This window comes from Gluconacetobacter liquefaciens, assembly GCF_003350405.1.
GTDB lineage: Bacteria > Pseudomonadota > Alphaproteobacteria > Acetobacterales > Acetobacteraceae > Gluconacetobacter > Gluconacetobacter liquefaciens.
The window spans coordinates 230,687-274,075 of the sequence record NZ_QQAW01000006.1 but is presented as its reverse complement, the minus strand read 5'-3'; the positions used below and the strand labels follow the sequence as shown (position 1 = coordinate 274,075).

The following is a 43,389-nucleotide window of genomic DNA, read 5'->3' as shown; positions in this document are numbered from 1 at the left end:
ATCAACTTGCGGCCCTCGGCGGCTTCCAGCCGCTCCAGATGCAGGACGATCCGCTCCTTCAGCCCGTCATGGTCGTCGGGGATGTCGTGCGAGCGGATGCGTTCGTCCTCGGCGGCCGCAACGAACATGTGCGCGACGCTGCGTGTAGCCCGGCTCCGTTCTTCCGCGATCTGGAGAGAGGCAGCTTCGGCAAGGCTTCGTGCGTCTCGATCGAGGCGCCGTCTGAGGCGGAAGAACTCCACGGATTTTGCGAGAAAGACCGTCCAGCTCAGCACTGATGCAAAAGCCAGCAGTGACATGACCATACGGACAACCGGGCCGGCGTTGAGAAACATCTCCCAGGGAGAAAAAGACATCGCAGCGGACGGCAGTGGGGACATGTGACGAATACCTTCGACAGGCCAGATCATTGCGCGGTGGCGAAGCGCCACGCGGTCCGACGAAATGTCGTCGGATATATGGCCCGCATGGAGAGAATATGCAACTAAGAATTGATCGCATAAACGCATCAACGGAATGTCGTTCCATGTCAATCGCTGCTCGAAAGATCGATGCTGTTACATGTTCCCAAAGTGCTGACGCCGGATGAACTGGCGCATTGTCACCGGCTGCTGGACCCGACCGCACGGAACGATGCCGTTACCAGCATGGGCTACCACCGCGCATCTTTCTGCCGCTATTTCGACGCGCGTGTGGATGTTGCGATCTATCCCGATCTTGAAATGGGGTTTCGTGTGCGCCCGGGCGTTTGCCCACGTTCCTCCTGACTTGGTCGGAAGCATATGCCGGCGAGGAACTGATGATCCGGGACACATGAGGAACATATGGCGTCAAGCTGCTGGCGGGCGATCTGGTTCTGTATCCCTCGACAAGCCCGCGTCGTATTCGCCGCATGACATAAAACGATTGGGTGGTATTATTCTGCTCGATCCGGTTAATTGTAAAAGATGATGGATACCGCGTCATTCTCTGCGATTTTGACCGCTGTGTCATGGCAGCCATTCTGCCGCTGGCGGATACCAATCCGCCGACTCTCAACCTGCCATTGACCGATCGTAATCTGGTTCGCAGATGGTCGGCGTCGTGATGAATTTGGATGACATCCGATATGTTGGATAGGGCAAATGCCCTCCGAGGCAATATGCCGGATATGGTGGATGTCCAGTTCCTGCTGGAGCAGATTCATCTTTCATGCGCCGGAGATGTTCGTATCTGCTGTCGGGAGTGGCCGGTCACGCGCCGCGAGCATGTTCAGCCGCGCTTATGACGCTGCTTGGGGTATGGCGCGAAATATACCGTGTACACTTGAATATTTCGAATCGGAGGCAGACGAAGCAGGTTGCACCGGATTGCCGATAGCACTTTTTTACAGGAGCAGGCCCCTCCCGTGCCTGCGGTTCAGTGCGCTTGTCTGAGAAACAGCAGCATGTCGCGCAGATGGGTGCCGGTGGAAGACGGTGCGGAGAGTTGCTCCGAGAACTGTCGTAGGGCCGCCTGATAAGTCTGTGCCGTCGGGGCCGATGCACGGTCGGTGCTGCGTTCAAGCCAGCTTGTGCTGGCGATGCCGGCCTGCTGGCGCAGATGAAAGAGGATTTCCGTGCAGATTTTAAGGTTTTCCGAGCGGCGGAGCCCTTCGAGGCTGGTCTGTTGGCAGAGGATCTCGGCCTGGTTGGATGTGGTGCCGGCCTCGCGGCGTGCCTGTTCGGTGTCCTCACGGTTGCCGTCGCCGCTTGTGACGAGCGCGGCATAGCGCAGATTGGCCAGGAAGGCGCGGCTGACCAGAGTGGGAAGGGAGGCGGTGGATTTTTCCGGCCAGAGCAGGAGGCAGGCGGCCATGCCGACAAGGCTGCCGATGATGTTGTTTTCGGCACGGGCAAAGCCTAGCAGCCAGCCGGTGTCGGACCCGAGAAGGTCGGTGACCAGCACGAAAAGTTGGGTCATGAAGGTGACGCACAACGTGTAGTTGACGCTGCGCAGGGCGATGGTGGTGGCCGACAGCGGGAAGATCAGGAGCAGGACCATCCATTTCGGGCACAGCGTCCCTGCGATCGCGGCGAGGATACCGCCTGCGACGCTGCCGGCCACGCGCTCGATGGTACGGGAGAGGGTGGTACTCCTGCCGGGTTGGGTGACGACGACGACGGCCATCATCGCCCAGTAGGCATAGGGCAGGTGAAAAGCGAGCGTAATGCCGAATGCGGCCAGCACCGCGACGGACAGGCGGGCGGCGTGACGCACGAAGATCGGGCTGAGAGGTCGCGATGGCGTCGCCGGTGCGGATGACGGGGCGCCGCGCCGGGCGGGAGTCTTGGCCAGCCATGCCGTTTGCAGGTCGGTCAGGGCAGCGGCGTTCCAGGCGGCGGCGCGGGCTGCCAAGGCATTGGGGTGGGCACCGAGGCGCGTGAAGGCGCGGATATAGAGGCTGAGACTGTCCGGAACGGGGCGACCTTGCGGGATGTCTCGTGCGATGCGGCGAAGGGCGGCGGCTGTGATGCGGACGACGCGGGCGGTCTCGGGTGGCAACGGTGCGGAGAATGCGGCGTGTTCGAACGCGATCAGGGTGACGAAGATGCGGTCGGCGGCCTCGACAGCGGGCAGAAGGGCGGCGCGGGTCGGACTGATCAGCGCGTCGCTGGAGAGCTTTTCGACGGAGGAGCGGATCTGTTCTATGCGTCGCCGGATATCGCGGCGCCAGGTGCTGAGTTCCTTCTGCTGGGTGGGCAGGCTGGCCGTTTGAAGATGCGGCAGGCTGAGCAGGCGGAAAGCCATGCTGGCCTGTTCGCGAAACAGGGCGGCGCAGGCCTGCTTCTGCGGGGTGCTTGGATCGGCGGGCCAGGCCAGCAGGCAGATCAGCATGGCCCACACCACGCCCAGGGAGAACAGGCCGGCAAGGGTCAAGGCACCCATCGGCGTCTGTGGATAGCAGACGGCGACGACGGCGACGATGGCGGCGAGGACGCTGACCTGGGTTGCCGCGGCCCCCCATGCCCGGGCGAGCCCACATAGCAACGCGTAGAGGCCGAGCCCGGCACAGGCGGCGACGGTGCTGTACCCTGCCAGGGCGGATATGGTGCCCGTGATGACCGCACCCGCCAGGCCGAAGGATGTCAGGGCCTTGATTCTGGTGCGGAGAAGGCCGCCAGGGTCTGCAAGGCTGGTCCAGAATGCGGCGAAGGCGGACCATGCCATGAGGGGCATGTTGATATGCCACGCGACGAGCATGACGGTGCTGACCGCAACGCCGGCACGCAACCCCTCGCGGATGGCGATCTGTTCAGGCGCGATGGCGATGGCACGGGCGCCCAGCCAGTGCGTGATGACCGAAGGCATCACGCTGTGGGCCAGCGCCTTCAGAAAGCGTGGCTTGCGGGGGAGCGGGGGAAAGAGATTGTTTTTCATCGGGCCGGCGCAGGGAGTAGACCACGGATGATATAACAAGAATTCACGAAAAGAGGAGGGGCTCGTTTCGCGCCCCTCCATGCCGAAAGATGGGGCCTTGCCAAGCTAGCGGATGTAATCCGGCTGTTCACGATCCAGCTTGCGGCGCAGGGCGCGCCAGACCAGTTGACCCTGATCCGGGTCGCTCTCGAATTGTGCGCGGGTGCGTAGCAACTTGTCTTCAGAAGGCAGGTGCAGTGGAGCACCGGTCGATTGTGTGGAGATCTGGATGCGACAGGCCTGTTCCAGATAGTAGGTGCGGTAGAACGCCTGGGCGACCGAGATACCGACTGTCAGCAGGCCATGATTCTGGAGGATCAGGCCGATATTGTCGCCGAGGTCGCGGACCAGACGCTCGCGTTCGCTCAGATTGTCGTCCGCCGCGATCCCTTCGTAGGGATGAAAGCCGACGCGGCCGTGGAATTCGGCATTGATCTGGTTGAGCGGCAGGATTCCATGCTGCTGGGCGGCGACGGTCATGCCGGCCAGCGTGTGGGTATGCATGACGCAGGCGGCGTCGGGACGGCTGCGATGGACGGCGGAATGGATGACGAAGCCGGCCGGATTCACCGGCCAACTCGTCGGCTGTTTCGGTAGACCGTCGGCATCCACCACGACCAGCGAACTGGCGGTGATTTCTTCGAACAGCAGACCGTACGGATTGACCAGGAATGTATGGCCAGGCCCGGGCAGACGTACCGAGAGGTGGGTGTAGACAAGGTCCGTCATGTCGAACAGAGCCAGTAGCCGGTAGGCGGCGGCCAGATCCTCGCGCAGGGACTGTTCGTCCTGTTCAGCCTGCTGGGGGGGGAAGATTGGTGTGGTCATGCGTACTCAGTCTTCCGTTTTAAATGCCCGAAGGTGCCGAGGCTGCGCGCGCCGGCCGGCAGCAATAGTTCACCCCGTGCCGCCTTTCTGCCTTGCCATTGGGGGCGATTTTGCTTCTCGATGCAAGCCCGTCAGTGGCGGATCATCTGTGCGAGGAAAGTTCGCGCTCTTTCGGTGCGCGGCGCGGTAAAGAATTCTTCGGGGGGCGTGATTTCCAGCACCGCGCCCCGGTCCATGAAGACGATGCGGTCGGCGATATGGCGGGCGAAGCCCATTTCATGGGTTACGCAGACGGTGGTGATTCCCTGCTCGGTCAGATCGCGCATGATGCCGACGATTCCGGAGATGGATTCCGGGTCGAGGGCGGCCGTGGGTTCGTCGAACAGAATGATCTCGGGGTTCATGCACAGGGCGCGGGCGATCGCGACGCGCTGCTGTTGGCCGCCCGAAAGCTGGATCGGGAATTTGTCGGCCTGTTCGGCGATATTGACCTGCGAGAGATAGCGGCGGGCCGTGGCCTCGGCATCGGATGTCCCGACGCCCCGCACCAGCCGGGGCGCCAGCGTGCAATTGTCGAGAACGCTGAGATGAGGAAACAGATTATAGTTCTGGAACACCATGCCGACCGAGCCGCGCAACGCCGTAAGGTCCGTGCGGTCATCGATGACGCGGCCGTCGATCATCAGAACCCCGCTGTCATGTGGCTCGATGCGGTTGAGGCAGCGAATGAAGGTGGATTTTCCCGATCCTGACGGGCCGAGTACCACGATCCTCTCGCCCTTGCGGACATCGAGATCGACCCGATCGAGAGCGAGGTAATCTTTGTAGAACTTGCTCAGTCCACGGATCGAGATCCGCGCGGTCGGGTCGGGGGAGGTGCTAAGCTGCATCGGTGGACGCCTTGTCGCGGTCGGCCCAGACGAAGCGGCGCTCGATCCGCTTTTGCAGGAACAGAAAGAAGAAGACCATCGCCAGATAATAGACCAGGGCGGCGGCATAATATTCGGTAAACTGGAACGTGCGGGCCACCTGGATTTGGGTAACGGCCAGAAGCTCCTGCAACGAGATGACCGAAGCGAGCGAGGTCGTCTTCAGCAGGCTGATGAATTCGTTGATGGTGGGCGGAAGGGCGATGCGTAGCGCCTGCGGGAAGATGACGTGGCGGTATGTCTGCGCCGTCGTCATGCCCAGGGCGTCGGCGGCCAGGACCTGGCCCGGATCGACGGCGCGCAGCGCGGCACGGTTGATTTCAACCTGATAGGCGGATTCATTGATCGACAGGGAGAGCCAGGTTGCCAGAAACGGGGTGAACCAGTGCTCACGGAAGATGGGGAAGAATTGCGGCAGCGCGTTCCAGATGAACAGCAGTTGCAGAAGCGTCGGTGCCCCCCGGAATATGGCGACATAGAGACCGAGCAGCCTTCTGACGATCGAATCCCGGCCGTTCAGCTTCATGGCCATGGGGACCGAGATGATGATGGCCGTCAGGTGCGAAAGGATGGCAATGACCAGCGTCAGTGCTGCGCCCTTGAGGAAGGCTGTCGAGAGCAGGGCGCTGAAGAACGTGGCGAAATCGAAGCGCGATGACGCTTTCCGGTCGGTGAAGACGCTCTGATGGTCGCCCGAGATGCCCCATTTCCTTGCCATGGCGGAGAGTTCGCCCTGTTGGGTCAGGTCGTCGATCGCCTTCTGTAAAAGTTCGGTGTCGTGTGCATCCTTGCGGATATAGACGGCGAACTGATGAAAATCCGGATAGTCCGGCGTCAGGATGATGGTAACTTTTCCGCCCAGTTGCTTCTGTCGGTAGTAGAGTTCGACATCCTGGCTGATGAAAGCATGGACGCGCCCGATCAGGACCTGCTGCACGACCTGATCTTCCGTCGGGTATTGTTGCAGGATGATCGGTAGCCGTCCGGCCGCGCGCAGGCGATCATTCTCCCGTTCGATCTGCGCGGCGTAGCTGGTGCCGGACTGGACGGCGACGGTCTGGCCGGACAGATCGGCCATGGTGCGGATTCTCGGGGTACCGACGCGGGCGACGGCCACCACGCTGGAGTCCAGATAGGCCACCGCATCATAATTCCGCAGTCGGCCTGCCTGCCGCAGGACGCCGCTGATGACCATGCCGCAACGCTGGGCGGAGAGGCTGGGGAACAGCCCTTCGAAATCCATCGTCTGGGGCACGAGCGGGACATGCCAGTAGGCCGCGAGGCGCCGGGCGAGGTCGATATCCATCCCGGCCAGGGCATTGGTGTCGGACCCGTTGACGAACGTCATCGGTGGCAGGGTGGGGTTGGTACAGAGCGTCAATTGTCCGTCATGCACGAAGCTTGGGAGATCGTCGGCATGTGCCCGCGCGGCGGGCAGGATGAAAGCCAGAACGAACAGAGCCGCCAGGCATATGCGGCGCCATGGAGCGGCCCGCCGTGTGATGCGCTGAAGGGCTGGTGTACGCCGGGGTCTGGATAAAGCGAGGGCAGGCGGGCGGGTGCTCGGCAAGCGGGACCATCCTTCGTATAGCGGCATGACGCGGAACGGCTACCGGAATCATAGGCGGAATGTTCCGGCTGGCGCCAGCCGGATAGCGACCCTATATACCATTTCGGTTGGTTTTTGATTTACCAAGACCTGAAGAGAACTCCCCTCGATTTAAATCGTGTATCCTGTATCTCCTGCTTGGAGTGGTGAAGAACAGGATCGGGCTCGCTTTACATTCGAGCGGAAGGAGAATGGGATATGACGTCGAACCGGTGGTTCATCGACAGCGAAACCGGCGAATTGTCGGATGTTCTTTTATGCCCGCCCGACAATTATAACTGGATACCCAGCAACGACATCGCGATCCAGACCATGGCGAAGGGCGTACAGATCGACCGTGGTGCCCTGGCGGCACAGTTCGGCGAACTGGTCTCAGCCCTCGAAGGGGCGGGGGCGGCCTGCCATTTCCTCAAGCCGCGCGCGGGCATGCCCTATCAGGTCTATACGCGCGACAGTTCGCAGACCACGCCCTGGGGCACGGTCGTTACCCGCATGATGCGCCCCGAGCGCAAGGCGGAAGAGGGAGAGATCCGCACGTTCTACGAGCCGGACGATATCTGGAAGAGCGCGACCCAGGGCCATATCGAAGGGGGCGATATCCATATCATCCGTCCCGGTCTGGTGGCCGTGGGCGTGACGGGTGGCCGCACGGATCAGGCCGGCGCGCGCGAATTCCTGGGATGGTTCGAGGATGCCGGCTGGACGACGCGGATGATCCGTTTCCCGGAACATTTCCTGCATCTGGATGTCATTTTCACGATGGTGACAGAAAACCTGGCCATCGCTGCGATTGACGTGTTGGATGACGAGGACCTTGACTGGTTCCGCGCGCAGGGCATCCGTCTGCTGCCGGTCAGCTACAAGGAAGCGATGCGGGACATGGGCTGCAACGTGCTGGCGCTCGGTCGCGACCGTGTGGTGAGCCCGCGTCATTCGAAGCGCATCAACGAGATGCTGCGGGCCGAGGGACTGACCGTGATCGACCCCGAGTTGAATCAGTTCTCACAGGGCGGAGGCAGCATCCATTGCATGACGATGCCGTTGCGTCGCGCCTCGCTCGCCGCCGGCTGAGGCCGGGCCGGCGGCCGATGTGCCGCCGGAGCATTTCAAACAGCGTCTTATAATGCGAACAGGCCCGCCCCAGATGGGGCGGGCCTGTATCGTTGACGTACCGCGGCAGGATTTCGTCAGAACCCTCAGCGGGTTGAGCCATCTATGCATGCATTCATCATGTCCCCGCGTCCGATTTGGACGCGGGGACATGATTGCGGCAGCGGCTTAGCGACGCCACCAGCCGGTCCGGCGTGCCGGGGCAGGAGTAGCATCGTCGATGACGATCGGCTGCACCACCGGTCCGTCGGCCGCGGCGGCGGACGTGCCGTCTGCTGTCTCAGCCTTGGGGGCCGCTTCGGCATCGATCGCGGCTGCCTTCGTGGCCTTTGCCCGTGCGGGGGCCTTGCGGGCCCGCTTGGGTTTCGCGGGGGCAGGATCGACCAGTTCGGCGCTCGTGTCGGTTGCTTCCACGGGGGCCGCTTCGACCTTCTCGACCTTCTCGGCTTTCGTGGTCTTGCGGGCCTTGGTGCCGGTCGTCGCGCGTGTCGCCGGCTTGCGGCCGGGCTTTTTCTTTTCCGGCGCTTCCTTCACGACATCGGCAACCTCTTCCGGTGCCTCGACTGGAGCCTCTTCGGCCACTTCCTCAACCGGCGCCGCAGTCTTGACCGTGCGCCGACGGCGCGTCCGCGTCGGTGTGGCGGGTGCCTCCACTACCGGCTCGGCGCTTTCAGCCGGTGCCTCAGGGGCTGCGACCAGTGCGGGCTCCGCCGCCGCCTCGACCGTGGCGGGTTCGACCGCTGCCGGTTCGGCATCCACGCTCTTGCGGGTCCGCGGGCTCCGGCGGCGGCGCGGCTTGGGGGCGTCCTCACCGGGCTCGGCCGCAGGCACGGTTTCGGGTGCGGCTTCCAAGACCGTTTCCACCACCACGGCCACCGGCACGGCTTCGGGCTCCGACACCGCGAGCGTCTCGGCGATATCGACGATCTCCGCCGGTTCGGGGGCCGGGCGCCGGGACGGGGACACCACAGGCAGGGCGGCCTCGGTCGACTGTTCGATCACGTCGAAGATGTCGATGATGCCGTTGCCGAACGGGTTGGCCGGCGTCGGGCCGCGATACGGGGCGTCCACCGCTTTGGGTTCGCGCCGGTCACGCCGACGGCGTGGGCGGTCGCGGCCCTCGTCCTCGTGTTCCCGGTGGGCGGGCGCTTCGGGAGCCGGTTCGCTCGCAGTGACGGCGGCCTCGGCAGTGTCGTCGTCCGACTCATCATCCTCGCCGTTGGCATCGAGAAGAGCCGACTGAGACGCGCCATCGACGGTCCGTTCCCCGTTCCGCCGACGCCGACGCCGGCGGCGGCGGCGGCGATGGTCGGTACCGTCTTCCGCACCTTCGGCGGCGCGAGGAGCGTCCTCGACGGCGGCCGGGGCTTCGGCCTGGATCGGGATCTCGCGCACCACGGGGGCGGGCGCATCGGTCTCGGTTTCAGCTTCGGTCTCGATCGGTTCGGCAAGAGTGGCCTGCGCCACCGGTTCGAAACGCTCGGTCTGGGGCCGCACGCGCTCGATGCGCAACTGGGGCGGCAGCAGCGAAGCGTCGGGTGAGAACACCACGCGCATCTTGTGCCGCTTCTCGATTTCGTCGAGCCACGCGCGTTTGTTGTTGAGAATATACAGCGCGATTTCGGCAGCCACATGGACCGTGATCTCGGCCGCGCGGCGGCGGGCGCCTTCTTCCTCGATCGCACGCAGCACATGCAGCGCCGCGCTTTCGGTGCCGCGGATGATGCCCGTGCCCTGGCAATGCGGACAGGGGGTGAAGCTCGATTCCGTGATCGAGGGCCGCAGACGCTGCCGCGACATCTCCAGCAGCCCGAAATGCGAAATCGAGCCGACCTGGATCCGCGCACGATCGGTCCGCAACGCGTCTTTCAGACGCCGCTCGACCATCGCATTGTGCTTGCGGCTTTCCATGTCGATGAAATCGATAACGATCAGGCCGGCGAGGTCGCGCAGGCGCAACTGGCGAGCCACTTCCTCGGCGGCTTCCAGATTGGTGCGCAGCGCCGTTTCCTCGATATTGCGCTCGCGGGTCGACCGGCCTGAATTGACGTCGATCGCCACCAGGGCCTCGGCCTGGTTGATGACCAGATAACCGCCCGAGCGCAACTGCACCGTCGGCGACAGCATCGAATCCAGCAGGCCCTCGACATTGAAATGCGAGAACAGCGGCTGGGCGCCGTCGCGCCAGCATTTCACCTTCGGTGCGCTCTGCGGCATCAGCATGCGCATGAAGTCGCGCGCCGATTTCCAGCCAGGCTCGCCATCCACGAGGATCTCGGTCACGTCGCGGGTATAGATGTCGCGGATCGCGCGCTTGATCAGGCTGGCTTCCTCATAGATCAGCGCGGGAGCCACCGAATTCATCGTCAGGTCGCGGATGTCGTCCCACAGCCGCAGCAGATATTCGCAGTCGCGCATGATCTCGGGCCGGGGGCGCTGGGCACCCGCCGTGCGTACGATCATGGCCATGCCGCGCGGAATCTGCAGTTCCGCGATCACGTCCTTCAGGCGCCGCCGATCGGCAACCGAAGTGATCTTGCGTGACACGCCGCCGCCCCGCAGCGAATTGGGCATCAGCACGCAATAGCGGCCGGCCAGCGAAATATAGGTGGTGAGCGCAGCCCCCTTGTTGCCGCGTTCCTCTTTGACCACCTGGACCAGCAGGACCTGCCGGCGGCGGATCACTTCCTGGATCTTGTAGTTGCGCAGGAAGCGGGCGATGCGGCGCTGCACCATGCTCTCGTCGCCGGTATCGGTCTCGCCACCGACGGTTTCCGGCATGGGCTCGGCCTCGCCTTCCGGCGCGTCCTCGGCCGGCGCGTCCGCCGTAGCGGGTGCGGCATCGGCGTCGTCGTCAGCCTGGGCTTCCTCGGCGCGGGCTTCCTCTTCCTGAAGAGCCAGCAGCTTTTCCCGATCCGCAACCGGAATCTGGTAATAGTCCGGATGGATCTCGCTGAAGGCCAGGAAGCCGTGGCGGTTGCCGCCATATTCGACGAAAGCGGCCTGCAGGCTGGGTTCTACCCGGATGACCTTGGCCAGATAGATATTGCCTTTGAGCTGCTTCTTGGCCGAAGCCTCGACGTCGTAATCCTCGAGCCTGTTACCATCCATCACGACCACGCGGGTTTCTTCCGCGTGTGTCGTGTCGATCAGCATGCGCTTGGTCATTAAAAACGGAACTCCGGTATGCCCGCTCCTGCCGTCTGTCCGGCGTCCTCATGGGGGACGCGCCTTTGCGACGGGTGGGAAGGGCAAAGATGGAAATTGGAGACAATTCGACGGATCCGGAAGCCGTTGCGGCGAAATCCGCGCAGATCATGCCCGCGCGCGTCCCATGTGACGCGCGCTGTGCCGGGCTGTCTGCGAACGCGGATCGCGTGGCGTTCATCCATCCTCATCAGGCGGTGACGCGCACCCGCGCATGCGCGGTGCGGCGTCGGAATAAAGGGCATCGTCATCCTGCGCCGGCCTTGCGGTCGGGGCGGAGCGGCATCCGTGGTCCGTGGGTCACGGGTGCGGCCTGCCGGATGGGCCCGATCCTGCCGGTCGGGCCGTTTTCCGGCGCCAACAGGCGGAGACCCATCACGGTGCAAGCATGACCCAACTGAGGCCGCGCTGCAAGCGCTGTCGCAACGTGCGAAGGTAGCCTGATGGTCCGCGTCAAAGATTTCCTGCAAGCTGTTGAAATGCAGACGAAGGGAACAGATCCTGCTATCGTTGCGCGTGGAAATGGCCATAAGGGGCGGTTTCATGGATGCTGATCATTCTGGAGCGCGGCCGGTCGGGCAGGGGCGGCGCGCGATCCTGCTGGCCACCTTGGGTACGGGACTGGCTGCGCGGCCAGTCGGCGCGGGGGCGGTTACGCACCGGGCCACCGCGCATGCGCGGCCACACCCCCTGCATGCTCCGGCGATCGTGGGGCGGGCGGCAGCGCCCCTGCCGTTGATCATGCTCGATCCCGGCCATGGCGGGAAGGACCCTGGTGCGATCGGGGTTTCCGGCACCTACGAAAAACATATCGCCGAGGCCGCCGCCACCGAACTGCAACGGCAATTACTGGCCAGCGGCGCCTATCGCGTTGCAATGACCAGGGCAGACGACCGCTTCATCCCGCTGGAAGGGCGGGTGGAGATCGCGCACGCGCACAGTGCGGCGCTGTTCATTTCCATGCATGCCGACGCGCTGACCGACCGGTCGGTACGCGGGGCCAGCGTCTATACGTTGTCGGGGCAGGCTTCCGACGCCCAGAGCGCGGCCCTGGCGCAGACTGAGAACAGCGCCGACCGGTTCGGCGGCCCGCGTGTGCATGCCAATTCGCCCGAAGTGGCGGCGATCCTGGCCAGCTTGGTGACGGAGGAAACGCGGCGCGGGGCCGCGCATATGGCCGCCAGCGTGGTGGACTCTTTCAGGCCCCGGATCGGCCTGCTGACCCATCCGGCGCGTCACGCGGCGTTCGTGGTGCTGAAATCAGCCGATATCCCGTCTGTGCTGGTCGAGATGGGCTTCATGTCCAACCGCATGGACGAAGCGGCACTTCGCCAGGCAGGGCATCGGATGATGGTCGCAGGGGCGATGAAGCAGGCGGTCGATCGTTATTTTGCCTCGACCGGCGGAGTGACCCGTCTGACCGGGTGACGTGGAAGCGTCGAAGGCCCCCTTTTATCCGTATGATCGGAGACGATCGGTTTGGCTCCGTGATCCTGCGTCGTTATTCTCAGCGGCATTGGCCGAGTTGCGAAAGCTCCGTGACGCGGGCCTTTTGGGTTGCAATCGATGGCTCAGCCTGTAAGGTGCCGCCCATGAATACGGCGATCACCATGACGGCACGGCTGTCCGGCGCGAATGCGCTGTTGGTGTCGCGCGCCCCTGCCCAGGCCGGCCTTCTCCTCCCCCTTCGACTTATCTGCCCCTGAGCGTTCAGGGTCGGCATGATGCCGGCGCGCCCAGGGGAAGACAGCGGGAGCAATCCCGCATGCGAGGAAGCATCGCCCCGAGGGCGTTTGCAGGCGAACATTCCGGACCTGTCCGAGGTATTTCATGACAATCGACCATCCATCCTTCGGCCGTATTGACGACGACCGGGTCATCATCTTCGACACGACCCTGCGCGACGGCGAACAGTCCCCCGGCTTCTCGATGAATCTGGCCGAGAAGCTCCGGATGGCGGAAGCCCTGGCCGAGTTGGGCGTCGATGTCATCGAGGCCGGTTTTCCGGTGGCGTCGAAGGGCGATTTCGAGAGCGTGCATCAGATCGCGTCCGCCATCCGTGGCCCGGTGATCTGCGCCCTGGCCCGCAGTGGCGGCAAGAACGACATCGCCAGCGCGGGCGAGGCCATCCGCCCGGCGGAACGCGGCCGCATTCATAATTTCATCTCCACCTCGCCGCTGCACATGAAATACAAGCTGCGGATGGAGCCGGAGACGGTGCTGGAACTGATTGTCGCCGGCAACAAGGCGGCGCGTCAGTTTACGGACGATGTCGAATGGTCGGCCGAGGACGGTTCGCGTACCGACCCGGATTTCCTGTGCCGTTGCGTCGAGGCCGCGATCAAGGCCGGGGCGACCACGATCAACATCCCCGATACCGTCGGTTATGCAACGCCGGAAGATATGGCCCGGATCTTCGCCGACCTGAAGGCACGCGTTCCGGGTGCGGACACGGTGATCTTCTCGGCCCATAATCATAATGATCTGGGTCTGGGTGTCGCCAACACCATAGCCGCACTGGCGGCTGGTGCGCGACAGATCGAATGCACGATCAACGGCATCGGCGAGCGCGCGGGCAATGCGGCGCTGGAAGAAATCGTGATGGCGCTGCGGACGCGCCAGGATGTACTGCCCTACAAAACGGGCATCCAGACGCAGAACCTGCTGCGAACCTCGCGGATGCTGGCGACGATCACCGGATTCGATGTGCAGCCCAACAAGGCGATCGTCGGACGCAATGCCTTCGCCCACGAAAGCGGCATCCATCAGGATGGCGTGCTGAAGAACGCCGCCACCTACGAGATCATGACCCCGGAAAGCGTGGGCTGGACCCGGTCGTCGCTGGTGCTGGGCAAGCATTCGGGCCGTGCGGCGTTCCGCGACAAGCTGAAGGCCATGGGATATGGCGAGATGGACGATGCGCATCTGAACGATGCCTTCGCACGCTTCAAGGACCTGGCCGACCGCAAGAAGGTCGTCTACGACGAAGATCTGGTCGCCCTGGTGGATGACGAAGCGCGCGATCATGCCCGCATCCGCTTCGTTTCCCTGGATATCGAGGCCGGCTCTCGCCGCCCGGCGCGCGCGGAACTGACGCTGGACATCGATGGAGAGACGCGAAGCGCCGAGGCAAACGGGCAGGGACCGGTTGATGCGGCGTTCAATGCCGTGCGGGCAATCTTCCCTCACGACGCGAGCCTGCAACTCTATTCAGTCGGAGCGGTGACCGAAGGCAGCGACGCCCAGGCACGCACGACCGTTCGGCTGGAAGAGGGCGGCAAGCTGGTCGATGGCCAGGGTGCGGACAGCGACACGCTGGTTTCCGCCGTCAGGGCCTATGTCCATGCCCTGAACAAATTGCTGGTCAAACGCGCCCGGACCGAGCCCGAGGCGCTGAGCGCGACCATCTGATGGCTGGTATCGCGGACTGAGCGGACAGGCGGGGCCTCTTTCGGGAGGCCCCGTTTTTTATGCCGGGTCAGTAATCGTAATAGCCCGCGGGTGGTGGCGGGGGCGGCGGCGGCGGATAGCCCGGCGGCGGGTAGGATGGCTGCCTATATGGCCCGTATTGCCCGTAGCCAGGGGCCGCGTAACCTTGCGACGGATAATAATATTGTCGCGGCCGGTTCGGCGTGGTGGCGGCGCCGGTTGCAGCGCCAACCGCGCCACCGGCCAGCGCGCCGATCGCGGCCCCCGGGCCTCCGCCCGCCAGTGCGCCGATCGCCGCGCCGCCGCCGGCGCCGATCAGACCGCCGCCGAGCGCACGTTGGCCAGGATCATAAGGGTTGCTGCACGCCGCAAGCGACACGGCCAGGGCGCTCAGTGTCAGGAAGCCGGCCTTGCGGATGAGGCCACGGATTGGAAGGGCGGAAGTGCGGGGAGGGCTCATGGAATTCTCGTGGTTTCAGTCCCGTACGGGACCATGGATATCAAAGGATGCGCCGGATTGTGCGCTCCCCCCATCGCTGGACGATGGAGAGAGGCAGTGTCGCCGGCGGATCAGTAATCCAGGTTAATATCGGCGGCGGGACGGCGGATTGGGCGTGGTGGCGGCTCCGGTGGCGGCTCCGACCGCGCCGCCGCCGAGGGCACCGATCAGGGCGCCGCTTCCTCCGCCAGCCAGTCCACCGATTGCAGCACCGCCGCCCGCGCCGATCAGCGCGCCCGTTCCGGCGCGCGCACCGGGATCGTACGGGTTGCCGCAACCCGCCAGCGCCAGGAGCCCGGCACCGAGCAGGGCTGTGCGAGTGAAGAGAGAGGCTTGGGTGCGGATCGTCATGATCGTCTTCCTTGTCGAGAGGCCACGCTGTTTGCCAGCTACGGGGTAATGTCTTCCGATGCCTTGAGTTTCCATGCAGGTCGTGTGCGTGGCGGGGCGTTCCGGTGGCGAAAAAAAGGCGACCCGCGCTTTTTCGCCAGTTGCTTCCCTTTGGCGGGAAGAGTGGCCTGAGGCAGATATGGGGATGGAGCCTGTCTTTTTCATGGTCGGCAGAGGGTGACGGCCTGAAAAGCACAAATTAATGTCGCTGGGCCTTGCCCGTGTTCTGTAGCCCCGGTAAGCCCTCGGCCTGATCCAACTGATTGGGGCGCGTCCCGACGGACTGCTGTTCGGTGGGTCGTGCGCGCGCCATTCCGGATCATGTGCCGCCGTGTCGTGCTTGTTTGTCGGGAGTTCTGGATGTTTGCTCGTCTGCTGGGTCTATTGTCGGCCGATATGGCCATCGACCTCGGCACGGCCAATACCCTTGTTTATGTCAAGGGACGTGGCGTTGTCCTGAACGAACCGTCGGTGGTTGCCATCGCCGATGTGCGCGGCAAGAAGCAGGTGCTGGCGGTCGGCGAGGAAGCCAAGCAGATGGTCGGGCGCACGCCGGGCAACATCACGGCCATCCGCCCCCTGCGCGACGGGGTGATTGCCGATTTCGAGGTTGCGGAGGAAATGATCAAGCATTTCATCCGCAAGGTGCATAACCGGCGGATGTTCGCCAGCCCGCTGATCATCGTCTGCGTGCCGTCAGGCTCCACGGCCGTCGAGCGCCGGGCAATCCAGGAAAGTGCGGAGAGCGCTGGCGCGCGCAAAGTGTTCCTGATCGAAGAGCCGATGGCGGCGGCGATCGGCGCCGGCCTGCCGGTGACCGAGCCGTCGGGCAGCATGATCGTCGATATCGGTGGCGGCACCACCGAAGTCGCCGTGATCTCGCTGGGTGGAATCGTCTATGCGCGTTCGGCCCGCGTCGGCGGCGACAAGATGGATGAGGCCATTATCTCCTACATCCGGCGCAATCATAATTTGCTGATTGGCGAAAGCTCGGCCGAGCGTATCAAGATCGAACTGGGCTCGGCGCTGCCACCCGACGACCCCGACGACCACGGTGGCTGGCGTGAGGTCAAGGGGCGGGACCTGATTAACGGCGTCCCGCGCGAGGTGGTGGTGTCACAGGCGCAGATCGCCGAAAGCCTGGCCGAGCCTGTCAGCCAGATTGTCGACGCGGTGACGACGGCGCTGGAGAACACGCCGCCCGAATTGTCGGCTGATATTGTGGACAAGGGTATCGTCCTGACGGGTGGTGGTGCCCTGCTTTATCGTCTGGACGATGTGCTGCGCCGGGCGACCGGCCTGCCGGTTACGGTCGGCGAAGATGCGCTCTCATGCGTGGCGCTCGGGACTGGACGCGCCCTGGAAGAGATGAAACGTTTGAAGAATGTCCTGACCAGCATGTACTGACGGCGGGCAAAACGCGGGGGGCCGAGGCGATGGACGTCCGGCATAATGAAGGGTGTGGCTGGCGCGGGTACGCACGATACCCGATGAATCCGTCATGATTCCGCTATCCATCACCTTGCGTCAGGCGCTGGAGCGGCTGGTTCTTCCGATTCTGATCGTTGCGGCGCTAGGGATCATCCTCCTCGGGCAGGCGGATCGCGCTCTGACCGAACGGGTGCGCATGGGATTGGCCGATATCCTGGCTCCCGCGTACGGGCTGGTTGCCTGGCCGCAGGAACAGGCGCGCACGCTGCTGGGTCGCATGCGCGACATGGGCCGAATCGAGGCCGAAAATCAGCGCCTGCGTGCGGAAAATGCCAATCTTCGGCATTGGTATGATGTCGCGGCCGCGCTGGCCGATGAAAACGCGTCGCTGAAGGCCAATCTGCACTGGATGCCCGATCCGTCGCCCTCCTTCGTCACGGGCCGGGTCGTTCGCGATACCAGCGGCCTGTATGCGCGCAGCGTGCTGGTCGCGGCCAATGTCGATGCGGGAATCCATAAGGACGAGATCGTGCTCGACGGTTCCGGCATGGTGGGGCGCGTGACCGAGATCGGCAGCCGGTCGGTGCGTGTCCTGCTGATCACCGATGCATCCAGCCGCATACCGGTCAGACTGGAAGTCAGTCACGGGGCCGCTATAATGGCAGGTGATAATTCGGGTACGCCTCGCCTTATCTACTATCCCCAGGACAATCCCCCTATCGAGGGAGAGCGCGTCGTCACCAATGGCGAGATCGACACAATGCCTCCGGGCCTGCCCGTCGGGCAGATCCATTATGTTCGTCCTGGCCAGCCGGTCGTCATCCCCTTCGCGTCACTGGGGCATCTCGACATCGTCCGGGTCTTTGATTATGGGCGCTCCGCTGTCATTCCCCCCGATGCGCCGGGGCGGATTCCGGTGCGGCGCCCGGCCGATTCCCTCTCGCTCCCCTTTCCCTCCCCACTCCGCCGTGGATGAGAGTGTGCATGGATGACGCCCGACCAGGCTCCAGAGTTCCAACCGGGCATCCAGCCTCGGCCCAGCCTGTGGCGGCGGCTGGACATGCTGTCGCGCCGCGGCCTGCCGGCGGTGCTGACGGCGCTGGCTGTCCTGCTGCTGTCCGCGCCATTCGGCGTGCCCGGACAGGCCGAACTGCTGCCGGGCATCCTGCTGTCGTCGGTCTTCTTCTGGTCGGTGTTCCGGCCGGCCTCGATGTCGTCGCCCATTGTCTTCCTGCTGGGCATATTGGTCGATCTGCTGGGGTTCGGGCCGCCGGGCGTGATGCTTCTGGTCGTGCTGCTCGTGCATGGGGTGGCGCTTTCGGGCCGTTACGGCTTTTCGCGGGCGCATATCCTCGTGCTGTGGCTGGTGTTCGGCGGGGTATCGCTGGGGGCGACGGCTTTGCAATGGGGGCTGATTTCCGCACTGTCGCTGCATCTGGTGCCGGCGATCGCCTTCGCGTTCCAGTGGGTGCTCGGCGTGGGCCTGTTTCCGCTTCTCTGCGTGGTGTTCAGTACTCTGGGGCGTTCGATCGCCAACCCGGATCGGGCCTGATGGCGGTTTCCCGGTTTACCCGGACCAGGATCGGCTGATGATCGGGCGGCGCAAAACCTTGCAGCGTCTGATGTCGCGGCCCGATGCCGACACGCCGTCGCGTGGGGTCTTTACCCGGCGCGCCCTGGTGGTGCTGGGGGCTCAGATGGCGGCTTTCGGCCTGTTGGGGCACCGGCTCTACGGGTTGCAGGTGCTGGAAGGCGATCATTTCGCCCGGATGGCCGAGAATAACCGTGTCAGCCGTCGTCTGATCGCCCCGCCACGCGGGCGCGTAGTCGACCGGTTCGGGATTGCCGTGGCCTCGAACAAGGTCAATTGGCGCGCCCTGCTGCTGCCCGAGGAAACCAGCGACATTCCAGGCACGCTGGATCGCTTTTCCGCCCTCGTGCCGATCGAGGCCAGGGACCGGGCGCGCATCGAGCGCGAGATCCGGCACAAGCGGCGTTTTATCCCGGTCATGCTGCATGATTTCCTGTCGTGGGACGACATGGCGCGGATCGAACTGAACGCGCCTTCGCTCCCCGGCGTGCTGATCGATGTCGGGACCACCCGGAATTATCCGTTCGGGCCGCTGCTGGCGCATGTGGTGGGTTATGTGGCCCCTCCGGGCGAGAAGGACGTGGCGCAGGACCAGACGCTGGCGCTCCCCGGCATGCGGGTGGGGCGGGCGGGCATCGAACAGACGCAGGACGGGCTGCTGCGCGGCCAGGTCGGCGCGGTGGAGGTGGAGGTCAACGCGGTCGGCCGCCTGATGTCCGAACTGTCGCGGGACGAGGGGCAGCCGGGCGACGAAATCACCCTGACCATCGATTCGGGTTTGCAGCAGGCCGTGCTGGGGCGGATCGGCGACCAGTCGGCCAGTGCGGTGGTGATGGATTGTCGCAATGGCGAGGTGCTGGCCATGGTCAGCAACCCCTCCTTCGATCCCTCGCTGTTCGACAGTGGGGTCAGCCAGGCGCAATGGCAGGAATGGGCCACCGATCCGCGCACGCCCTTGATCAACAAGGCGGTGGCCGGCGTTTATCCGCCGGGTTCGACCTTCAAGCCGGCGGTGGCGATGGCGGCATTGCAGGCCGGCACCCTGTCGCCGACCGACCGGATCTTCTGCCCCGGCTATCTCGATGTGGGCGGGACGCGCTTCCATTGCTGGTCGCGCTACGGCCACGGTTCGCTGACCCTCAAGGAAGCACTGAAATTTTCCTGCGACGTCTTCTTCTATGAAGTGGCGCGGCGGACCGGGATGGATGCGATCGCGGCGGCGTCGCACAGTTTCGGGTTGGGTACGAACCTGGATATCGAACTGCCGCATACCCGTCCGGGCCTGATCCCGACGCCGGAATGGCGGCGGGCGCACGGCCAGCACTGGAATGGCGGCGATACGATCGTCAGCGGCATCGGCCAGGGCTTCGTGCAGGTGACGCCGCTGCAACTCGCGACCTATGCCTCGCGGATCGCCAGCGGGCGGGCGGTGCAGCCGCATCTGGTGCGCGCGGTCTCCAGCCGGCTGGGCGCGAGTGCCGAGGGCAGCCATTGGCCGGCGCTGGACATGCCCGAACCCTTCTTGAACCAGTTGCGGGTCGGCATGTATGCCGTGGTCAATGAGGAGCACGGGTCCGCACCCAAGGCGCGCCTGGATATTCCGGGGGTGCAGATGGCCGGCAAGACCGGGTCGGCACAGGTGCGCCATGTTTCGCGCGCTCTGCGAGAGAGCGGCCATTTCGATTCGTCTTTGCTGCCGTGGGAATATCGGCCCCATGCGCTGTTCATCTGTTTCGCGCCCTATGACGCGCCGCGTTACGCGGCGGCGATCGTCGTGGAACATGGCAATGCGGGGGCGGCGGTCGCTGCCCCGCTGGCGCGCGATATCATGACCGATACGCTGACCCGCGACCCGTCGAACCGCAAGGAACCGCCGGGCCAGGTGGTCGCGGAAGTCGAGGATTTCGGCTAGGGCATCCGCACCGGAAGCCGGTTCGGTGGAAATGCTCCAGTGTATTGTTTTTACCGGCATCTTCACCTGTTTGGCTGCACGCGTTCAAACAGGCTCCGCTCAGGCCGTATCCACCGGGCTCTGGACATGGGTGGACCGGGCGCGCATGTGTGGCCGCCGTCCGCGCGGCATTGCGGGCATGACTCGGGATCGAGAGCATGAATTTCCAGAAACGGCTGCTGCGCGCCGAACCCAATTTCCGTCTCCTGGCCAAGCTATGGCAGGTCAACTGGCTGTATGTGCTGCTGATCTGTGCGTTGGCCATGGTGGGGTATGGCGCGCTGTATTCCGCCGCCGGTGGGTCGTCGCGCCCGTTCGCGGGGCCGCAGACCATCCGCTTTGCCATCGGACTGGTCATGATGGTCTGCGTGGCGCTGATGAGCCCCCGTGTGCTGACGCGGCTGGCCTGGCCGCTCTACGGTCTGTCGCTGGTGCTGCTGGTTGCCGTGCTGCGCATGGGTCACGTCGGCAAGGGGGCGGAGCGATGGCTTGTGATCGGCGGCGTGCAACTCCAGCCGTCGGAACTGGCCAAGATCGCGCTGGTGCTGGTTCTGGCGACCTGGTTTCATCGCGTCAGCTATCGGCGCATGGTCAATCCGCTTTACCTGCTGCCTCCGGCCGCCATGGTGCTGGTGCCCGTGGGGCTGGTGTTGAAGGAGCCCAATCTGGGCACCGGCGTGATCATCGGGGTCGTAGGGGCCACGATCTTCTTCGGTGCCGGAATGCGCCTGTGGCAGATCGCGCTGCTGCTACTGCCGCTGCCCTTTCTGGGCAAACTCGCCTACAGCCATCTGCACGATTATCAGAAGGCGCGCATCACCACGTTCCTCAACCCCGAGAGCGATCCGTTGGGAGCGGGTTACAACATCATCCAGTCGAAGATTGCGCTCGGCTCGGGCGGCATGTGGGGGCAAGGCTATCTGCACGGCACGCAGGGCCAGTTGAACTTCCTGCCTGAAAAGCAGACGGACTTCATCTTCACCATGATCGCCGAGGAATGGGGCTATGTCGGCGGGATCGCGGTGATCGGGCTGCTGATGCTAATGGTGATCGGCGGCATGATGATCGCCATGCGCAGCCGCAACCAGTTCGGACGGTTGCTGGGATTGGGGATCGCGACCAATTTCTTCCTGTATTGCGCGGTCAACCTGTCGATGGTGATGGGGACGATCCCGGTCGGAGGTGTGCCGTTGCCCCTGATTTCCTATGGCGGTTCGGCCATGCTGACGGTGATGTTCGGCTTTGGCCTGCTGATGTCCGCCTGGGTCCATCGCAACGACAATTTCGGCGAGGGCGAGGACCGGTCGTGACAGGGCTGCGGCCAGTCGATGCCGCGACCGCGCGTACCTATCGGCGCAGCCTGTATCGCGCAGGCGGGATTTCGGTAAGGGTCGGGCAGCGCCCGCTGCCCGATAGTCCAGGGGGGTCTGGATGGTGGCGGCGAGGAGATGTGGTCTTTATCAGTGCCGCAAATCCGGGCGGGCGCCGCAGACCGGATGGCTGGAATCGCCGCCGGATGCGGGCACTGGCGGGTCGTCTTGCGGGATACGCAATCCATGAAGGCGAGGGCAGGCTGGGGCAATGGGCTGAGCCATTGTTCGCCGTGTGCCTGCCATTGGCGCGCGGGCGGGTGATTGCCCGGCATTTCGGGCAGAACGCGGTTCTGCTTGTACGGGATGGAGGTCCGGGGCGGTTGGTATTTCTTGAAGGGTGTCGGTGACGGTCTTCTTGTTCTGAAGAAAAAGAAGAACAAAGACTGTTATTCGCCTGTCGGATGCTTTCCGGAAACACGCTTCAGAAAATCAAGATTTTGGTCTCTTGTTTGAACACAGAGCTCCCCCACCCGGCGATAAGGCCGGGTGGGGAAAAAATCAGCCCTCGATCTGGCTGAAATCCGCGATCAGCACTGTCATGCGCCGCAGTTCAGCAAGCAGGCGCAGCCGGTTCAGGCGCAGTTCGGCGCGGTCTGCATTGACCGTGACGGCTTCGAAGAAGCGGTCCAGTACCGGCCGCAGGCGCGCGGCCTCGCGCATCGCGTCCGTGTAGCGTTCACTGGCGATCGCGGCCTCGACGGCGGGAATGACCTCCAGCAGCATGTTGGCCAGATCCCGTTCCTCGGCCTGCTCGTACAGCGTCGGATCGGGGGTGCCGTCGTGCGGCCCGTCCTTGCGGTCTTCGATCCGCAGGATGTTGGCCGCGCGCTTGGTGGCCGCCAGCAGGTTTTGTCCGTCATCGGTGGCCAGCATGGCGGCCAGCGCGTCGGTGCGGGCCAGCAGGCGCGTGATGTCGCTGTCCTCATTGCCGCTGGAAATCGCGGCCAGGATATCGTGGCGTGCGCCCTCGGCGCGCAACTGCACGCGCAGACGTTCGGCCACGAAGCCGGGCAGCAGCGTCAGGTCCGGTGCGTCGCGCAGGGTTTCGGGCAGGGCGTCGGCCGCCAGCACGAACAGCCGGACCAGATCCAGCCGCAGCGCGTTTTCCCTGATGATACGGATAATGCCCAGGGCGGCGCGGCGGAGCGCGTAAGGGTCGCCCGAGCCGCCGGGCTTCTCGCCAGCAGCGAAGAAGGCGGTCAGGCTGTCGATCTTGTCGGCCAGCGCGACTGCGATCGAGACCGGCGATGTCGGCACACCGTCATTCTGGCCGCGCGGCATGTAATGCTCGGCAACGGCCGTAGCGACGTCGGCAGGCTCGCCGTCATGCCGGGCGTAGTACGATCCCATCACGCCCTGAAGCTCGGGGAACTCCCCCACCATGCCGGTGGTCAGATCGGCCTTGGCCAACAGGGCGGCGCGTTCGGCTTCGGCGACCGGGGCACCCACCATCGGTGCCAGCAGGCCGGCCAGACGGACGATGCGCCGCACGCGCTCGCCCTGGCTACCGAGGGCGGCATGGAAGACGATGGCATCCAGAGCCGCCACCCGGCTGGCCAGGGGGCGGGCGCGGTCCAGGTCCCAGAAATGGCGGGCGTCGGCGAAGCGTGCGCGCAGCACCCGCTCGTTGCCCGCGATGGTCAGCGCGCCGCCGTCCGTTGGCTGAAGGTTGGCGACGAAGGCGAAACGCGGGGCGGCCGAGCCGTCGTCACGGACCAGGGCGAAATAGCGCTGGTTGACGCGCATCGAGACCTGCATGACCTCGGGTGGCAGGTCCATGAAGGTCTCGTCGATCCGCCCCAGGAACGGCACCGGCCATTCGGTCAGCCCCGCAACTTCATCCACCAGGCCCGGATCGGCGACGATGCGCAGCCCTTCCTCGGCAGCTAGTCGCGCGGTGCCGTCCTCGATCAGCGTGCGGCGCTCGGCTGCATCGACCAGAACCTGCCGGGCGCGCAGGCCCTCCCGCCAGTCGGCGGCACCGGTTACGGCGAAGGCGCCGGGGGCGGTGAAGCGGTGGCCCTCGGTCAGTCGGTCGGCGCGCAGGCCGTGCCCGTTATCCTCACCGTCGGCCAGCGCGATATCGACGACCTCGCCATCCAGCAGGCACAGGATGCGGCGCAGGGGACGGACCCATGTGAAGGTGCTGCCCTCGCCCCAGCGCATGGATTTGGGCCAGGGGAAGCGCCGCAGGAGAGACGGCAGGATTTCGGCGATGCGGGTAGCCGCCTCGACCGGCGGAACGGTGCGATTGAGCACCCAGAAGCCGCCTTCCAGCACCAGATCGTCCTGACTGACGCCATGCTTGCGGGTAAAGCCGGCCAGGGCCTTTTCCGGCGCCCCTTCGCGCGGGCCGCGTTCGGCAATGGTGGTGCCGGGAACGGTGCCGTCCAGCATCAGGGTCAGGGCGATGCGGCGGGGGCCGGCGAACGCGGTGGCGTCGCGCGGGTTCAGCGGTGCAAGGGCCTCGGTGACCAGCCGCAGCAGGTCGTCCGCTCCGCGGGCCTGCATGCGCGCGGGGATTTCCTCGGAGAACAGTTCAAGCAGAAATTCGGGCATGACTTATTCCTCGCCGGCCAGCCATGCGTCGCAGCAGCGTCGGGCCAGGGCCCTGACGCGGCCGATATAAGAGGCGCGCTCGCTGACACTGATCACGCCGCGCGCGTCCAGCAGGTTGAACAGGTGGCTGGCCTTCAGGCACTGGTCGTAGGCGGGTTGGGCGATACCGGCTTCTGCCAGCGCCGTGGCCTCACGCTCGGCATCGATGAAATGGCGATGCAGCATCTCGGTATCGGCCAGTTCGAAATTATGGCGCGAATAATCCCGCTCGGCGCGCAGGAAGACGTCGCCATAGGTTAGGCCCTGGCCGTTGAAATCGAGATCGTAGACATTCTCGACCCCCTGGACGTACATCGCCAGCCGCTCCAGCCCGTAGGTCAGTTCGGTGGACGGCAGCACGGTGGGGATGCCGCCGACCTGCTGGAAATAGGTGAACTGCGTCACCTCCATGCCGTCGCACCAGACTTCCCAGCCCAGTCCCCAGGCGCCGATCGTGGGGTTCTCCCAATCGTCCTCGACGAAGCGGATATCGTGCTCCAGCGGGTCGATGCCGATGGCGCGATAGCTGTCCAGCAACAGCTTCTGGCTGTCCTCGGGCGTCGGCTTCAGCAGGACCTGGTACTGGTAGTAATGTTGCAGCCGGTTCGGATTTTCGCCGTACCGTCCGTCGGAGGGCCGGCGGCAGGGCTGGACATAGGCAGCTTTCCACGGCCGCTTGCCCAGCGCGCGCAGGGTGGTGTGCGGCGAGAGCGTACCGGCCCCGACCTCGGTATCGTATGGTTGCAGGATGGCGCAGCCCTGTGCGGACCAGAACTGATGCAGTTTCAGGATCAAATCCTGAAAGGACAGGGGGCGAGGCGCGGAGGCCGGGACCATGGACGGGGATGCTCCGGTAAGCGATGGAAAACGCATGCCATCCGGCACGCACAGGGGCCGCACCATACAGCCATGAGGCGCGGATCGAAAGGCGGCGTGTGGCGGGGCAGGCTGGGCTTGCGAAATCCATGCGTGCGGGCCACATCTAGGCTTGGCACTCTTGTCGGAGACAGGGACGAAAAGATGAATACCGAAGAACGCGACCTGATCACGAAGTTCGTCGCCCGTGTGGGGGGCGCGCCGCAGGGGGGCTTCGGCAGCGTTCCTGCGACAACGCCCAATCTGCCGCCGATCGACCCGGAGGCCGACCAGTATATCGGCCAGATGTTCCAGCAATATCCCGAGGCCCGCTACCGCGTGACCCAGATGGCGGTGGTGCAGGAAGCGGCGCTGGTGGCGGCGCAGAATCGTATCCAGCAGTTGCAGTGGCAGCTTCAGCAGGCGCAGCAGGCCCTCCAGGCGCAGCAGCAGCAACGCCCCGCCGGCAGCGGCGGCGGCATCTTCGGTGGCCTGTTCGGTGGTGGCCAGCGCGCGCAGGGGGCACCTCCGCCGGGTTGGGGCCAGCAGGCCGCTCCGCCGCCGCCTCAGCCGCAGCAGGGCTATCCGATGGGGATGCAGCCGGGGATGTTTCCGGCGCGTGGCTCCGGTTTCCTCGGGTCGGCCCTGACGACGGCGGCCGGCGTTGCGGGCGGCATGATGGTGGGTAACGCCCTGACCGACCTGTTCAGTGGCCATCATGACGCCGGGGGCTTCGGTGGGGCCGGAGCGGGTGGCGAGACGGTCATCAACAACAATTACGGGGCGGCGCCGGGGGGCGACCCGTTCGGTGGTGGCGGGACCGATGTCGATCCGGGCTTCGATGCCGGCGGTGGCGACGGCGGCGGTGACTGGGGCGGTGGCGGCGACGACAATTTCTGAGCCGCGCTGATTTCGGCGATTATGAAAGGCGGCCCGCAACGGCCGCCTTTTTTATGTTCGGAGCAGAATTTGCTTTTTGCTCACATTGCCGTGAGATCGATTGATATCAAACATGAATGAGTGTTATTCAGAAATCGGCCACTAAGGCCATTTCCTCTGTGTCGTCTCATCCGCGGGAAACCGGAGCCGAAAGGCTCCGGTTTTTCCGTTTTGGGGCCGTGTCCATCCTCAACCATTCGGGAGGACGGGAACGGGGCGGTTTTCGTGGCGTTGCTGGTATCAGGCCACAACGTTTCGAGAATGGAGAGGCACTATGTCCATCACCGACTCCGCAACGACGCTTGGCGATTTCCTGACCGGGGCCGCTTACGATCATTCGGGCCTGGTGACCGCGATGCACGAATATCTGGATGGCGTGAAGCGCGAGCATGGGCTGAACGGGTTTGCCGAACGCGCGGCCGCCGCAGGTTATGGTGATATCGTGGCGCGCTGGAAGGCCGACGACAAGGCCGGTCCCATGACCGAGGAAATGTTGCGCACCCTGATCGCACAACGTGACCTGGAGCATTTCGCGGCACAGACCGGCCTGTCGGTACCGGCCGTGGTCACGATCCTGGCGAAACAATTGCCGATCGTGATCTACAAGCGGGCGCATGCGGTGGACCCGCACTGACTTGACACCGTGAACAGGTACAGGCGGGGTGACGGGGACGGTCAGGAAGGGAAGACGGCGTGCTGATTCGTGCCGGTTACGACATTGCCCTGACGGTTCAGGCTCCGACACCGATGGTATTGATGCTTGAGGTCCATCCGGATCGCGAGCCGGACCTGATGACCCCCCAGACCCCGGTCTTCGACCCGCCCGTGCCGGCGCAGCGCTATCTCGACGGGTTCGGCAATCGCTGCACCCGCGTGGTGGTGCCGGTCGGCACATTGCGCACCAGCCTGTCCTTCGTCATTGCCGATAGCGGCCTGCCCGACCGGTGGATGCCCGGTGCGCGGGAAGTGCCGGTGGCGGACCTGCCAGCGGATTGCCTGGTGTTCCTGATGGGCAGCCGATATTGCGAGACCGATCTGCTGTCTTCCATTGCCTGGTCGATGTTCGGCCATCTGGCGCCGGGATGGGGGAGGGTGCAGGCTATCGTCTCGTTCGTGCATCAGCATATCCGCTTCGATTACCAGCAGGCACGCCCGACCCGTACCGCCCATGAGGCCTATCAGGAAGGCGTGGGCGTGTGTCGGGACTATGCCCATCTGGCGGTGACGCTCTGCCGCTGCATGAATATTCCCGCCCGTTACTGCACCGGGTATCTGGGCGATATCGGGATTCCGCCGGTCGATTATCCGATGGATTTCTCGGCGTGGTTCGAAGTCTGGCTGGAAGGCCAGTGGTTCACCTTCGATGCGCGGCACAACATGCCCCGGATCGGACGGATCGTGATGGCGCGGGGGCGGGATGCTACGGACGTAGCCCTGACCACGACATTCGGCCCGGCGGTTCTATCCAACTTTTTCGTGACGACATATGAGGAGATCGGCTGAAAGGCGGGTCGTCCTCGCGCTTTTTAAAAAAATAACTGGAAAATTCTGATCTGCTCTCGAATTTTCAGAAATACTTGATGTCTTCCCAAGGGCAGACAATCTTTATGCGTCACCGCTGTCCGATCATGTGATCGAGCGTGGCATTCCTGCTGATCATTCAAAGGAAAATTGGTGAGCCGGGTGGGACTCGAACCCACGACCATTCGATTAAAAGTCGAATGCTCTACCGACTGAGCTACCGGCTCACCGGGACCGCTTGGCGGTGCGGCCCCGGGTACCGGCTTCAGGCGGTCAAGTCAACCATCAAAGCGGCTGACGCGACGCGCTTTGTCGCTCAGGCCGCGACCGGACGCATGGAAATGATGCGATCGGGGTCCTGCACCACGCCGCTCTGGCCCGCGCCGCGCTTGACCTGGTCGATATGCTCCATGCCTTCGACCACCTGGCCGACGATGGTGTACTGACCGTCCAGATGGGGCGAGGGCTCGAACATGATGAAGAACTGGCTGTTCGCGCTGTCGGGATTCATGGTGCGGGCCATGCCGACCGTGCCGCGCTCGAACTTCGCCGCACGGGTGAATTCGGCCTTCAGGTCGGGCAGGTGGCTGCCGCTGGTGCCGGTGCCGGTCGGGTCGCCGCCCTGGGCCATGAAGCCGTGGATGACGCGGTGGAAGGGCGTGTTGTCGTAGAACCCCTCGGCGGCCAGCGTGCGAATCCGCTCGGCAGCCAGCGGCGCCAGGTCGGGGCGGAGCTGGATGATCACATGGCCGGTCTTCAGCTCCACGTCGATCAGGTCGGCCTTCGGTGCGGTGTCAGACATCGTTCGTATTCCAGTTTGCTTGCGTGCCGCGCGGCAAGGGGCCACGCGACCGGCGTTATCCCCCCAGCCGCGCCAGGATGCGCTGGCGGGTGAAGGGGGGAACGAAGCTGGTGATGTCGCCGCCCAGGCGGGCGACCTCCTTCACCAGCCGCGAAGAGATATATTGGCTGCGCTCGGTGGCCATCAGGAACACCGTTTCGATGTCCGGGGCCAGGTGATGGTTCATGCCGAACATCTGGACCTCGTAATCGAAATCGGTGACCACCCGCAGCCCGCGCACGATCAGGGTGGCCCCGTGGGTGCGCGCCTCATCGACCAGCAGGTTGCTGAACCCGATGACCGAGATCTGGCTGCCCGTCCGTTCGGCGATGGGACGGGTTTCCTCCGTGACGCAGGTGATGCGCTCATCCAGCGGCATCAATGGCTGCTTGCCGGAATTTTCCGCCACGCCGATGATCAGCCGGTCGACCAGCCGCGCCGCACGTTCAACGATATCCAGGTGACCGGTGGTCACCGGGTCGAACGTGCCGGGATAGAAGCCCGTGCGCGGCGCGCTATCAGGCATCGGGGGTCTCCTCGGGGGCGGCGTCTTCGTCCGCTGCGTCGTCGCCTTCATCATCATTTTCCATGACGGGGAAGACGCTGATGACGTGCTCGGTGGCGTCCAGCCTGAACAGCGTCACGCCGCTGGCCTGCCGCGACATGACGCGGATCTGGTCGATCGGCACGCGGATCAGGCGGCCGGCATCGGTAACCAGCATGACGTCCGTGCCACCGATGACCGGCAGGGTGGCCACGACCTCGGTCCCGCGTTTGCCGGAGGTGAAGGTCATGTTGGAGATGCCCTGGCCGCCACGACCAGTCACACGGTAATCATATGCCGACGACCGGCGACCGAAGCCCGCATTGCTGACGATCAGCAGGATTTCCTCGGCCAGTTCCAGTTCGGCGACCCGTTCCGGATCAATGACCGAATCGGCCGGTACCGCTTCCTCGTCCGATGCGTCGGGGGTGTCGTTCGCAGCCTCGTCGGCGTCCTCGCCCCCCTGGCTGGCCGCGAGTTCCGCGCGGCGGCGGGCGTTGGCCAGCCGCAGATACGATGCGCGTTCCTCGACCGTCGCCTCGACATGGTTCAGCACGCACAGGCTGTTGACCTCGTCGCCTTCGCCGAGGCGGATGCCGCGTACGCCCGAACTGTCACGCCCGGCGAAGACGCGCAGCGTGTCGTCCGTAATCTGGAAGCGGATGCAGCGCGCCTTGCGCGTGGCCAGGAACACGTCCTGCCCCTCGCGGCAGGTCGCGACCCCGATCAGCCGGTCGCCGTCGTCCAGCTTCATCGCGATCAGGCCCGACGCGCGGATATTGCGGAAATCGCTCAACCGGTTGCGGCGCACGGTGCCCGAGGCGGTGGCGAAGACCAGATGCAGGTTCTCCCACAGCGTCTCGTCCTGCGGCAGGGGCAGGACGGCCGTGATCGAATCGCCGCCCAGGTCGGGGAGCAGATTGATCAGCGCCCGGCCCTTGGCCGTCGGGCTGGCCTCGGGCAGGCGCCAGACCTTCTCGCGATACGCCTTGCCGCCTGAAGAGAAGAACAGCACCCATTGATGGGTGTGGGCGTTGAACGAGCGCACCACGATGTCGTCGCCACGGCGGCCTGCGGCCGTGCGGCCGCGCCCGCCGCGATTTTGCGCGCGGAAGATGTCCAGCGGCGTGCGCTTGATGAAGCCCTCTCGCGTGATCGTCACCACCATCTGGCCCGGTTCGATCAGGCTTTCGTCCGTCTGGTCGCCAGCGTAATCGGCGATTTCGGTCATGCGCGGGGTGGCGAGTTCGGCACGGATCGCCGCCAACTCGTCCTGCATCACTTCCATGCGGCGGGGGCGGCTGGCGATGATGGCCAGAAGCTCGCTGATCTTTTCCGCGACTTCGGAGAGTTCCTGCTGGATCTTCTCCCGCTCCAGGCCGGTCAGGCGTTGCAGGCGCAACTCCAGGATGCCACGGGCCTGGGCTTCGGTCAGGTGGACCTTGCCGTCGACGATCACGTTGCCTTCGTCGAGGATCAGGGCCAGCAGGGGCTCGATATCGGCGGCGTCCCACGGCGTGGTCATCAGCGCTTCGCGGGCGCTGGCGGCGTCGGGGGCGGCGCGGATCAGCGCGATCACGGCGTCGATATTCGCTACCGCGATGACCAGGCCGACCAGCAGGTGGGCACGGTCGCGCGCCTTCATCAGGTCGTAGCGGGCGCGGCGCAGGATCACGTCTTCGCGGAAGGTGATGAAGGCTTCCAGAACGTCCTTCAGCCCCATCAGGCGGGGCTGGCCGTTATCCAGCGCCAGCATGTTGACCCCGAACGAGGTCTGGAGCTGGGTGAAGCGGTAGAGATGGTTCAGCACCACTTCCGGCGTGGCGTCGCGCTTGACCTCGATGACGATGCGCATGCCCGACCGGTCGCTTTCGTCGCGGATGTCGGAAATGCCTTCGATCTGCTTGGAGCGCACCAGATCGGCGATGCGTTCCTGCAAGGTCGATTTGTTCACCTGATACGGGATCTCGGTGATGATGATCGCGTGGCGGTCGCGATTCAGGTCCTCGATCTCGGCGCGGGCGCGGATGATGACCGAGCCACGCCCGGTCTCGAACGCGCTGCGGATGCCCGCGCGGCCCAGGATGATGCCGCCGGTCGGGAAGTCCGGGCCCGGCACGATCTTCATCAGGTCTTCGAGCGTCAGGTCGGGCTGGGCGATCAGCGCCAGAGTGGCGTCGATGATCTCACCCGGGTTGTGGGTCGGGATGTTGGTGGCCATGCCGACCGCGATGCCCGAGGCGCCGTTGATCAGCAGGTTGGGGAAGGCGGCGGGCAGGATCTTGGGTTCCTGCTCGCTTTCATCGTAGTTCGGCTGGAAATCGACGGTATCGCGGTCGATATCGTCCAGCAGGAAGGACGCGGCCTTGGCCAGGCGTGCTTCGGTATAACGCATCGCGGCCGGAGAATCGCCGTCGACCGAGCCGAAATTGCCCTGGCCGTCGATCAGCTTCACGCGCATCGACCAGGATTGCGCCATGCGGACCATGGCGTCGTAGATCGAGGAATCGCCGTGCGGATGGTATTTACCCATCACGTCACCGACCGCGCGGGCCGATTTGCGATAGGGCTTGTCGTGCGTGAACCCGCTTTCGCGCATCGAATAGAGGATGCGCCGATGGACCGGTTTCAACCCGTCCCGCACGTCCGGCAGGGCGCGGCTGACGATGACCGACATCGCATAGGCGAGGTAGGAGGAACGCATTTCCTCCTCGACGGTTACCGGAACGATGTCGGAGGGAGCCGGCGGCTGCGGCGAGTCGGGAATCTCGGTCAAGGCATATCCGTCATGTCAGTGCCATCTCTCTTGCGCCGGGCGCGCCGGATGGCGGGAACTGGTCCGGCGCAGGTGGGTGGAGCCACCCTAGCATAGAGTGCCGGCCGGGGAAAAACCGCGCCCCGGCACAGGTCCCGACAGGGAGCCCTGAGCCGGGAAGAGGCCCGCCTCAGAACGGAATTTCGTCGTCCAGGTCGCTGCCGCCGCCATGCGGGGCGTCCCAGCCGCCACCGCCCGCCGGTGCGCCGGGGCCGCCATGGCTGCCGCCGCCCGCGTTGCCGCGTCCGCCGCCGATCTGGCGCGGAGCCGTCGGCGCGCTGTATCCGCCGCCGCCGCCATAGCCACCACCGCCGTAGCCGCCGCCGGCATCATCGCCGGACTCGCCGCCGCGGTTGCTGTCGAGCAGCACCAAGTCGCCGCGGAAACGGTCCACGACGACTTCGGTCGTATAGCGTTCCTGCCCGGACTGGTCGGTCCATTTGCGGGTCTGGAGCGAGCCTTCCAGGTAGACCTTGCGGCCCTTGCGCAGGAAACGCTCGGCGACGTCGGCAATGCGCTCGTTGAAGATGACGACGCGATGCCACTCGGTCTTCTCGCGCCGTTCGCCCGATGCCTTGTCGTTCCAGGTGTCGCTGGTGGCCAGCGTCAGCGAGACGATCTTGGCGCCGTTCTGGCTGTTCCTGACTTCCGGGTCCTTCCCCAGATTGCCTACGAGGATGACCTTGTTGACGCTACCCGCCATAGTACTGCCCTGCCGCTGTCCGGTCCGGGGCCGCGCACCAGGGCGCCGCCCCATCAAAAAAAACCGTCCACCCGGACCGGTGCGGTTGGGGGACGGGACTCACGCGCGATCCTAACCCAGATGGCTGCCGGATGATACCTGCATGTGGGCCGCCCGAGCCGGTGGGGCGCCGCGCGGCGGTCTTTTCCGAGGGGTGGATCTTGGCGGCGGCGGTGGAATCCGGCAGAACAGAGTGTGAACGATGCGCTCCGTCATGCCGGAGCAGAACGGAGATGCGGACATCATGGCGAAGCGATCCGGCCCGGTTGCGGCCGCGCCGACAGAATCGACCCCGATGCACGGGACGCAGACCATCCGGGTGCGCGGCGCGCGGGCGCACAACCTGAAGAATGTCGATGTCGAGATTCCGCGCGATGCGCTGACGGTGGTGACGGGCCTGTCGGGCTCCGGCAAGTCGTCGCTGGCGTTCGATACCATCTATGCCGAGGGGCAGCGGCGCTATGTCGAGAGCCTGTCGGCCTATGCGCGGCAGTTTCTGGAGCTGATGGGCAAGCCCGATGTGGACGCGATCGAGGGCCTGTCGCCCGCGATTTCCATCGAGCAGAAGACGACCTCGAAGAATCCGCGCTCGACCGTCGGCACGATTACCGAAATCCATGATTACATGCGCCTGCTGTGGGCGCGGGCGGGGGTGCCGTATTCGCCGGCCACCGGGCTGCCGATCGAGGCGCAGACGGTCAGCCAGATGGTCGACCGGGTGATGGCGATGCCCGAGGGGACCCGGCTGATGCTGCTGGCGCCCGTGGTGCGCGACCGCAAGGGCGAGTGCCGCAAGGAACTGGCGGAATTGCAGCGCAAGGGCTTTGCCCGCGTGAAGGTGGATGGCGAGCTGTACGAGATCGCCGACGTGCCTGACCTGAACCGCAAGCTGCGCCATACGGTCGAGGCGGTGGTGGACCGGGTGGTGGTGCGGCCGGGGGTGGAGTCCCGCCTGGCGGACAGTTTCGAGACCGCGCTGGGGCTGTCCGACGGGCTGGTCTATGCCGAGGAGGTGGTGCGCGACGGGGCGGAGGTGCCGCCGCATGTCGTGTTTTCCTCGCGGTTCGCGTGCCCGGTCAGCGGTTTTACGCTGGAGGAGATCGAGCCCCGGCTGTTCTCGTTCAATGCGCCGCAGGGGGCCTGCCCGGCCTGTGACGGGATCGGGACCGAGACCTTCTTCGACCCCCACCTGATCGTGCCGGACGAATCGCTGTCGCTGGCGGCCGGGGCCATTGCGCCGTGGCGGAACACGCAGAGCCCCTATTACCAGCAGACGCTGGAAAGCCTGGCCGCCCATTACGGGGTGAAGATGGACACGCCGTGGCGCGACCTGCCGGCGGGCGTGCGCGACGTGATCATGGAGGGTGGCGAGGACGAGGTGACCTTCCAGTACCGCGACGGCCGCAAGAGCTACAGCCTGACCAAGCGGTTCGAAGGCGTGGTGGCCAATCTGCGCCGACGGATGGCCGAGACCGACAGCGTGTGGGTGCGCGAGGAACTGTCGCGCTACCAGTCCGACAAGCCGTGCCATGTGTGCCATGGCGCGCGGCTGCGGCCGGAGGCGCTGTCGGTGCGGGTGGCGAACTGCACCATCGCCCAGGCGTCCGACCTGCCGATCCGCCGGGCGCTGGAATGGTTCGGCACCGTGGAGGCGACGCTGACGCCGCAGCGGGCCGAGATCGCGCGGCGCATCCTGCGCGAGATCCTGGACCGGCTGCGGTTTCTGGACGATGTGGGGCTGGATTACCTGACGCTCTCGCGCGGGTCGGCCACGCTGTCGGGCGGGGAAAGCCAGCGCATCCGGCTGGCCAGCCAGATCGGGTCGGGCCTGACGGGCGTGCTGTACGTGCTGGACGAGCCGTCGATCGGGCTGCATCAGCGCGACAACGAGCGGTTGCTGGGGACGTTGCAGCGGCTGAAGCGGCTGGGGAATACGCTGATCGTCGTGGAGCATGACGAGGATGCGATCCGCTCGGCCGACTGGCTGATCGACATGGGGCCGGGGGCGGGTGTCAATGGCGGCCATGTGGTGGCGATCGGCACGCCCGAGCAGGTGGCGGCCAACCCGGCCAGCCTGACGGGCGATTACCTGTCCGGGCGGAAGCAGATCGCGGTGCCGGAGAAGCGCCGGCCGGTGGACCCCAAGCGGGTGCTGGTGCTGGAAGGGGCCAGCGGCAACAACCTGCATGACGTGACCGCGCGCTTTCCGCTGGGCACCTTTACCTGCGTGACCGGGGTATCCGGTGGCGGCAAATCCACGCTGGTGATCGATACGCTGTACAAGGCGCTGTCGCGGCACCTGATGGGGTCGGGGCAGAATCCGGCGCCCTATCGCCGGATCGTCGGCATGGACCTGCTGGACAAGATCATCGACATCGACCAGTCGCCGATCGGGCGTACGCCGCGTTCGAACCCCGCGACCTATACCGACCTGTTCACGCCGATCCGCGACTGGTTCGCCGAACTGCCGGAGAGCAAGGCGCGGGGCTACAAGCCCGGCCGGTTCTCGTTCAACGTCAAGGGCGGGCGGTGCGAGGCCTGCCAGGGCGACGGTGTGCTGAAGATCGAGATGCACTTCCTTCCCGATGTGTTCGTGACCTGCGATACCTGCAAGGGCGCGCGCTACAATCGCGAAACGCTGGATGTGAAGTTCCGTGGCAAGTCGATTGCCGACGTGCTGGCGATGACGGTGGATGAGGCCCTGCCGTATTTCTCCGCCGTGCCGCGTATCCGCGACCGGCTGGCCATCCTGCAGCAGGTCGGGCTGGGCTATGTCGCGCTGGGCCAGCAGGCGACCACGCTTTCGGGCGGGGAGGCGCAGCGGGTGAAACTGTCCAAGGAACTGGCGCGGCGGGCCACGGGGCGCACCCTGTATATCCTGGACGAGCCGACGACGGGCCTGCATTCCGAGGATGTGCGCAAGCTGCTGGACGTGCTGCACGCCCTGGTGGACCAGGGCAATACGGTGCTGGTGATCGAGCATAATCTGGACGTGATCAAGACGGCGGACTGGGTGCTGGACATGGGGCCGGAAGGTGGCGACGGCGGCGGCCGGATCGTGGCCGAGGGGACGCCCGAGGACATTGCGGCCTGTGCGGAAAGCCATACAGGGCGCTTTCTGGCACCGCTTCTGCCGGCGCCGTCCAAAGGGCGGAAGCGGCGCGCGAAAGCCTGAATTTCGCCCCGAGAAAGAAGGTTGTGTGAAAGGGGCGAAAAAAAACGGGGCTGGGGGGCAAAAGTTCTTGCGTTGACAGGGGGAAGGCCTTATCAGCGGCCCCCTTGGCCCAAGGGGGCGATCCCGCCCAACAGGCTGTCTACTGGTTTGGGGGTACGTGATGAACGCACTTGCTCAGCTGGGGATGGTCTCGGAACTCCCGAGCAATATCCAGATGTCTTCAGCTCCGTCTTCGTCTGACGAGGATCGGAAGGATTATTTCGTCGAGCGGGACGGGATGAAGTTTGCGGGGACGCATCTTCTCGTCGACCTCTGGGAAGCCCGGAATCTCGATGATCCGGAACAGATCGACCGCACGCTGTGCGAAGCGGCGGTGACGGCGGGGGCGACGATCCTGCACAGCCATTTCCATCACTTCACGCCCAATGGTGGCGTGTCGGGTGTGGTGGTGCTGGCCGAGAGCCACATTTCGATCCACACGTGGCCGGAGCGGAATTTCGCTGCCGTCGACATCTTCATGTGCGGCGCGTGCGATCCGCACCTGGCGATCCCGGTGATGCAGCGCCTGTTCCAGGCGGGCCGGGTGGTCGTGGACGAGCAGCGTCGCGGCCGGGTCGCCTGATGGCGAGGGTGCCGGCCTGGCCGGTGCCCGTCCGTCCGGTGCGGCGTCAGGCCGCACAGGAGTTTAAGGGCCGGATTCGTCCGGCCTTTTTTTATGTGTCCATTTTCGTGCCGGGGAGACACAGGCAATGACCGACGCATGGATCGGCGAAACACTCTATGACGGCTGGCAGCAGCGTTTCCGTGTTCGCAAGGAACTGGCCCGTACCAAAAGCCCCTTCCAGGACATCGTGGTTTTCGAAAGCGAGACGCATGGTCGCGTGCTCGTGCTCGATGGGGTGATCCAGATCACCGAAGGTGACGAGTTCGTCTATCAGGAAATGCTGACGCATGTGCCGGTGCTGGCCCATGGTGATGCGAAGAGCGTGCTGATTATCGGTGCCGGCGATGGTGGCGTGCTGCGCCGCGTGTTGCAGCATCGTGGTGTCGAGCGCGCCGTGATGGTCGAGATCGACGGTGCGGTGATCGAACTCTCCAAGCAGTTCCTGCCGGGCATTGCCGGCGATGCCTGGAACGACCCGCGTGCCGACGTGATCGTGGGCGACGGCATTGACTACGTTGCCAAGGCGGAAAGTGGCTCGGTCGATGTCATCATCGTCGACAGCACCGATCCGATCGGGGTGGGAGAGGTGCTGTTCACCGATGCGTTCTACGAGCATTGCGCCCGTATCCTGACGCCCAACGGCATTATCGTGAACCAGTGCGGCGTGCCGTTCATGCAGGCGGACGAACTGCGTGAGACCAGCCTGCGTCGGGCGCAGTTCTTTCCGCATGTCTCGGCCTATGTGGCGGCGGTGCCGACCTATGTCGGCGGTTTCATGACGCTGGGCGTGGCGGCGAAGGGAACCAACCCGGCCCTGCATTCGGTCGAGACGATCCGTGCGCGGGCCGAGCAGGCGGGTATCCTGGGGACGACCGGTTACTGGACGCCGGAGATCCATACCGGCGCCTTCAACCTGCCGCCCTATATCGCCAGGCATCTGCCGGCGTCGAAGTAGTATCGGGTGCCTGGAGGGAGAGCATGACCCGGGCTCTCCCCACCGCTGGCTAATATGGTGTCTTGACTCCGAAATTCAGGAATGACTTCGGAGATCAGCCGGCGGTGTGCTCCAACGCTAGGCGCACACCCTCCGCCCAGGCCGGGTCGGCCTTGGCGAAATGCCCCAACTGGCGTTCGACGATATCGGTCGGAACACCTTGCATCGCGGCGGCGATATTCGCGAAGAAACGCTGTTTCTGCGCATCGTCGAACAGGCGGAACAGGGCGGCGGGCTGGCTGTAATCGTCATTGCCCGTGCGATGGTCGTAATATCCCGCTGCTCCGTCCAGCATCAGTGGCGGTTCCTTCGCCCGCGCGTCTTCCACCGGTCCGCCGAACGAGTTTGGCTCGTAATACGCATCTGTTCCGCGCGGCGCGTCGAAACGCATCGCCCCGTCGGCATGATAGGTACGAACCGGGCATTTCGGCTGGTTGACCGGCAGGCTTTCGTAATGCGTGCCGACGCGATAGCGATGGGCGTCGGCATAGGCGAACAGGCGTGCCTGCAAGACCTTGTCGGGCGAATAGCCGATTCCGCGCACGATATTGGACGGCGAGAACGAGGCCTGCTCGATTTCCGCGAAATAATGCGCCGGGCTTCGGTTCAGCTCCAGGACGCCCACCTCGACCAGTGGGAAATCTGCGTGCGGCCAGACCTTGGTCAGGTCGAACGGATCGAAGGATTGCCGCGCGGCATCGGCCTCCGCCATGATCTGGACCGACAGCGTCCAGCGCGGGAAATCACCACCCTCGATGGCGTCATACAGGTCGCGCTGCGCGCTTTCCCGATCCTGGCCGACAATGCCGGCGGCCTCGTCATTGGTCCAGTGGCGATGCCCCTGCCGGGTCGTGAAATGGAACTTCACCCAGAACCGTTCGCCCGCATCGTTCCAGAACGAATAGGTATGGCTGCCGTAGCCGTTCATGAAGCGATACCCGCGCGGTAATCCGCGGTCCGAGAACAGGATCGCGACCTGATGCAGGCTTTCCGGGCTCAGGGACCAGAAATCCCACATCGCGGTCGCAGAGCGCATGTTGGTACGCGGATGACGCTTCTGCGTATGGATGAAATCGGGAAATTTCATCGGGTCGCGAATGAAGAAGACCGGCGTGTTGTTCCCCACCAGGTCCCAGTTGCCTTCGCTGGTGTAGAATTTCAGCGCGAAACCACGCACGTCCCGCTTGGCATCCGCGGCCCCCCGCTCGCCGGCAACGGTGGAAAAGCGGGCCAGTACCTCGGTCGTCCTGCCGATCTCGCCGAAGATCGCGGCATTCGTATAGCGTGTGACGTCCCCGGTGACGGTAAAGCTGCCATACGCGCCGGACCCTTTGGCATGCACCACCCGCTCGGGAATGCGTTCGCGGTTCTGGTGGGCCAGCTTTTCCAGCAATTGATAGTTTTCCAGCAGCAGCGGACCGTGCCGGCCGGCGCTCTTGCTGTTCTGGTTGTCGGGGACGGGTGCGCCGGCGCTGGTCGTCAGGACGGGGCGGATACTCTGGTCGGACATGGCGTTTTCCTCTTCGGAAAGAATACGATCCATGCCTACCGCTCCATGATTTATAGATAAAATCGATTCTCATTATAAAATTGATAGGCTATTCCTATCGTATGTCCCTGCCTCCTTCGCGCTCCCTTGCCGGCCTGACGTTGCGCGATCTCGATTATGTCCTCGCGGTCAGCCGCACTGGCCATTTCGGGCGGGCTGCGCATGTCTGCGGCGTCAGCCAGCCCGGCCTCAGCGAGCAGATCCGCAAGGTCGAGGCCCTGCTGGGCTGCACGCTCTTCGAGCGCGGGCGCCGGGGCGCCCGTCCGACCCGGCGGGGCGCCGCCCTGATCCCCCTGGTCGAACGCATCGTCCGCGATGCGCATGTGCTGATGGAACAGGCGCACGGCACCGGGCACACTCTGGCCGGCCCCCTGGCGCTGGGCATCATTCCGACATTGGCGCCGTATTACATGCCCACGCTGCTGCGGCACATTCGCGCCGCTCATCCGGACATCGCGCTGCGCCTCACCGAGGACCGGACGGCGGACCTGACGCGGCACCTGCTCGATTACACGCTGGATATCGTTATCGCGGCGATGCCCGCGCCGGATGCCGGCATCGCCACCGCCGTCCTTTTCTTCGAGCCGTTTCGCGTCCTGGTCCCCCGGACCCACCCGCTGGCCACGAAATCCGTGCTGTCGTCCGCCGATCTCGACAGTGCGGACCTGATGCTTCTCGATCCCGGCCATTGCCTGCGCGACCAGACCGTCTCGCTGTGCGATCCGTCCGTCCCGCTCCATCCCGATCTGGACGGCCCGATCGCGACCAGCGTGGAAATGCTGCGCTACATGGTCGATGCCGGCGAGGGAATCGCCGTCATGCCGGCGCTGGCGGTGGATACGGACACCGAGGCGCGCGGCTTTTCCCGCGCCATCCCGTTCGCATCGCCCGAAATCGGCCGGACCATCGGGCTGTGGTGGCGCGCCACCGACCCGCGCGCCCCGCTCTTCGCGCAACTGGCCCGGGAATTGGGTGCAGGCCCCAAAAGACCGGCGCAAAAAAAGCCGGAGCGGTAAAATCCGCCCCGGCGCCTTACGCCATGTCGCGGCCGACCAGACGATCCCGCCGGGTTCGTTACGGCCGGACAGGGCTGGCTGGTAGCGGTCAGGCGCGGTGTGTCGCCAGCAGGCGCACCGCGACCGTCTGGATGCCCAGGTCGCGCACGGCGTCGTCGAAGATTTTGAAATGCGGTGTCTTCATGTGGCTGTCGAAGGCCGCGCGGTCGGTATAGACCTCGTGCAGGATGACGGTATGCGGTGCGTCCTCGGGCAGCAGGACGTCGAAGGCGTGGCAGCCGGGCTCGTCCGTGACCGAGCGTTCGGCGTCATAGGCGCAGAGTTCCAGAAATTTCGTGCGGTTTTCGTCGGTTGTCGTGAATTCCGCGAGGATGGTCAGTGGTCTGGCGTCCATGGTCGTGCGCCTCCTTGTCGTATTGTGTCCAGGGGGCAAGGGTAGGGCGGCGGGGGCTTTCGATCCACCCCTCGGTAGCGGTGTGTGGACGATTGACTTGATTGCGCAACATATGCGAAGCATCCGGATGCTGACGCGGGAGAGACTGGCGAGAGCCGGCGCCGAAGGAGCAACCGCCCCGGAAACTCTCAGGCCAAAGGACCGCCCGGCTTCGACTTCTGGAGAGAGGCGCCTCGCGCGTCCGCCGACGGGATAGCGATCTCAGGCAAACCGACAGAAGGGGCATTCGGATCCGGTTGTGGGTTCAGGAGGCTCTGTTCATGTCACGTTGGCCGTCTTTCCTTGTTTTCTCATATTCGGATCGGTGCGATCCGTCCCTCGTGCTTGGCGCTGTCGGCGCCCGGAGGGCGGCATGAGCGATTCGCTGCTGCGCACGCCGCTTTATGACCTGCATCTGTCGCTGGGTGGACGCATGGTGCCGTTCGCGGGCTATGAGATGCCGGTGCAGTACCGCGCCGGCGTGATGGCCGAGCACCAGCACACGCGCACGGCCGCCGGGCTGTTCGACGTGTCGCACATGGGGCAGGCGCATCTGCATGCGCGCTCGGGGCGGGTCGAGGACGCGGCGCTGGCGCTGGAGCGGCTGGTGCCGGCCGATATCCTGTCGCTGAAGACGGGACGCCAGCGTTATACGCAGTTGACCGACGGCAAGGGCGGAATCCTTGACGACCTGATGGTCTCGCGGCTGGGTGATACGCTGATCCTGGTGGTCAATGCGGCCTGCAAGGATGCGGATCTGGCGCATATCGCAGCCACACTGGGCGAGGATTGCATTGTCGAGCCGCTGCCCGATCGGGCGCTGATCGCGTTGCAGGGACCGCAGGCCGGGGCCGTGCTGGCGCGTCTGGCGCCCGCGTCGGCGGACATGCGCTTCATGGATGTGGCGGCGTTCGAGGTGGCGGGCGTGCCCTGCGTGGCATCGCGGTCCGGCTATACCGGCGAGGACGGGTTCGAACTGGGCATGGCGGCCGATGGTGCCGTGCGGGTGGCCGAGGCGCTGCTGGCCGAGCCCGAGGTGGCGCCGGCAGGGCTCGGTGCGCGCGACAGCCTGCGGCTGGAAGCCGGGCTGTGCCTCTATGGATCGGATATCGACCGCGAGACGACGCCGGTCGAGGGCGCGCTGGAATGGTCGATCCAGAAAAGCCGCCGTGCCAGCGGGGCGCGGGCAGGGGGATTCCCCGGTGCCGACATCATTCTGGGCCAGATCGAGGGCGGTGTGAGCCGGCGCCGCGTGGGCATCGCGGTCGAGGGCCGTGCGCCGGTACGGGGCGGGGCGCGGCTGTTCGCCGACGAAGCGGGCACGCAGCCGGTCGGGCATGTGACCTCCGGCGCGTTCGGCCCGACTTTCGGCGGGCCGGCCGCCATGGGCTACGTGGAGACGGCGTTCGCCGCGACGGGCACGCCCCTGTTCGCCGAACTGCGCGGGCGCTACCTGCCGGCTACCGTGGCGGCGCTGCCGTTCGTGGCGCCCGGTTTCAAACGCTGAATTTCAAACGCTGACCTGTTGGATGGAGATCGGAACATGACTGTCTATTACACGAAAGAACATGAGTGGCTGCGCGTCGAGGGTGATGTCGCGGTCGTCGGCATTACCGCCCATGCTGCCGAGGAACTGGGTGAGCTGGTCTTCGTCGAGGCGAAGGACGAAGGCACCGAGGTCGCGCAGGGCGACAGCGCCGCCGTGGTGGAATCGGTCAAGGCCGCGTCGGATATCTATGCCCCCGTGTCGGGCACCGTCGTCGGCTTCAACACGGCGCTGTCGGACGATCCGTCGCTGGTCAACCGCGACCCGGAGGCCGAGGGCTGGATCCTGAAGCTGCGCATCGCCGATGCCGGGCAGCTTGCCGCGCTGCTGGATGCCGATGGCTACGCTGCCCTGATCGGCTGAAGGCTGCTCTGCCGGCGTGCCGATGCGGGTGGTCCCGCGTTTCGGTGTGCCGGCGGATGGTTCGTTAAAACAGTTTCTCGACACCGTTTCTGTTTCTGTCGCGGAGAATATTGATCGTGACCTCCACTTCTCTCTGGCAGGGCACGCAGCCCGCCGCCGATGCTTTCTGTGCCCGCCATGTCGGGCCGGGGGCGCGGGATGTCGCCGCCATGCTGGAGGTCGTGGGCGCGGGCTCGCTCGACGAACTGATGGAACAGACGGTGCCGTCGTCCATCCGCCTGCGTGGCGAGATGGGGCTGGGGGCCGGCCTGTCCGAGCCCGAGGCGCTGGCGCGCCTGCGTACGATTGCCGGCCGCAACCGGGTGATGACGTCCCTGATCGGGCAGGGATATTACAACACGGTGCTGCCGGGCGTCATCCAGCGCAACGTGCTGGAAAACCCGGCCTGGTATACGGCCTATACGCCGTATCAGCCGGAAATCAGCCAGGGGCGTCTTGAAGCGCTGCTGAACTTCCAGACCATGGTCCGCGACCTGACCGGGCTGGATGTGGCCAATGCCTCGCTGCTGGACGAGGCGACGGCGGCGGCCGAGGCGATGGCCCTGGCGCGCCGGGTGGCGAAATCGAAGGCCGACGGGTTCTTCGTCGATGCCGACTGCCATCCGCAGACGCTGGCGGTGCTGCGCACGCGCGCCGAGCCGATGGGCTGGCGGATCGTGGTGGGCGACCCCGAGCGCGACCTGGACCCCGGTGCGGTGTTCGGTGCGCTGTTGCAGTATCCCGGTTCGTCGGGGCTGGTGCGCGATCCGCGCGCCTGGATCGAAAAACTGCATGCGGCGCAGGCCGTGGTGGCGATGGCGGCCGACCCGCTGGCGCTGACGGTGCTGGAATCGCCGGGCGTGCTGGGCGCCGATATCGCCGTGGGCTCGATGCAGCGTTACGGCATGCCGATGGGGGCCGGTGGGCCGCATGCGGCGTATATGGCCGTGCGTGATGCCTACAAGCGCAA

At 65.0% G+C, this 43,389-nt stretch carries 36 protein-coding genes, 1 tRNA gene, 1 pseudogene and 1 riboswitch (1 of these 39 running past the window's edge); of the genes and pseudogenes, 20 read left to right on the top strand and 18 right to left on the bottom strand.

The window, feature by feature from the left end:
* Positions 1 to 380, bottom strand: a pseudogene (locus C7453_RS12480) (tonB-system energizer ExbB); the annotation flags it as partial.
* Between the two features lie 171 nt (positions 381 to 551).
* Between C7453_RS12480 and C7453_RS12475 the strand changes: the two are divergent.
* Positions 552 to 767 (top strand): hypothetical protein, encoded by a 216-nt coding sequence (locus C7453_RS12475; RefSeq protein WP_114727848.1) that lies wholly within the window; start codon positions 552 to 554, stop codon positions 765 to 767.
* A 631-nt stretch (positions 768 to 1,398) separates the two neighbouring features.
* On the opposite strand, the gene C7453_RS12465 is transcribed toward C7453_RS12475, so the two are convergent.
* The 4 genes from C7453_RS12465 to C7453_RS12450 all read right to left on the bottom strand — a co-directional run bounded on the left by C7453_RS12465 (position 1,399) and on the right by C7453_RS12450 (position 6,792).
* Positions 1,399 to 3,399 (bottom strand): FUSC family protein, encoded by a 2,001-nt coding sequence (locus tag C7453_RS12465; RefSeq protein WP_114727846.1) that lies wholly within the window; start codon positions 3,397 to 3,399, stop codon positions 1,399 to 1,401.
* Between the two features lie 105 nt (positions 3,400 to 3,504).
* Entirely contained in the window at positions 3,505 to 4,266 is a 762-nt protein-coding gene (locus tag C7453_RS12460) for a class II aldolase/adducin family protein (RefSeq protein WP_114727845.1), read from the bottom strand.
* A gap of 131 nt (positions 4,267 to 4,397) precedes the next feature.
* Entirely contained in the window at positions 4,398 to 5,156 is a 759-nt protein-coding gene (locus C7453_RS12455; protein ID WP_114727844.1) for an amino acid ABC transporter ATP-binding protein, read from the bottom strand.
* Positions 5,146 to 6,792 carry an ABC transporter substrate-binding protein/permease gene (locus C7453_RS12450; protein ID WP_114727843.1) on the bottom strand — a complete coding sequence of 549 codons (1,647 nt, stop codon included), beginning with the start codon at positions 6,790 to 6,792 and terminating at the stop codon, positions 5,146 to 5,148. Before C7453_RS12450 ends, C7453_RS12455 begins: the two co-directional genes overlap by 11 nt.
* 210 nt (positions 6,793 to 7,002) lie before the next feature.
* Between C7453_RS12450 and C7453_RS12445 the strand changes: the two genes are divergently transcribed.
* Entirely contained in the window at positions 7,003 to 7,875 is an 873-nt protein-coding gene (locus C7453_RS12445) for a dimethylarginine dimethylaminohydrolase family protein (RefSeq protein WP_114727842.1), read from the top strand.
* Between the two features lie 207 nt (positions 7,876 to 8,082).
* Here C7453_RS12445 and C7453_RS12440 read toward each other — a convergent pair whose 3' ends face one another.
* Positions 8,083 to 11,082 carry an Rne/Rng family ribonuclease gene (locus C7453_RS12440; RefSeq protein WP_114727841.1) on the bottom strand — a complete coding sequence of 1,000 codons (3,000 nt, stop codon included), beginning with the start codon at positions 11,080 to 11,082 and terminating at the stop codon, positions 8,083 to 8,085.
* Between the two features lie 582 nt (positions 11,083 to 11,664).
* Here C7453_RS12440 and C7453_RS12430 point away from each other — a divergent pair.
* Positions 11,665 to 12,549: an N-acetylmuramoyl-L-alanine amidase family protein gene (locus C7453_RS12430; RefSeq protein ID WP_245949006.1), complete on the top strand. Its 885-nt coding sequence runs from the start codon at positions 11,665 to 11,667 to the stop codon at positions 12,547 to 12,549.
* A 79-nt stretch (positions 12,550 to 12,628) separates the two neighbouring features.
* Here C7453_RS12430 and C7453_RS19155 read toward each other — a convergent pair whose 3' ends face one another.
* Positions 12,629 to 12,844, bottom strand: a complete 216-nt coding sequence (locus C7453_RS19155) for a hypothetical protein (RefSeq protein ID WP_147280871.1) — start codon at positions 12,842 to 12,844, stop codon at positions 12,629 to 12,631.
* Between the two features lie 107 nt (positions 12,845 to 12,951).
* Between C7453_RS19155 and C7453_RS12420 the strand changes: the two genes are divergently transcribed.
* On the top strand, positions 12,952 to 14,532 hold the full coding sequence (locus C7453_RS12420; protein WP_114727837.1) for a 2-isopropylmalate synthase: 1,581 nt from the start codon (positions 12,952 to 12,954) through the stop codon (positions 14,530 to 14,532).
* Positions 14,533 to 14,599: 67 nt separating this feature from the next.
* Here the strand turns inward: C7453_RS12420 and C7453_RS19410 are convergent, their stop codons facing one another.
* Entirely contained in the window at positions 14,600 to 15,010 is a 411-nt protein-coding gene (locus C7453_RS19410; RefSeq protein ID WP_245949005.1) for a hypothetical protein, read from the bottom strand.
* Positions 15,011 to 15,133: 123 nt separating this feature from the next.
* The gene (locus C7453_RS12410) at positions 15,134 to 15,400 is read right to left on the bottom strand and encodes a cell envelope biogenesis protein OmpA (RefSeq protein WP_114727836.1); all 267 of its coding nucleotides are present in this window, start codon (positions 15,398 to 15,400) and stop codon (positions 15,134 to 15,136) included.
* A 399-nt stretch (positions 15,401 to 15,799) separates the two neighbouring features.
* On the opposite strand from C7453_RS12410, the gene C7453_RS12405 reads away from it, so the two are divergent.
* The 6 genes from C7453_RS12405 (at position 15,800) to C7453_RS19655 (ending at position 22,132) form a co-directional block, all read left to right on the top strand.
* Positions 15,800 to 16,846, top strand: a complete 1,047-nt coding sequence (locus C7453_RS12405; RefSeq protein ID WP_114727835.1) for a rod shape-determining protein — start codon at positions 15,800 to 15,802, stop codon at positions 16,844 to 16,846.
* 94 nt (positions 16,847 to 16,940) lie between these two features.
* Positions 16,941 to 17,846 (top strand): rod shape-determining protein MreC, encoded by a 906-nt coding sequence (mreC, locus tag C7453_RS12400; protein ID WP_114727885.1) that lies wholly within the window; start codon positions 16,941 to 16,943, stop codon positions 17,844 to 17,846.
* Positions 17,847 to 17,858: 12 nt separating this feature from the next.
* A complete protein-coding gene (locus tag C7453_RS12395) occupies positions 17,859 to 18,422 on the top strand; it encodes a hypothetical protein (protein ID WP_114727834.1) in 564 nt (187 codons plus the stop codon).
* A gap of 37 nt (positions 18,423 to 18,459) precedes the next feature.
* Positions 18,460 to 20,373, top strand: a complete 1,914-nt coding sequence (gene mrdA, locus C7453_RS12390; RefSeq protein ID WP_114727833.1) for a penicillin-binding protein 2 — start codon at positions 18,460 to 18,462, stop codon at positions 20,371 to 20,373.
* A gap of 197 nt (positions 20,374 to 20,570) precedes the next feature.
* A complete protein-coding gene (rodA, locus tag C7453_RS12385) occupies positions 20,571 to 21,722 on the top strand; it encodes a rod shape-determining protein RodA (RefSeq protein WP_114727832.1) in 1,152 nt (383 codons plus the stop codon).
* Positions 21,719 to 22,132, top strand: a complete 414-nt coding sequence (locus C7453_RS19655) for a DUF3293 domain-containing protein (RefSeq protein WP_114727831.1) — start codon at positions 21,719 to 21,721, stop codon at positions 22,130 to 22,132. Before rodA ends, C7453_RS19655 begins: the two co-directional genes overlap by 4 nt.
* Before the next feature lie 151 nt (positions 22,133 to 22,283).
* Here C7453_RS19655 and glyS read toward each other — a convergent pair whose 3' ends face one another.
* On the bottom strand, positions 22,284 to 24,344 hold the full coding sequence (glyS, locus tag C7453_RS12375) for a glycine--tRNA ligase subunit beta (protein ID WP_114727830.1): 2,061 nt from the start codon (positions 24,342 to 24,344) through the stop codon (positions 22,284 to 22,286).
* 3 nt (positions 24,345 to 24,347) lie between these two features.
* Positions 24,348 to 25,220 carry a glycine--tRNA ligase subunit alpha gene (locus C7453_RS12370; RefSeq protein WP_114727829.1) on the bottom strand — a complete coding sequence of 291 codons (873 nt, stop codon included), beginning with the start codon at positions 25,218 to 25,220 and terminating at the stop codon, positions 24,348 to 24,350.
* 183 nt (positions 25,221 to 25,403) lie between these two features.
* Here C7453_RS12370 and C7453_RS12365 point away from each other — a divergent pair, with 183 nt between their 5' ends.
* From C7453_RS12365 to C7453_RS12355, 3 genes are all read left to right on the top strand, one after another.
* The gene (locus C7453_RS12365) at positions 25,404 to 26,138 is read left to right on the top strand and encodes a DUF2076 domain-containing protein (RefSeq protein WP_114727828.1); all 735 of its coding nucleotides are present in this window, start codon (positions 25,404 to 25,406) and stop codon (positions 26,136 to 26,138) included.
* A gap of 313 nt (positions 26,139 to 26,451) precedes the next feature.
* Positions 26,452 to 26,811 carry a YidB family protein gene (locus tag C7453_RS12360; RefSeq protein ID WP_114727827.1) on the top strand — a complete coding sequence of 120 codons (360 nt, stop codon included), beginning with the start codon at positions 26,452 to 26,454 and terminating at the stop codon, positions 26,809 to 26,811.
* A gap of 59 nt (positions 26,812 to 26,870) precedes the next feature.
* Positions 26,871 to 27,680 carry a transglutaminase-like domain-containing protein gene (locus tag C7453_RS12355; RefSeq protein WP_114727826.1) on the top strand — a complete coding sequence of 270 codons (810 nt, stop codon included), beginning with the start codon at positions 26,871 to 26,873 and terminating at the stop codon, positions 27,678 to 27,680.
* A 169-nt stretch (positions 27,681 to 27,849) separates the two neighbouring features.
* Here the strand turns inward: C7453_RS12355 and C7453_RS12350 are convergent.
* The 5 genes from C7453_RS12350 to ssb all read right to left on the bottom strand — a co-directional run bounded on the left by C7453_RS12350 (position 27,850) and on the right by ssb (position 32,601).
* A tRNA-Lys gene (locus C7453_RS12350) sits at positions 27,850 to 27,925 on the bottom strand.
* 89 nt (positions 27,926 to 28,014) lie between these two features.
* Positions 28,015 to 28,500, bottom strand: coding sequence for a peptidylprolyl isomerase (locus C7453_RS12345; protein ID WP_114727825.1), 486 nt, complete (start codon positions 28,498 to 28,500; stop codon positions 28,015 to 28,017).
* Between the two features lie 55 nt (positions 28,501 to 28,555).
* The gene (coaD, locus tag C7453_RS12340) at positions 28,556 to 29,065 is read right to left on the bottom strand and encodes a pantetheine-phosphate adenylyltransferase (protein ID WP_114727824.1); all 510 of its coding nucleotides are present in this window, start codon (positions 29,063 to 29,065) and stop codon (positions 28,556 to 28,558) included.
* Entirely contained in the window at positions 29,058 to 31,859 is a 2,802-nt protein-coding gene (gene gyrA, locus C7453_RS12335; protein ID WP_114727823.1) for a DNA gyrase subunit A, read from the bottom strand. The genes coaD and gyrA overlap by 8 nt, the downstream gene beginning before the upstream one ends.
* A gap of 169 nt (positions 31,860 to 32,028) precedes the next feature.
* A complete protein-coding gene (gene ssb, locus C7453_RS12330) occupies positions 32,029 to 32,601 on the bottom strand; it encodes a single-stranded DNA-binding protein (protein ID WP_114727822.1) in 573 nt (190 codons plus the stop codon).
* A 334-nt stretch (positions 32,602 to 32,935) separates the two neighbouring features.
* On the opposite strand from ssb, the gene uvrA reads away from it, so the two are divergent.
* The 3 genes from uvrA to speE all read left to right on the top strand — a co-directional run bounded on the left by uvrA (position 32,936) and on the right by speE (position 37,434).
* Complete coding sequence (uvrA, locus tag C7453_RS12325) at positions 32,936 to 35,815, top strand: excinuclease ABC subunit UvrA (RefSeq protein WP_114727884.1); 2,880 nt, start codon at positions 32,936 to 32,938, stop codon at positions 35,813 to 35,815.
* A 160-nt stretch (positions 35,816 to 35,975) separates the two neighbouring features.
* Positions 35,976 to 36,437, top strand: coding sequence for an adenosylmethionine decarboxylase (gene speD / locus C7453_RS12320; protein WP_114727821.1), 462 nt, complete (start codon positions 35,976 to 35,978; stop codon positions 36,435 to 36,437).
* Positions 36,438 to 36,564: 127 nt separating this feature from the next.
* The gene (speE, locus tag C7453_RS12315) at positions 36,565 to 37,434 is read left to right on the top strand and encodes a polyamine aminopropyltransferase (RefSeq protein WP_114727820.1); all 870 of its coding nucleotides are present in this window, start codon (positions 36,565 to 36,567) and stop codon (positions 37,432 to 37,434) included.
* 94 nt (positions 37,435 to 37,528) lie between these two features.
* Here speE and C7453_RS12310 read toward each other — a convergent pair whose 3' ends face one another.
* Positions 37,529 to 38,983, bottom strand: a complete 1,455-nt coding sequence (locus C7453_RS12310; protein WP_114727883.1) for a catalase — start codon at positions 38,981 to 38,983, stop codon at positions 37,529 to 37,531.
* A 101-nt stretch (positions 38,984 to 39,084) separates the two neighbouring features.
* Here C7453_RS12310 and C7453_RS12305 point away from each other — a divergent pair, with 101 nt between their 5' ends.
* The gene (locus C7453_RS12305; protein WP_114727819.1) at positions 39,085 to 40,038 is read left to right on the top strand and encodes a hydrogen peroxide-inducible genes activator; all 954 of its coding nucleotides are present in this window, start codon (positions 39,085 to 39,087) and stop codon (positions 40,036 to 40,038) included.
* Positions 40,039 to 40,126: 88 nt separating this feature from the next.
* Here the strand turns inward: C7453_RS12305 and C7453_RS12300 are convergent, their stop codons facing one another.
* Entirely contained in the window at positions 40,127 to 40,432 is a 306-nt protein-coding gene (locus C7453_RS12300; RefSeq protein WP_114727818.1) for a putative quinol monooxygenase, read from the bottom strand.
* A gap of 126 nt (positions 40,433 to 40,558) precedes the next feature.
* Positions 40,559 to 40,646: riboswitch (glycine riboswitch) on the top strand.
* A 198-nt stretch (positions 40,647 to 40,844) separates the two neighbouring features.
* Here C7453_RS12300 and gcvT point away from each other — a divergent pair.
* From gcvT to gcvP, 3 genes are all read left to right on the top strand, one after another.
* The gene (gcvT, locus tag C7453_RS12295; RefSeq protein WP_114727817.1) at positions 40,845 to 41,978 is read left to right on the top strand and encodes a glycine cleavage system aminomethyltransferase GcvT; all 1,134 of its coding nucleotides are present in this window, start codon (positions 40,845 to 40,847) and stop codon (positions 41,976 to 41,978) included.
* A gap of 36 nt (positions 41,979 to 42,014) precedes the next feature.
* Complete coding sequence (gcvH, locus tag C7453_RS12290; RefSeq protein WP_114727816.1) at positions 42,015 to 42,380, top strand: glycine cleavage system protein GcvH; 366 nt, start codon at positions 42,015 to 42,017, stop codon at positions 42,378 to 42,380.
* A gap of 116 nt (positions 42,381 to 42,496) precedes the next feature.
* Positions 42,497 to 43,389: the start of an aminomethyl-transferring glycine dehydrogenase gene (gene gcvP / locus C7453_RS12285; RefSeq protein ID WP_114727882.1), read on the top strand. 1,990 nt of this gene lie beyond the right edge of the window; 893 of the gene's 2,883 nt are visible here — the first part of the coding sequence; its start codon is at positions 42,497 to 42,499; its stop codon lies off the right edge, out of view.

Excerpts from the sequence above, each read along its gene's own strand:
- C7453_RS12475 (WP_114727848.1), top strand. The coding sequence starts at position 552 with ATGCTGTTACATGTTCCCAAAGTGCTGACGCCGGATGAACTGGCGCAT.
- C7453_RS12465 (WP_114727846.1), bottom strand. The coding sequence starts at position 3,399 with ATGAAAAACAATCTCTTTCCCCCGCTCCCCCGCAAGCCACGCTTTCTG.
- C7453_RS12460 (WP_114727845.1), bottom strand. The coding sequence starts at position 4,266 with ATGACCACACCAATCTTCCCCCCCCAGCAGGCTGAACAGGACGAACAG.
- C7453_RS12455 (WP_114727844.1), bottom strand. The coding sequence starts at position 5,156 with ATGCAGCTTAGCACCTCCCCCGACCCGACCGCGCGGATCTCGATCCGT.
- C7453_RS12450 (WP_114727843.1), bottom strand. The coding sequence starts at position 6,792 with ATGCCGCTATACGAAGGATGGTCCCGCTTGCCGAGCACCCGCCCGCCT.
- C7453_RS12445 (WP_114727842.1), top strand. The coding sequence starts at position 7,003 with ATGACGTCGAACCGGTGGTTCATCGACAGCGAAACCGGCGAATTGTCG.
- C7453_RS12440 (WP_114727841.1), bottom strand. The coding sequence starts at position 11,082 with ATGACCAAGCGCATGCTGATCGACACGACACACGCGGAAGAAACCCGC.
- C7453_RS12430 (WP_245949006.1), top strand. The coding sequence starts at position 11,665 with ATGGATGCTGATCATTCTGGAGCGCGGCCGGTCGGGCAGGGGCGGCGC.
- C7453_RS19155 (WP_147280871.1), bottom strand. The coding sequence starts at position 12,844 with ATGCCGACCCTGAACGCTCAGGGGCAGATAAGTCGAAGGGGGAGGAGA.
- C7453_RS12420 (WP_114727837.1), top strand. The coding sequence starts at position 12,952 with ATGACAATCGACCATCCATCCTTCGGCCGTATTGACGACGACCGGGTC.
- C7453_RS19410 (WP_245949005.1), bottom strand. The coding sequence starts at position 15,010 with ATGAGCCCTCCCCGCACTTCCGCCCTTCCAATCCGTGGCCTCATCCGC.
- C7453_RS12410 (WP_114727836.1), bottom strand. The coding sequence starts at position 15,400 with ATGACGATCCGCACCCAAGCCTCTCTCTTCACTCGCACAGCCCTGCTC.
- C7453_RS12405 (WP_114727835.1), top strand. The coding sequence starts at position 15,800 with ATGTTTGCTCGTCTGCTGGGTCTATTGTCGGCCGATATGGCCATCGAC.
- mreC (WP_114727885.1), top strand. The coding sequence starts at position 16,941 with ATGATTCCGCTATCCATCACCTTGCGTCAGGCGCTGGAGCGGCTGGTT.
- C7453_RS12395 (WP_114727834.1), top strand. The coding sequence starts at position 17,859 with ATGACGCCCGACCAGGCTCCAGAGTTCCAACCGGGCATCCAGCCTCGG.
- mrdA (WP_114727833.1), top strand. The coding sequence starts at position 18,460 with ATGATCGGGCGGCGCAAAACCTTGCAGCGTCTGATGTCGCGGCCCGAT.
- rodA (WP_114727832.1), top strand. The coding sequence starts at position 20,571 with ATGAATTTCCAGAAACGGCTGCTGCGCGCCGAACCCAATTTCCGTCTC.
- glyS (WP_114727830.1), bottom strand. The coding sequence starts at position 24,344 with ATGCCCGAATTTCTGCTTGAACTGTTCTCCGAGGAAATCCCCGCGCGC.
- C7453_RS12370 (WP_114727829.1), bottom strand. The coding sequence starts at position 25,220 with ATGGTCCCGGCCTCCGCGCCTCGCCCCCTGTCCTTTCAGGATTTGATC.
- C7453_RS12365 (WP_114727828.1), top strand. The coding sequence starts at position 25,404 with ATGAATACCGAAGAACGCGACCTGATCACGAAGTTCGTCGCCCGTGTG.
- C7453_RS12360 (WP_114727827.1), top strand. The coding sequence starts at position 26,452 with ATGTCCATCACCGACTCCGCAACGACGCTTGGCGATTTCCTGACCGGG.
- C7453_RS12345 (WP_114727825.1), bottom strand. The coding sequence starts at position 28,500 with ATGTCTGACACCGCACCGAAGGCCGACCTGATCGACGTGGAGCTGAAG.
- coaD (WP_114727824.1), bottom strand. The coding sequence starts at position 29,065 with ATGCCTGATAGCGCGCCGCGCACGGGCTTCTATCCCGGCACGTTCGAC.
- ssb (WP_114727822.1), bottom strand. The coding sequence starts at position 32,601 with ATGGCGGGTAGCGTCAACAAGGTCATCCTCGTAGGCAATCTGGGGAAG.
- uvrA (WP_114727884.1), top strand. The coding sequence starts at position 32,936 with ATGCACGGGACGCAGACCATCCGGGTGCGCGGCGCGCGGGCGCACAAC.
- speD (WP_114727821.1), top strand. The coding sequence starts at position 35,976 with ATGAACGCACTTGCTCAGCTGGGGATGGTCTCGGAACTCCCGAGCAAT.
- speE (WP_114727820.1), top strand. The coding sequence starts at position 36,565 with ATGACCGACGCATGGATCGGCGAAACACTCTATGACGGCTGGCAGCAG.
- C7453_RS12310 (WP_114727883.1), bottom strand. The coding sequence starts at position 38,983 with ATGTCCGACCAGAGTATCCGCCCCGTCCTGACGACCAGCGCCGGCGCA.
- C7453_RS12305 (WP_114727819.1), top strand. The coding sequence starts at position 39,085 with ATGTCCCTGCCTCCTTCGCGCTCCCTTGCCGGCCTGACGTTGCGCGAT.
- C7453_RS12300 (WP_114727818.1), bottom strand. The coding sequence starts at position 40,432 with ATGGACGCCAGACCACTGACCATCCTCGCGGAATTCACGACAACCGAC.
- gcvT (WP_114727817.1), top strand. The coding sequence starts at position 40,845 with ATGAGCGATTCGCTGCTGCGCACGCCGCTTTATGACCTGCATCTGTCG.
- gcvH (WP_114727816.1), top strand. The coding sequence starts at position 42,015 with ATGACTGTCTATTACACGAAAGAACATGAGTGGCTGCGCGTCGAGGGT.